The organism is Bacillus sp. sid0103, from assembly GCF_019219025.1.
In genome coordinates this window covers 1-57,671 of the sequence record NZ_JAHUWN010000036.1, presented here as the reverse complement: position 1 = coordinate 57,671, position 57,671 = coordinate 1, and the positions used below count along the sequence as shown (strand labels likewise).

At 38.9% G+C, this 57,671-nt stretch carries 49 protein-coding genes, 2 pseudogenes and 1 riboswitch (1 of these 52 running past the window's edge); of the genes and pseudogenes, 6 read left to right on the top strand and 45 right to left on the bottom strand.

The window, feature by feature from the left end; all coding sequences use genetic code 11:
• Together KW850_RS28185 and KW850_RS28180 are read right to left on the bottom strand one after the other, a co-directional pair.
• Nucleotides 1-773: the 5' portion of an arylsulfatase gene (locus KW850_RS28185; RefSeq protein WP_218351034.1), read on the bottom strand. 1,438 nt of this gene lie to the left of the window's left edge; 773 of the gene's 2,211 nt are visible here — the first part of the coding sequence; its start codon is at nucleotides 771-773; its stop codon lies beyond the left edge, outside the window.
• A gap of 391 nt (nucleotides 774-1,164) precedes the next feature.
• Entirely contained in the window at nucleotides 1,165-2,529 is a 1,365-nt protein-coding gene (locus KW850_RS28180; protein ID WP_218351033.1) for an amino acid permease, read from the bottom strand.
• A gap of 164 nt (nucleotides 2,530-2,693) precedes the next feature.
• Nucleotides 2,694-2,774, bottom strand: a riboswitch (glycine riboswitch).
• Nucleotides 2,775-3,244: 470 nt separating this feature from the next.
• Between KW850_RS28180 and KW850_RS28175 the strand changes: the two genes are divergently transcribed.
• Nucleotides 3,245-3,382: a cation transporter dimerization domain-containing protein gene (locus KW850_RS28175; protein ID WP_218351037.1), complete on the top strand. Its 138-nt coding sequence runs from the start codon at nucleotides 3,245-3,247 to the stop codon at nucleotides 3,380-3,382.
• A gap of 402 nt (nucleotides 3,383-3,784) precedes the next feature.
• Nucleotides 3,785-5,029 (top strand): amidohydrolase family protein, encoded by a 1,245-nt coding sequence (locus tag KW850_RS28170; protein ID WP_256358507.1) that lies wholly within the window; start codon nucleotides 3,785-3,787, stop codon nucleotides 5,027-5,029.
• On the opposite strand, the pseudogene KW850_RS33595 reads toward KW850_RS28170, so the two are convergent.
• The 3 genes and pseudogenes from KW850_RS33595 to KW850_RS28160 form a co-directional block, all read right to left on the bottom strand.
• Nucleotides 5,024-5,368: pseudogene (locus KW850_RS33595) on the bottom strand (sodium:solute symporter family protein); the annotation flags it as partial. The gene KW850_RS28170 and the pseudogene KW850_RS33595 sit on opposite strands and share 6 nt — an antisense overlap.
• A 943-nt stretch (nucleotides 5,369-6,311) precedes the next feature.
• Nucleotides 6,312-7,484, bottom strand: coding sequence for a beta-aspartyl-peptidase (iadA, locus tag KW850_RS28165; RefSeq protein WP_218351032.1), 1,173 nt, complete (start codon nucleotides 7,482-7,484; stop codon nucleotides 6,312-6,314).
• Nucleotides 7,485-7,520: 36 nt separating this feature from the next.
• Nucleotides 7,521-8,933, bottom strand: a complete 1,413-nt coding sequence (locus KW850_RS28160) for a YfcC family protein (protein ID WP_218351031.1) — start codon at nucleotides 8,931-8,933, stop codon at nucleotides 7,521-7,523.
• A gap of 273 nt (nucleotides 8,934-9,206) precedes the next feature.
• Between KW850_RS28160 and KW850_RS28155 the strand changes: the two genes are divergently transcribed.
• On the top strand, nucleotides 9,207-11,252 hold the full coding sequence (locus tag KW850_RS28155; RefSeq protein ID WP_218351030.1) for a sigma-54 interaction domain-containing protein: 2,046 nt from the start codon (nucleotides 9,207-9,209) through the stop codon (nucleotides 11,250-11,252).
• A 607-nt stretch (nucleotides 11,253-11,859) separates the two neighbouring features.
• Here the strand turns inward: KW850_RS28155 and KW850_RS28150 are convergent.
• The 11 genes from KW850_RS28150 to KW850_RS28100 form a co-directional block, all read right to left on the bottom strand.
• The gene (locus KW850_RS28150) at nucleotides 11,860-12,462 is read right to left on the bottom strand and encodes a HutD/Ves family protein (protein WP_218351029.1); all 603 of its coding nucleotides are present in this window, start codon (nucleotides 12,460-12,462) and stop codon (nucleotides 11,860-11,862) included.
• Nucleotides 12,463-12,655: 193 nt separating this feature from the next.
• The gene (gene hutI, locus KW850_RS28145; RefSeq protein WP_218351028.1) at nucleotides 12,656-13,954 is read right to left on the bottom strand and encodes an imidazolonepropionase; all 1,299 of its coding nucleotides are present in this window, start codon (nucleotides 13,952-13,954) and stop codon (nucleotides 12,656-12,658) included.
• A 26-nt stretch (nucleotides 13,955-13,980) separates the two neighbouring features.
• Nucleotides 13,981-15,654 carry a urocanate hydratase gene (hutU, locus tag KW850_RS28140; RefSeq protein WP_218351027.1) on the bottom strand — a complete coding sequence of 558 codons (1,674 nt, stop codon included), beginning with the start codon at nucleotides 15,652-15,654 and terminating at the stop codon, nucleotides 13,981-13,983.
• Nucleotides 15,655-15,876: 222 nt separating this feature from the next.
• A complete protein-coding gene (locus tag KW850_RS28135; RefSeq protein ID WP_218351026.1) occupies nucleotides 15,877-16,017 on the bottom strand; it encodes a hypothetical protein in 141 nt (46 codons plus the stop codon).
• Nucleotides 16,018-16,180: 163 nt separating this feature from the next.
• A complete protein-coding gene (locus KW850_RS28130) occupies nucleotides 16,181-17,479 on the bottom strand; it encodes a Glu/Leu/Phe/Val family dehydrogenase (RefSeq protein ID WP_218351025.1) in 1,299 nt (432 codons plus the stop codon).
• Nucleotides 17,480-17,552: 73 nt separating this feature from the next.
• A complete protein-coding gene (locus KW850_RS28125; RefSeq protein WP_026568610.1) occupies nucleotides 17,553-17,735 on the bottom strand; it encodes a YolD-like family protein in 183 nt (60 codons plus the stop codon).
• Nucleotides 17,736-17,969: 234 nt separating this feature from the next.
• Nucleotides 17,970-19,502, bottom strand: coding sequence for a histidine ammonia-lyase (gene hutH, locus KW850_RS28120; RefSeq protein WP_218351024.1), 1,533 nt, complete (start codon nucleotides 19,500-19,502; stop codon nucleotides 17,970-17,972).
• Nucleotides 19,503-19,615: 113 nt separating this feature from the next.
• On the bottom strand, nucleotides 19,616-20,065 hold the full coding sequence (gene hutP / locus KW850_RS28115; protein ID WP_218351023.1) for a histidine utilization transcription antiterminator HutP: 450 nt from the start codon (nucleotides 20,063-20,065) through the stop codon (nucleotides 19,616-19,618).
• A 435-nt stretch (nucleotides 20,066-20,500) separates the two neighbouring features.
• Entirely contained in the window at nucleotides 20,501-21,982 is a 1,482-nt protein-coding gene (locus tag KW850_RS28110) for an amino acid permease (protein WP_218351022.1), read from the bottom strand.
• A 90-nt stretch (nucleotides 21,983-22,072) separates the two neighbouring features.
• Nucleotides 22,073-23,593 carry a histidine ammonia-lyase gene (hutH, locus tag KW850_RS28105; RefSeq protein ID WP_218351021.1) on the bottom strand — a complete coding sequence of 507 codons (1,521 nt, stop codon included), beginning with the start codon at nucleotides 23,591-23,593 and terminating at the stop codon, nucleotides 22,073-22,075.
• 715 nt (nucleotides 23,594-24,308) lie between these two features.
• Nucleotides 24,309-24,875 carry an MOSC domain-containing protein gene (locus tag KW850_RS28100; RefSeq protein ID WP_218351020.1) on the bottom strand — a complete coding sequence of 189 codons (567 nt, stop codon included), beginning with the start codon at nucleotides 24,873-24,875 and terminating at the stop codon, nucleotides 24,309-24,311.
• Nucleotides 24,876-25,035: 160 nt separating this feature from the next.
• On the opposite strand from KW850_RS28100, the gene KW850_RS28095 reads away from it, so the two are divergent.
• Entirely contained in the window at nucleotides 25,036-25,659 is a 624-nt protein-coding gene (locus tag KW850_RS28095) for a histidine phosphatase family protein (protein ID WP_218351019.1), read from the top strand.
• A 114-nt stretch (nucleotides 25,660-25,773) separates the two neighbouring features.
• Here KW850_RS28095 and KW850_RS28090 read toward each other — a convergent pair whose 3' ends face one another.
• The 22 genes from KW850_RS28090 to KW850_RS27985 form a co-directional block, all read right to left on the bottom strand.
• Nucleotides 25,774-26,325, bottom strand: a complete 552-nt coding sequence (locus tag KW850_RS28090; protein WP_218351018.1) for a DJ-1/PfpI family protein — start codon at nucleotides 26,323-26,325, stop codon at nucleotides 25,774-25,776.
• 312 nt (nucleotides 26,326-26,637) lie between these two features.
• Nucleotides 26,638-27,822 (bottom strand): sulfite reductase subunit alpha, encoded by a 1,185-nt coding sequence (locus tag KW850_RS28085; protein ID WP_218351017.1) that lies wholly within the window; start codon nucleotides 27,820-27,822, stop codon nucleotides 26,638-26,640.
• 213 nt (nucleotides 27,823-28,035) lie between these two features.
• Nucleotides 28,036-28,476 carry a YaiI/YqxD family protein gene (locus KW850_RS28080; RefSeq protein WP_218351016.1) on the bottom strand — a complete coding sequence of 147 codons (441 nt, stop codon included), beginning with the start codon at nucleotides 28,474-28,476 and terminating at the stop codon, nucleotides 28,036-28,038.
• A 180-nt stretch (nucleotides 28,477-28,656) separates the two neighbouring features.
• Nucleotides 28,657-28,788 carry a branched-chain amino acid transport system II carrier protein gene (locus KW850_RS33590; protein WP_308128866.1) on the bottom strand — a complete coding sequence of 44 codons (132 nt, stop codon included), beginning with the start codon at nucleotides 28,786-28,788 and terminating at the stop codon, nucleotides 28,657-28,659.
• A gap of 79 nt (nucleotides 28,789-28,867) precedes the next feature.
• Nucleotides 28,868-29,455: a cysteine dioxygenase family protein gene (locus tag KW850_RS28070; RefSeq protein WP_218351015.1), complete on the bottom strand. Its 588-nt coding sequence runs from the start codon at nucleotides 29,453-29,455 to the stop codon at nucleotides 28,868-28,870.
• 270 nt (nucleotides 29,456-29,725) lie between these two features.
• Nucleotides 29,726-31,024, bottom strand: coding sequence for an aminotransferase class I/II-fold pyridoxal phosphate-dependent enzyme (locus KW850_RS28065; protein ID WP_308128865.1), 1,299 nt, complete (start codon nucleotides 31,022-31,024; stop codon nucleotides 29,726-29,728).
• Nucleotides 31,025-31,064: 40 nt separating this feature from the next.
• Nucleotides 31,065-31,241 carry an aspartyl-phosphate phosphatase Spo0E family protein gene (locus tag KW850_RS28060; RefSeq protein WP_144554485.1) on the bottom strand — a complete coding sequence of 59 codons (177 nt, stop codon included), beginning with the start codon at nucleotides 31,239-31,241 and terminating at the stop codon, nucleotides 31,065-31,067.
• Between the two features lie 320 nt (nucleotides 31,242-31,561).
• Entirely contained in the window at nucleotides 31,562-31,897 is a 336-nt protein-coding gene (locus KW850_RS28055; RefSeq protein ID WP_218351013.1) for a thioredoxin family protein, read from the bottom strand.
• 52 nt (nucleotides 31,898-31,949) lie between these two features.
• On the bottom strand, nucleotides 31,950-32,879 hold the full coding sequence (gene trxB, locus KW850_RS28050) for a thioredoxin-disulfide reductase (RefSeq protein ID WP_218351012.1): 930 nt from the start codon (nucleotides 32,877-32,879) through the stop codon (nucleotides 31,950-31,952).
• Between the two features lie 483 nt (nucleotides 32,880-33,362).
• Complete coding sequence (locus tag KW850_RS28045; RefSeq protein ID WP_218351011.1) at nucleotides 33,363-34,106, bottom strand: amino acid ABC transporter ATP-binding protein; 744 nt, start codon at nucleotides 34,104-34,106, stop codon at nucleotides 33,363-33,365.
• 20 nt (nucleotides 34,107-34,126) lie between these two features.
• Nucleotides 34,127-34,810, bottom strand: coding sequence for an amino acid ABC transporter permease (locus tag KW850_RS28040; protein WP_218351010.1), 684 nt, complete (start codon nucleotides 34,808-34,810; stop codon nucleotides 34,127-34,129).
• An 11-nt stretch (nucleotides 34,811-34,821) separates the two neighbouring features.
• Nucleotides 34,822-35,643 (bottom strand): amino acid ABC transporter substrate-binding protein, encoded by an 822-nt coding sequence (locus tag KW850_RS28035; protein WP_218351009.1) that lies wholly within the window; start codon nucleotides 35,641-35,643, stop codon nucleotides 34,822-34,824.
• Nucleotides 35,644-35,995: 352 nt separating this feature from the next.
• Nucleotides 35,996-37,153, bottom strand: a complete 1,158-nt coding sequence (locus KW850_RS28030; RefSeq protein WP_218351008.1) for a trans-sulfuration enzyme family protein — start codon at nucleotides 37,151-37,153, stop codon at nucleotides 35,996-35,998.
• Nucleotides 37,154-37,456: 303 nt separating this feature from the next.
• On the bottom strand, nucleotides 37,457-38,452 hold the full coding sequence (gene cuyA / locus KW850_RS28025) for a D-cysteate sulfo-lyase (protein WP_218351007.1): 996 nt from the start codon (nucleotides 38,450-38,452) through the stop codon (nucleotides 37,457-37,459).
• A gap of 91 nt (nucleotides 38,453-38,543) precedes the next feature.
• Nucleotides 38,544-38,921: a RidA family protein gene (locus KW850_RS28020; protein ID WP_256358503.1), complete on the bottom strand. Its 378-nt coding sequence runs from the start codon at nucleotides 38,919-38,921 to the stop codon at nucleotides 38,544-38,546.
• A gap of 98 nt (nucleotides 38,922-39,019) precedes the next feature.
• The gene (locus KW850_RS28015; protein ID WP_218351006.1) at nucleotides 39,020-40,498 is read right to left on the bottom strand and encodes an amino acid permease; all 1,479 of its coding nucleotides are present in this window, start codon (nucleotides 40,496-40,498) and stop codon (nucleotides 39,020-39,022) included.
• A gap of 231 nt (nucleotides 40,499-40,729) precedes the next feature.
• The gene (locus KW850_RS28010; protein WP_218351005.1) at nucleotides 40,730-42,169 is read right to left on the bottom strand and encodes a sigma-54 interaction domain-containing protein; all 1,440 of its coding nucleotides are present in this window, start codon (nucleotides 42,167-42,169) and stop codon (nucleotides 40,730-40,732) included.
• Between the two features lie 63 nt (nucleotides 42,170-42,232).
• Nucleotides 42,233-43,417, bottom strand: a complete 1,185-nt coding sequence (locus KW850_RS28005) for a MalY/PatB family protein (protein ID WP_218351004.1) — start codon at nucleotides 43,415-43,417, stop codon at nucleotides 42,233-42,235.
• 231 nt (nucleotides 43,418-43,648) lie between these two features.
• Nucleotides 43,649-45,079 (bottom strand): MBL fold metallo-hydrolase, encoded by a 1,431-nt coding sequence (locus tag KW850_RS28000; RefSeq protein ID WP_218351003.1) that lies wholly within the window; start codon nucleotides 45,077-45,079, stop codon nucleotides 43,649-43,651.
• 57 nt (nucleotides 45,080-45,136) lie between these two features.
• The gene (locus tag KW850_RS27995; protein WP_218351002.1) at nucleotides 45,137-46,345 is read right to left on the bottom strand and encodes an FAD/NAD(P)-binding oxidoreductase; all 1,209 of its coding nucleotides are present in this window, start codon (nucleotides 46,343-46,345) and stop codon (nucleotides 45,137-45,139) included.
• Nucleotides 46,346-46,379: 34 nt separating this feature from the next.
• Nucleotides 46,380-47,165 carry a sulfite exporter TauE/SafE family protein gene (locus tag KW850_RS27990; RefSeq protein WP_218351001.1) on the bottom strand — a complete coding sequence of 262 codons (786 nt, stop codon included), beginning with the start codon at nucleotides 47,163-47,165 and terminating at the stop codon, nucleotides 46,380-46,382.
• A gap of 660 nt (nucleotides 47,166-47,825) precedes the next feature.
• The gene (locus KW850_RS27985) at nucleotides 47,826-48,872 is read right to left on the bottom strand and encodes a YeiH family protein (protein ID WP_218351000.1); all 1,047 of its coding nucleotides are present in this window, start codon (nucleotides 48,870-48,872) and stop codon (nucleotides 47,826-47,828) included.
• Between the two features lie 131 nt (nucleotides 48,873-49,003).
• Here KW850_RS27985 and KW850_RS27980 point away from each other — a divergent pair, with 131 nt between their 5' ends.
• On the top strand, nucleotides 49,004-49,900 hold the full coding sequence (locus tag KW850_RS27980) for a LysR family transcriptional regulator (RefSeq protein ID WP_218350999.1): 897 nt from the start codon (nucleotides 49,004-49,006) through the stop codon (nucleotides 49,898-49,900).
• A gap of 124 nt (nucleotides 49,901-50,024) precedes the next feature.
• Here the strand turns inward: KW850_RS27980 and pdxA are convergent, their stop codons facing one another.
• The 6 genes from pdxA to KW850_RS27950 form a co-directional block, all read right to left on the bottom strand.
• A complete protein-coding gene (pdxA, locus tag KW850_RS27975) occupies nucleotides 50,025-51,032 on the bottom strand; it encodes a 4-hydroxythreonine-4-phosphate dehydrogenase PdxA (RefSeq protein WP_218350998.1) in 1,008 nt (335 codons plus the stop codon).
• A 1-nt stretch (nucleotide 51,033) separates the two neighbouring features.
• Complete coding sequence (locus KW850_RS27970) at nucleotides 51,034-52,329, bottom strand: four-carbon acid sugar kinase family protein (protein WP_218350997.1); 1,296 nt, start codon at nucleotides 52,327-52,329, stop codon at nucleotides 51,034-51,036.
• Between the two features lie 40 nt (nucleotides 52,330-52,369).
• The gene (locus tag KW850_RS27965; protein ID WP_218350996.1) at nucleotides 52,370-53,332 is read right to left on the bottom strand and encodes a 2-keto-3-deoxygluconate permease; all 963 of its coding nucleotides are present in this window, start codon (nucleotides 53,330-53,332) and stop codon (nucleotides 52,370-52,372) included.
• A 157-nt stretch (nucleotides 53,333-53,489) separates the two neighbouring features.
• Nucleotides 53,490-55,172 carry a sigma-54-dependent transcriptional regulator gene (locus KW850_RS27960; RefSeq protein ID WP_218350995.1) on the bottom strand — a complete coding sequence of 561 codons (1,683 nt, stop codon included), beginning with the start codon at nucleotides 55,170-55,172 and terminating at the stop codon, nucleotides 53,490-53,492.
• Nucleotides 55,173-55,254: 82 nt separating this feature from the next.
• Nucleotides 55,255-55,458: a transposase gene (locus KW850_RS27955; protein ID WP_218350994.1), complete on the bottom strand. Its 204-nt coding sequence runs from the start codon at nucleotides 55,456-55,458 to the stop codon at nucleotides 55,255-55,257.
• Between the two features lie 141 nt (nucleotides 55,459-55,599).
• Complete coding sequence (locus KW850_RS27950; protein ID WP_218350993.1) at nucleotides 55,600-55,947, bottom strand: VOC family protein; 348 nt, start codon at nucleotides 55,945-55,947, stop codon at nucleotides 55,600-55,602.
• Between the two features lie 186 nt (nucleotides 55,948-56,133).
• Here KW850_RS27950 and KW850_RS27945 point away from each other — a divergent pair.
• Nucleotides 56,134-56,663, top strand: a pseudogene (locus KW850_RS27945) (IS110 family transposase); the annotation flags it as partial.
• A 219-nt stretch (nucleotides 56,664-56,882) separates the two neighbouring features.
• On the opposite strand, the gene KW850_RS27940 reads toward KW850_RS27945, so the two are convergent.
• Nucleotides 56,883-57,476, bottom strand: coding sequence for a dienelactone hydrolase family protein (locus tag KW850_RS27940; protein WP_218350992.1), 594 nt, complete (start codon nucleotides 57,474-57,476; stop codon nucleotides 56,883-56,885).
• Nucleotides 57,477-57,671 lie beyond the last annotated feature (195 nt).

Genomic DNA, 57,671 nt, shown 5'->3' with positions numbered 1-57,671 from the left:
ACAAGTTCCGTGTCCGGCGGGATAACGCCCATATCCTTTTGACGCCTGAATCTTTCTTCCCTTATTTGATCCCATCCTTTATCGTATACCCCTTGGTATTTTCCAATAATTTCTTTTGGGACTTGATGTGGCTCATGCTGTGCTCCAAAAGCGAGGTAAAGGAAGAATGGGCGGTCCGGTGTAATTGAAATATGATCAGTCAAAAATTCCAGTGTTTTATCAACCAGATCCTCTGATAAATGATAGTTGGATGGATGTGGCCTCTCGACGCGATGATTATCGTATACCAAATCTGGTGCATACTGATCAGTCATCCCTAATAAAAATCCGTAATACCGGTCAAAGCCTTTTGAAAGTGGCCAATTTCGAAATGGCCCGCTTGAGGCTGCTTCATGCCCTGGAACAAGGTGCCACTTTCCAACCATATAGGTAGCCATTCCATTCAGCTTTAAGATCTCCGCCAGGGTGGCGGCTGACTCTGAAATTCTCCCGCGTTTATTAGGATACTCCGGGCCCCAATCTATTTCGGTTATGATTCCAACCCCGACAGAGTGGCAGTTGCGCCCTGTGAGCAGGCAGGCACGGGTTGGAGAACATAATGGAGTGACATTAAAGTTATTGTAACGGAGACCGTTTTCTGCCAAAGAGTCAATATTAGGTGTCTCTATCTCTGAGCCATAACACCCCAAAGCGGAAAAACCAACATCATCCAGGACGATATAGATGACATTAAAATCTGTTTTCTTTTCAAAATTTTTCTGGTTTTCCCTCATCTTCACCACCATCTTTCCCTAATTACTGTTTTAGAGGATTTCTAGATAATAGATTACGTATAGTAAGTAATTTATTAATGGGGGGTTTTTATTATGAAAAATCACTGATAAAAAGTAAAAAAGACTTCCTGCTTATTGCAGGGGAGCCTTGTATAAAACCTTATTTGCAGTATATGGAGAGCGCGATGGGAGGAAAAGGATAGCGCAGGCAAGTATGGCGATCCCAACTGCTCCTCTATCATTTCGCTGACGCCCTATGACATTTTCATGGACAACAGGAATGGGGATCAATTATGGAAGCTCAACAAGCCTCTAAAAAATACTCCACGAGAAAAGGTGCGTCACCTCCGGTAATTACCACAGTGAGGTCACGCACCCTTCATCATTAATCCTATGCTGATAATCTTAGCTTTTTTTCTTTTCTCCTTCTATATGAATACAATGTAAATAATAGAATAAACCATAGTGGCGTCAACAATAAGGCTGTGCGTGTAGCTTGAGCAAACAGCATGATGATGAGAATCATGGCAAACAATGTTAGAACAGCGTAATTCATAAATGGTGTAAACGGTGCTTTAAATGTTGATTTTTTCTGTAAGTCAGGTCGTGTTTTCTTATACTTTACATGACAAATTAGAATGACACCCCAAACCCAAAGAAAACATATCGCACTAATGGTTGTCACGATCCCAAAAGCTTGTTCCGGAATCAGTTTGCTCAAAAGAGCTCCCCCCGTTAGAACAAGCGTGGAAATCAATAACGCGTTACTTGGTACATGATTTTTATTCAACTTTGCAAAGCGAGTTGGCCCCTGATCATTATTGCTTAAACTAAATAAAATCCGGCTTGTGGAAAACATCCCGCTGTTACAAGCAGAAGCGGCTGAAGTTAAGACGACAAAGTTAATAATACCTGCAGCAATCGGAATCCCGACCAAGCTGAATGTTTTGACAAAAGGACTTTCTCCTGCATTTAGTTCCGTCCAGGGATTAATGCATAAAAGGACGATCAATGCGCCAACGTAGAAAAAAAGAATTCTTAAAGGAATTTTATTAATAGCAGATGGTATGTTTTTTTCCGGATTGGATGTTTCCGCTGCCGATACGCCGACTAATTCCACACCGACAAATGCAAATACAACCATTTGGAATGAAAGCAAGAACCCTGAAATCCCGTTAGGAAAAAGACCGCCATGCCCCCAAAGATTTTCAATAGACACCGTTCCTGCATCTGTCTTGTATCCCATCACTAGCAAAATAACTCCAATACCAATTAATGCGACAATGGTTATGACCTTTATTAATGCAAACCAAAACTCCAATTCTCCAAAAAGCTTAACCGTTAATAGATTGAGTCCTAATAGGATAATTAGGCAAACGATCGCAGGTATCCACTGTGGGATATCAAACCAATATCGAACATATACTCCAACTGCAATAACATCGGCCATAGCTGTCATAATCCAACAAAACCAATAGGTCCATCCGGTGACAAACGCTGCCCGCGGTCCAAGATAGTCTTCGGCAATGTCTGTAAAAGATTGATAGCCTGCTTTAGACAGCAGCAGTTCCCCCAGCGCCCTCATTACAAAAAAACAGGCGATTCCTACGATTAAATAAGCCAGTATAATGGATGGTCCGGCTAGCTGTATGGCTTTACCAGACCCCAAGAATAATCCGGTTCCAATGGTGCCGCCAATGGCGATCAGTTGAACGTGCCGATTTTCTAAATTCCTCTTTAATTCTTTTGGTTCCAATTCAAACTCCTCCTCAAATGAATAAAAATTGTTTCATGTGAAACAATGAGCAAATACTTAAACTCCATAAAAAAAGAGATTGGATGTCCTCCAATCTCTTAGGTCATAAGAATAATAAATAATATCTGTTTCGCTAACGATCGTCAGCATAACAAATAAATATTCAGTACTCTTCTGTCCTTTTGCCTGAGATTGTGAACCCTTCGGCGCCGCGGTATTCCCGCAGTCTCTCCAGAAGCTGCTCCTGCTATAGTGTGATCCATAGCAATCATAGCTTGCTAAATTATTAAATTTTTTTAATCGAGTTTAACTATTGTTAAATAATTTCTAATTTTAGTAGTATTCTTGCAATATGTCAACAACGAAAAATAAAAACAATTTAATCTGTTTTTAGCATTTCCAAATACTAGGTCATTTTTTTAGTAAAACTCTTGGAACACTGTTTTGTTTATGTTTCGTATATATTCAAAATAGTTAGTAAGCGATTTTTTCAGTAGCAATGTCTCACCTTGCTTATTGATAGGTTTAATCGCTTCTTCATCTCAGTGCATTTCCTCAAAAATCGATGCCACAAGCTCCGGATCATTTGAAAGGAGAATGCCAAGGTTTTGTATTTATGATTTATGTCTTCGTCGACGTACATTGATTTTACTTGACAGAACTTAACTCCCCATTTAAAAAACATTACCAAATTATTAACTTTTTAGTTTGATAGATTAAGCTGGGAATACGAAATTGTTGTCGCTCTAATCTGGATATTCTCGATGCACATAATATTTCTACTGGTGTCGAAAATATACTTCAGAAGAAACACGGGCTTTATGATGTTCATGTCCATGTTGAACCTAATTGACGAAATTGGCATAAAATCCATTGTATAAAATGCCTATATATAATCACTGAATTTTGGTTTAAGTAACCAATGACTTATAAATACATTCATTTTAAAATGATAATTGTTAAAATTTTCTAAAACATAAAAATTATGAAATTTTTACTTTGTTTTCTCAATCAGTTTATTTTAATTTAATTCAAACATTTCCAAAGGAGGACTTAGTGGATGATACAAGAAAACATAAGCTTGTCACGGCGGAAGTTTTTAGGTAACGCTGGAAAAATCGGAGGGGCTTCTGCCATTCTCGGTGTTACCGGAACGATGGAATTATTGGCACCTGAAATGACAAGCGCGAAAGCTGCACCAAATAAGGATGACCATACACATAAAATAAAAAAACCGAATAAAAATAGCTCTTACATGCTTTTGAATGTTCGATTGGAAAGCGGCTTTAAATATGAAAACGGAGAAGTGGCTGCAACCGAATCTGTATTACGCAACATCCGCGTCGATAAAGGCAGGATTACGAAAATACTAGATGTAAACTCCCCTTTAGAAAAAGATATTGCTTGCTATGATGCAAAAAGTATGCTCTTGCTTCCTTCTTTTAGAGATATGCATATTCATTTGGATAAAACCTATTATGGCGGCCCTTGGAAAGCAGCAGCAACAAGAAAAAATGGTATTTTTGACATGATTGCCTTAGAGCAGAAATTGCTCCCGGAATTACTCCCAACCGTTCAGGAGCGTGCAGAGAAATTAATTGAACTAATTCTCAGCTACGGCTCTACGTATGTTAGAAGCCACTGCAACATTGATCCAGTCGTTGGTCTTAAAAATCTTGAGAAACTAAAGCTAGCCTTAGCAAATTATTCAGATAAAATTTCTCATGAAATCGTTGCTTTCCCGCAACACGGCTTGCTTCGCTCAAATGTAGAGGGACTGTTACGCGATGCCATGAAGCTCGGCGTTACACATGTTGGCGGACTAGATCCAACCTTAGTAGACGGGGATATGGAAAAATCACTACATACCATGGTTCAAATCGCAGTGGACTACAAAGCAGGCATTGATATCCATCTTCATGAAGGCGGTGAAACAGGATTAAAGGCCATTCGAAGATTAGCAGATTTGACAGAAGAAGCTGGTCTGCAGGGAAAAGTGACAATCAGTCATGCTTTCTCTCTTGCATCATTGGCAGCAGGTGCAGACGTTGCAATGGCAGACCGTCTTGCATCGCTAGGTATCTCCATAGCATCTACTGTTCCGATCGGCAAAAGTGTAATGCCAATTCCACTCCTTCAGGAGCGGAAGGTGAATGTCATGCTTGGCAATGATAGTATTACCGATCACTGGGATCCATTCGGGATAGGTGATACGCTGCAGAAAGCACATCTTGCAGCACAACTATATGGATGGAAGAACGAATACAACCTGTCTCGAGCACTTTCCCTTGCTACAGGCGGGATTACCCCTTTAGATGAGTCTGGTAAGCAAGTATGGCCAAGAGTCGGCAACGATGCAACAGGAGTACTCGTTCCTGCAAGCTGCTCTGCTGAAGCTGTTGCCCGACTGCCAAAACGTGCTGCCGTACTGCATAAAGGCACTCTGTCCTCGGGGACGCTGGATAACGTGAAGACTAAAATCCAATACACTTCTAGATAAATCAACCTCATCCCCCTTCAAACCGGGAATTTGAAGCATAGCGGCAAAACCGGCAAAGAACACAAAGAGGAAGATAAGTTGATATAATGGCATAATAATTGTATTCTTGCGGAACGTTTTTTCGTTTTTTCCTGAATAAATGGCGCCGAATGCATGCGGATACATATAAAAACCAAGAGAAGTTAGCAAAACCGTAGAAATAAACCATGATATGCTTAATCCCTGACTAGGCAAAGTTAAAAAACCAGACTTCGCTTGATCGATCGCTTCAAACATGGGCTGATATCCACCATAATAATGAAGCGGTAAATATATACCTAAAAATACAGTAACTCCTAGGAAATGAGCTGCTGAGCAGTCCGTTTTTATTTTGAAAAAATCCTTTTAAACATTGTGTAATGTGACAATAAAGTTATTTAATTTTAAAACTCCAAATACTTATAACCCCGTTCTGAGTTAGGGCGGGGTTATAACAAAGTTGTTTAATTTTTGATGTAAAAAACTTCACTGCACTTAAAAATATAAAAATAAAGTCGTTTAAATCTAAGAGTTATTACATAATCGCGCCCTATTGCTTAATAATGATTTGCATTTTATTTTTTAGCGTGCCAATTTCCTCACTCAACTTAGGAAATTGTTTCTTAAAAGTTTTTACTAACTTTGTGGTTTTACTAAATGCATATTTTTTTACTCGCCATAAAGAATCCATATTTCTTTATTCTGAATCTGTTCATATAGAGACGATATAACTGTATCGCGGTGGTCAGGAGGGAGTTTCCTTGTTTTACGTCTTTCTTTCATCATATCGTGGTAAAGTTTATAAAGTTCCGTCGTGATCCAGTCTTTTTGACTCTCCTTCAATTGTGAAAAACGTTTGTTTGAAGAAGCTTTCCATTTACCTTTAAATGATTTTTCATCAAGAGCCGTCCTTTAAATCTTACTTGACTTATCCTTTAAAATCTTAAACACACTTGCTATTGTTTCACTTTATTTGAAGAAGAAAAAGCGTCTCCACTCATGCAGAAACGCGTACTTTTTTTAAGTAACTTGTATCGTATTATAATATTCAAATATGGACTTCGGGAAATATTCCATTGCTATCATATTTAAATACCATAATACGCATTAATAGGACGCTTTCTCCTAAAAGTCTTTTTTATTGGTATTCATCATGGATAAAACAGGCTCCTTCCTCTTTGAAGATATATGATGAACTTTGAATCCCACTAGAAATTCAAGAGGCTAGTTTTTAGTATCATTATCTTTGCACCGGAACCTTCCTTTATTCAAATGTTCCCTTCATTATTGGAACTTTGTTTTCTACCATAAGCTTACCTTTTGCAATGACACTGTGAATGTCCAACGTTTCTTTTTCCAACAATACTATATCAGCATCCTTCCCGGTTTGGATGCCGCCTTTACTTGAAAGCTTTAGCACATGTGCAGGATTCGTGGTGATGACCTCCAATGCCGTTTCCAGCGGGATGTCTTCCTCTAAAACAGAATCGCGCACTTCGTGATATAGAGATGATACTTTTCCGACTTGAAGGCCTACACACTCCCCATTGCTGTTAAAGCAGGGAAGGCTGGCCTGCCCGTCTGAAGAGAAGGTGATGTGTCCAATTGGAACCCCTTCTTTAAGCATCATACTTAATGCCTTGCTGCACTTCACTTCGCCTTCTTCCAAAAACTGAGGAATGGTACTTGTGGTAAAGTCTACGTATCCTCCTCGTTTCGCATAATCAATACCTGCCCTGAATAATTCTTCATTTCGGTTGATATGTGTAGGATGGAGCTGCCGAATCGGAATGTTGGTTTTTTCTGCAATTTCATGCAGTAATGAAAGCTTTTCATCTCCGTCCCCTACATGAACTTCTAATATGCCAGCTTTTCCTGACAGGATACCGCCATTGCGTGCCGCAGCAGCGACTTTAGCCAGTTCCTCAAATGTGGGTTCTGATGATCTATGGTCGGAGATTGCAATCTCTCCAACACCGATAATTTTGTCGATTAAAATAATATCGTCTTCGATTTTTCCCGTCAGTGTTTTTACTGGCACTTGATAGGAGCCTGTATGAATGAAGCAGGAAACACCCTCTTCTTCAAGCGCCCTCGCCTTGGCAAGCAGACTTTCCATTTTACGAGTTGTCCCGTCCGTACCAAGCAAGCCGACTAGTGTTGTAATACCTGCAGTTGTAATATCAGTGAGCATCAGCTCGGGAGTGCGGGTTTTGAATCCTCCCTCGCCGCCTCCACCAATAATATGGACATGTGAATCTATAAATCCCGGAACAACCAAAAGATTTGCCGCATCAATGATTTGAATAGGAGCAAAGTGGTCAGGAATCGCGATTCTGTCGTCTATGAATGCGATTTTATCGTCTGCAATTAATATGTCTTTCCGTCCTAGGTAATTGGGTGCGTATACTTCGCCATTTTTGATTAAGGTAAGCAATTCGTTTTTCCTCCTGTCAATACTTTTTGTCATCTATTAGAATGGACCATATCCGATGAAGTGAGCTGTGATAACAGCTATTAATCCGATGAGATATTGAATGAGCACCAGCGGCAGAATCCACTTCGCCCACTTTGTCCAAGGAATGCCTGCAATGGCCAAGCTCGCCATTAAGGTGGTAGCGGTCGGGAAAATCATATTTCCGATTCCGTCTGCAAAAGAGAAAGACAACACTGCAGTTTGGCGTGTAATATCTAATAAGTCTGCGAGCGGAACCATAATCGGCATTGTTAGCATTGCATGACCGGTACCGGACGCTAGAACAAAATGGATAAGAGCTTGGAAGTTGTACATGCCGGCAACGCTTAAATAAGCCGGAATATGCTTGATAGATTCAGATACTAGATGCAGGAGAGGGTCAACGATATGTCCCTCATTCAATATAACAAGAATGGCGCGTGATACGCCGATTATCAAAGCTCCGCTAATCAAGGAAGCAGAGCCTTTGGTAAAGGAATTGACAATATGATCTGCTGACAGTTTTCCGATGATTCCAATTACGATTGTTAATATAACGAATAAGGCTGCAATTTCTGTAATGTACCATTGGAACTTGATGACACCAAACGCCAAGACGATGTAGTTAATTAAAAAAGCACCCAGGATAAGCTTATGTCTAGTTGTTAACTTCGCACTTGATTGCAGTAGATGGCTTGCTTCTTCTTTTGTATATTTTCCGTAGATGCCTATAGAAGGATTGTTCTTTACCTTCATTGCGTGACGATAGACAAATAAAACAGAAACAAGATAGACGATAACAAATAAAACAAGGCGGTACCCCATCCCTGAGAACAACGGTAATTCTGCGACCCCTTGGGCGATTCCTACTGTGAAGGGATTCATTATGGCAGTCGTAAACCCTGACAATGCTCCTACTATGACGATGGCAGTTCCTGTAATTGTATCAAATCCCAGTGCCAACGCTAGCGGAATAACAAGAGGAACATAGGCCAGCGTTTCTTCCGCCATCCCCATTAAGGAACCACCTGCGGCGAAAACCAGCATCACGACAGGAATTAAAAGCTTTTCACGCGTCGACAACTTTCGAGCCATTGTGGCGATCAGCCCGTCAACCGTACCGGTTGCTCTTAAAACACCGAAAAATCCTCCAATAATTAATAAGAAAAAGATAATATTGCCGGCATCTACCATTCCTGTATGAACAGCTTTTATCATATCGAACAATCCGACCGGTGCCGATTTTATCCATTTAAAAGAATTGGGGTCTACAGTTGTCCGTCCATCCGCTTCAATTCGTGTATATTCTCCTGCCGGCAAAATATAAGTTAATAGAGTTGATATTGCTAGAATGGCGAATAGCAATACAAAAATATTGATTTTTCTCTCTTTTTTTCCAAGCGAAACAACCTTTTCTTGTAGATGGCTCATGTATGTCTCTCCTTTGTATTTAATATAAATGGATAAAACTAAAACGCTTACAAAATAAATACCTCATATAGACTATCTTCTTTTTTCTCGTATTCTGCTGTTTCCCTCCTTTTCTAATCCTCGAGGCATTCATTGATTTAAAAATGCAAGAACTGTGCCAAAATGGGTTTATTGATGTATAAGTAAATTTTTATGGTTAGATTAGATTTTTGGTTTTTATCGGTCTTTTTTGGTGATATAATAGAACCAATTTAAAGGCGAGTAGGTGTTTTTATGTCAAAATCCTCACTTACACTTATAGCGGGAAGTGCAAAAACAAGGCAAGCCTTGCAGGAACAAATGGAACAATTACTTGGAGACTATATTCATATTAGAAGCCATGCTGTGGATGATGGATTACCGCAGTATCTGGAAGATACAATTATCTTGTATTCATCAGATATTGCTTATAACAGAACAAACAGTATTTCTAAAGTGAATGCCAAGAAAATAATTGTAGGAAAGAGAACAGTTCATCATGACCATATTGACAAACTTTTAAGAATACCAGAAGGTTCAGCAGTTCTGCTGGTGAATGATGATGATGATACAACTACCATGCTTATTGAATCCTTATATCAACTTGGTATCAATCATGTTCAATTTATCCCTTTTCGGAAAGGTAACTTGTTTTATGAGAATGTTGAAATTGCCGTTTCACCAGGAGAAACACATCTTTGTCCCTCTTATATAAAAGAAGTAATTGACATAGGTGTGCGTCTTTTTGATATGACAACAATTCTGGAGGTTGTAGAATGCTGCGGTTTGAACAAGGATATATCCTCGAAGATTTCAGAAAGATATATTAGCAATATTATTGAATTACAACGCAAACTGCTATATGCAGAGCGTGATGCGAGGCAAATGAGCGAACACATCCAAAATGTGGTAGGAACTATCGATGATGGAATATTGGTCGTCAACCAGGAAGGTCGGATTACAGTATTCAATCATCGGCTTGCTGCATTGTTTCATGTTGTAGCGCAAAATACAGTTAATAAGGATATAGAACATGTGATAAATTGCCGGGATATCACCGATTTCATCATGAACGGTAAGGATGAAAGCAAGTTCTTTGACATAGATGGCGTAGGTGTCGTAATTTTTCGAGTGCAAATGACGAAAGAAAATACAATTATCGCAACTTTCAAGAGTGTGCATCAAGCTTTTGAAATTGAAAAGACAGCGCAAAGAGAAATGCGTAATAAAGGATTTCATACAAAATACGGATTTGATGATATTATCGGCGAGCATGATGTAATGAAAGATCGGAAGAGGATCGCCAAGAAACTTGCCTTGTCGGAGCATCCGATTTTAATTCAGGGAAAGACAGGAACAGGTAAAGAACTGTTTGCGCATGCGATTCATGAGCATTCATTGCGGAAAAACGGGCCGTTTCTGGCTGTAAACTGCAGCGCATTAACAGAAAGCCTGCTTGAAAGCGAATTGTTCGGCTACGAAGAAGGGACATTTACAGGAGCACAAAGGGGAGGCAAGAAAGGTTTGTTTGAATTGGCGGACAACGGGACTATCTTTTTAGATGAAATTGGTGACATAAGTCTTACAGTTCAATCACATTTGCTGCGCGTTCTACAGGAGGGGGAAATTCGCAGAATCGGTGGTGGAAGAATTATACCTATTAATGTTCGAGTGATTACCGCAACGAATAAAGATCTTCAAGGAAAGATACGGGACAGTTCATTCAGATCAGACTTATTTTACCGGCTGAATGTACTTAATCTCCGCATTCCACCACTCATTGAGAGAAGAACGGATATTCCACTTTTGATTAAACATTTCATCACAAAGAGCGGGAAGTGGGTAAAGACTGAACAAGACGTTCTGGAGTATTTCATGCAATATGAATGGCCTGGAAATATACGAGAACTAAAAAGCACACTTGATTACATGTTGACGGTTTGTGAAGGAAATGTCGTGACGAAAAGAGATCTTCCATCCTTGTTGGGACAAGCGAAAGACGGCGTAATGTCCGAATATTCTACATGTGAAAGTATGCTGGAAATGAAGGAGCGTGCTTTCATCTTAGAAGTAATCAAGCAATGCAATGAAAAGGGAAAAGTGGCAAGCAGAGAGTTGATTTCAAGCCAAAGCAAAGAAACAGACTTTGTCTTGTCCCCTCAGCAGATTCGCCTCCGCTTGGATATTTTAGAAAGCGAAGGATTTGTCGTCAAAGGCAGAGGACGGGGCGGCACGAAGATAACCGTTGCCGGAATAGAGTATTTATATTTTCTTAAGTCAAAGCATGCAGTGTATTCCTAAAGCAATCATTCCTGCATTTTGCTTTTGAATGAAAATGATATAATTAGCCACTACTAATAGGGGTAGTTCGCACATTTGAACGTTTTTGTACGTTAAAGAAAACTTAAAACTTAATATAGGGTTCCCGCCATCGCGATCAAGCTAAGTTTAATTGAGGATAATTATTTAGCAAAGTTTAGGAGACGAAACGGAAATTATCCAATATTAAAAGCCCAATTTCTCAGTGTTATAAACGAGAAATTGAGCTTTTTTCACTTCACAATCGCTCCCTTTAGTGCATTATTCCTTGTTCAACAATCTGGCCCTTCACATTAAGAAAGACGCTATCCTTATTCTAGATTAGCGCCCTGATTATGTATCCAATTGAGTCAAGAAGTTCAACGTGTGTCCCAAATAGGGACTCAGCAACAACCCTGGAATCCCCAAGTAGTAGGAGTACAGCAACTATTTATACAACCTATATCTTCTTATTCACCAGTGAATTCACAACATTAATAAAGCCAAATAAAAATTAATAAGAATATTCAGATAACAGTACTTATGGTGCTTACATAATAATGACACATTTTACAGAGATGTACCGTCCTAAGAATTAGACTTCCTGGTATTAATTAACAATACTTGTTCTAATAATAGAAACCTCTTTTTTAATTTTATTACAAAACTTAATACTCATTTCTTCAGATAAATTCTCCCTCATAATAATCAATGTATCACCTTTTTCGAAAAATAAAGGCTCTTCTTTATCTATTTCAACTTTTACCATTCCTTCAACACAATAAAAAACCTCGGTTGTTCCTTTCGCATCCACCATTAAATCCTGAATATCCTTATTAAACTGAATGCAGGTAAGCCCTCCATCGCACCCCTCTGATAACATTAAATTAAAATCCTTAACCATCCCTTTGCTTCTTGTTGTCCATCCACCATCAAAGCGATCTTGCTCAAAAGGCTTCAAAACCACCGAATGTTTTCCTTCATGCTTAAGATACATTTCACCATCAATTATCATTATTACTCTTTGGATTCCTGGTAGATGCGTAAATAGGGATTCTTCTACTTCGACATCAGCAGTACTAATGCGCCATTGGAAATTCCGTTTACTATAATCCGCATCTTCAGGATAAATGGCCAGTTGTGTTGTTTTTCCACCGGACCATAAATTCGTAGGTTGTTCATTTTTTTTTGCAAATTTTATTGAATAAGTCATATTTCCACTCCACATATCTACCAATTTAATTAAGTCGAAGGTACCTGGAACCTATCTTCTTTGTTCGCTTAGGATGGAATTGAATCTGCACTTGCCGAGTGTACCAAAGTTTTGTTTTCTGATACAAGAGATACAGCTGCATGATGATAGCCCCTGATTGCAAGCCTTGCTCGGCTTAAAATTGGCGGTAGGATTAATGGTTGGATAAAGAAAGCTCTTCATGTAACTGACTACCCTTGACAACCACAGCACCGTTTTTCACAACAGTATCCACATGATTGACACCATAAGAGTATTGGAGCTTCATATAATTTGGAACATTAAAGATGGTGATATCCCCTTTTTTGCCCACTTCCAAGCTGCCGATTTCTTTGCCGCGATTGATTGCATGCGCCGCATTAATCGTTGTTGCCGTAATAACCTCGGCGGGAGTCATCCCCATTTTCAAACAGCCAAGGCTCATAATAAACGGAAGTGACACTGTCGGCGAGGAACCCGGATTACAATCCGTTGACAAGGCCACAGGCACACCTAAATCAATCATTTTACGGCCATTGGCAGACTCAGCCATTAAAAAGTAAGCTGTTCCTGGAAGTAACACACCTACAACGCCTTTTTCCGCCATAGCTTTCATGCCTTTTTCTGATGCCTTTAATAAGTGATCGGCAGATACTGCTCCTACCTCAGCTGCTAATTCTGCACCTTCATATGGTTCAATTTCATCTGCGTGAATTTTTGCAAGTAAACCATGACGCTTACCTGCTTCAAGAATTCTCCGAGATTGTTCAGGAGTAAATACGCCATACTCACAAAAAACATCATTGAATTCCGCAAGCCCAAGTTCAGCTACCTTTGGAATCATTTCATTAATTAATAAATCAACAAATTCTTCCGGATTTTCCTTATATTCTTTTGGTACCGCATGCGCGCCCATAAATGTTGGAACAAGATCAATTACATGTTTTTCATTCAATTCTTTTGCCACTTCAAGCTGCTTTAATTCTGTTTCCCATTCCATCCCGTATCCGCTTTTTGCTTCTACTGTTGTAACGCCGTGACGCAAGAATTGATTTAAGCGCATATAGCTTTCTGCAAAAAGCTGTTCATGGCTGGCTGCCTGCGTTGCTCTTGTTGTAGCATGAATCCCGCCGCCAGCATTCATGATTTCCATATAAGTAGCACCTTGAAGACGCATATTAAACTCGTTTTCACGGCTTCCGGCAAACACAACATGTGTATGTGGATCAACAAGGCCTGGTGTCACTAGTTTGCCGGTTGCATCTACAACCTCTGCTTCTCCCAAACCCGCTGCATACTTTGCCGCTAATTCTGCATCCGTTCCAACCGCTTGAATCACTCCATCTTCAATCCAAACGCTGCCGTTCTCAATTATATTCAGCTCAGACATCGCACCCTTAACAAGGGGAGCTGTTGAGCTCCCCTGTAAAGTAACGAGCTGAGCAGCATTTCTAATAAAAAGTGCTTTACTCATTCGTTTCAAATCCTTTCAATCTGGTCTTAGTCTTGCTTTAGCATTGGCATTTTGATGCCTTTTTCTTTTGCAGTCTTAATTGCAATGTCATAACCTGCATCAGCATGACGAACTACACCCATACCAGGGTCAGTTGTTAATACGCGCTCTAAACGTGCTTCCGCTTCTTTCGTACCATCGGCAACGATTACCATACCAGAGTGTTGAGAATATCCCATACCTACTCCGCCACCATGGTGTAAGGAAATCCAGCTTGCGCCGCCTACTGCGTTGATCATAGCATTAAGAATTGGCCAGTCAGAAACTGCATCACTGCCGTCTTTCATGCTTTCTGTTTCACGGTTTGGAGAAGCAACAGATCCAGCGTCTAAGTGGTCACGGCCAATAACGATTGGCGCTGAAACTTCACCTGAAGCAACCATGTCATTAATGATTTTACCAAAGCGGGCTCTCTCACCATACCCAAGCCAGCAAATACGTGCAGGAAGACCTTGGAACGCAATTCTTTCTTGTGCCATACGAACCCATTTGCAAAGATGCTCATCATCTTTATAAACACGAAGTAATGCTTCATCAATTTTGCGGATATCTTCTGGATCGCCGGATAATGCTGCCCAGCGGAAAGGTCCTTTACCTTCACAGAATAATGGACGGATATAAGCAGGAACGAATCCAGGGAAATCAAATGCATTTTCAACGCCTTCGTCTTTTGCTACCTGACGGATATTGTTACCGTAGTCAAATGTAACAGCACCTTTTTGCTGCATGGTTAACATTGCTTTTACATGTGTTGCCATGCTTTGTTTAGAAAGCTTCACATATAATGTTGGATCTTCTTCTCTTAATTTCGCAGCTTCCTCTAATGAATAACCAACTGGAACATATCCGTTAAGTGGGTCATGTGCTGAAGTTTGGTCTGTTAACACATCAGGGTTGAAGCCTTTTTCAATCATTAATGGTAAAATTTCTGCCGCATTGCCAAGAAGTCCGATTGAAAGTGCTTTTCCTTCTTTTTTCGCTTCGAACGCTATTTTTAACGCTTCATCAAGATCTTTTGTTTTTACATCAAGGTATCTTGTTTCGATCCGACGGTCAATTCTCCACTCATCTACATCGATGGCAATACATACACCGTCATTCATGGTAACGGCAAGTGGCTGCGCGCCGCCCATTCCGCCAAGACCAGCTGTTAATGTGATGGTGTGTTTTAATGAACCGCCAAACTCTTGACGAGCAAGCTCAGCAAATGTTTCATACGTACCTTGAACAATACCTTGGCTGCCGATGTAGATCCAGCTTCCTGCTGTCATTTGACCGTACATCATCAAGCCTTTTTTATCAAGCTCGTGGAAGTGCTCCCAGTTTGCCCAAGCTGGTACGAGGTTTGAGTTAGCAAGCAATACGCGCGGTGCATCTTTGTGAGATTTCCAAACGACCACTGGCTTGCCTGATTGAACTAAAAGTGTTTCATCATCTTCTAGTTCTAAAAGCGTTTTCACAATTGCATCAAAAGATTCCCAGTTACGAGCTGCTTTTCCAATTCCGCCGTAGACAACAAGATCTTCTGGTCTTTCTGCTACTTCTTGGTCAAGGTTGTTATAAAGCATACGAAGTGCAGCCTCTTGTATCCAGCCTTTTGCATGTAGTTCCGTACCTATATAATTTTTAATGATTCTTTTTTCAGATGTTTTCGTTTCCATAACAGCAACTCCTTTTGTTTAACTATGGCTTAATTATAAAAATAAAATCTTTTGAAAAATACGAACGGAAAATTCGAAAACTTATAAATTATTTAAAAATTGCGGGTGTTTATATAAAAGTTTTTATCTAAAATAGCAATATTTTTAGATTTATTCATTATTTTTATAATCCCATAAATAAAGGTCGATTCATTGTAAAGATCTTAAACAGTGACTAATTCCCTACTTTTGATCAGTAATGTAAACAATCTCAGAAAGAATCCTATAGCCTTCCATGTTTCCGAAAGCAGCTCTTGCATCTTCTTCTGAGTCAAATTCATACATAGTAATATTTGAATTTGAATAGGAAGTGATGACCCACATAAAATCTCCTCCAATTAAGATTCTTATATATTGCTAGATAATTTTTAAATTTTATCAACAGTATGAATGGATTTACGCTTCGAAATATTCTGTACCATCCCCAACAAATCTTGAACTATATAGATTCCATGGGTATTCGGTTATTAAATAATAGATACTAGATTTAAACCCAGCCACGAAAATGGGATGCTTCTGCAATTTTTCTTATTCCAACCATATATGCTGCCAAGCGCATATCTACTTGGTATTGTTGGGCCGTGGAGAAAACCTTTTCAAAGGAATCGACAATTTTATCACGTAACTTTTGGGCTACTTCTTCTTCTGACCAATAAAAACCTTGGTTGTTTTGTACCCATTCAAAATATGAAACAGTTACACCGCCAGAGCTTGCAAGTACGTCCGGTACAAGTAATACGTTACGATTTGTTAATATGTGTGTGGCCTCAAGTGTTGTTGGTCCATTCGCGGCTTCAACAATAATTTTAGCCTTAATCTCATTTGCATTCTCGCGTGTAATTTGATTAGAAATCGCTGCAGGAACAAGAATTTCACATTCTTTTTTAAGTAACTCCTGATTCGTAATAACGTTTGTAAATAAATTTGTTACTGTACCAAAACTATCGCGCCGATCAAGTAAATAATCAATATCAAGCCCTTCCGGATCATAAAGCGCACCATATGCATCCGAAATACCCATCACTTTTGCTCCTGCATCTTTCATAAATTTTGCCAGATAACTTCCTGCATTCCCAAACCCTTGGATAATAACGCGTGCACCCTTTTTTGGAATCCCTCTTCGTTTTGCTGCCTCTTCGATGCAAATCGTCACTCCTGCAGCCGTTGCCGTTTCACGTCCTTGAGAACCTCCAAGCACAATCGGTTTTCCTGTAATAAATCCTGGTGAATCAAATTCTTGAATTCGGCTATACTCATCCATCATCCATGCCATAATTTGCGGATTTGTATAGACATCTGGTGCAGGAATATCTTTCGTTGGCCCGACAATTTGGCTAATAGCACGCACATATCCTCGACTTAAACGTTCTAATTCAAGAAACGACATGCTACGCGGGTCACATATAATTCCGCCTTTCCCACCACCGTATGGAAGATCAACAATACCGCATTTTAAACTCATCCACATGGACAATGCTTTTACTTCCTCTTCACTTACCTCCGGATGAAAACGTATTCCCCCTTTTGTAGGACCAACAGCGTCGTTATGTTGAGAACGGTATCCAATAAAAATTTTAGTGGAACCGTCATCCATTCGGACGGGGATACGTACCGTGAGGATTCTAAGCGGTTCTTTTAATAACTCATACATTTCCTCGCTATACCCTAATTTTCCAACTGCCTTTTTTATAATAGATTGAGTGGAACTTAATAAACCCAATGTATCACTTTGCGAGCCATCTTGTTTTTGAACTCGTTCACTTTTTATATCAACTGCCACTTTCATTCGATACACCTCTTATATAAGTTGTTTGAATTGATTGTACCAATGTATTATTTAATGCAAAAAAAGGTAATATTTAATGAATCTTTCTAATATCGGATAAACGAATGGAGAGATTTTTTTGCTGTCTGTCTTTTAATAAAAGCGCTTGTTTCTGTATATCAATTAGACATACACGGCCATTGCATGTTAGTAATGAACTATTCTCATAGTAAGTAATTGTAATATATTCTTTTTTTGTTAACTCTTTTAAAAACATCTGTTATACCCTCTCACCGAAGCATAAATAAAAATAATTTGTTCCTTAGGTCTTATAAGTTCTGTAATTTCCAGTAAGAAAATAGTCACCGGAGCAAACAATGCTCCGGAATGACATTAAAAATTTGAACAGGAGGAGAGCTTAGTAACCACTATAGCTATTCCCTCCATTTCCGAAATAGGGATGATTTTGAGAGATGTTGGTCTGAAAACAACTCTATCAACTTGTTTACTGTTAAGAAATTTCCTCTTTATCTAACATGTACGTTTTTTCTACAAATGATTTCCAGTCGATTTGATATAACCAGCTTGCTGCCGCCTCAATATCTTTTGAGAACACACGATCTTGCGTAATGCTTGGGATAAGCTTTCTTGCTTTCGAATATAAAGCTTTTGTAAATGAAGCCATCTTATCCGTTCCACGGTATTCAACCGCCTGCATCGCACAAATCATCTCAATGGCCAGAACTCTTCTTGTATTTTGAATAATTTGATGTGCATGCCTTGAAGCGATTGTTCCCATGCTTACATGGTCTTCTTGATTTGCGGATGATGGGATTGAATCAACACTTGCTGGATGTGCCAACGTTTTGTTTTCTGAAACCAGAGAAGCTGCAACATATTGCATGATCATAGCCCCTGATTGCAAGCCTTGCTCAGGGCTTAAGAATGGCGGTAAATCATTTAACTGTGGATTGATTAATCGTTCAATCCGTCTTTCAGATATATTGGCCATTTCTGCAACAGCAATTTTCATAAAATCCATTGCAAAAGCGATTGGCTGACCATGAAAGTTACCACCGGAAATTACTTTTTCTCCATCATCAAAAATTAATGGATTATCCGTTGCTGCATTCATCTCAATCTCTAATTTTTCTTTTACATAATCAAGTGCCTGCCATGATGCCCCATGTACTTGCGGGATACAACGGAGTGAATAAGCATCCTGCACCCTCAATTCACCTTGCATCGTCGTCAATAAACTATCACTTAAGTAACCGCGGATTCGTGCTGCTACATCAATTTGCTGTTGATAACCTCTAGCGATATGAACTTCTTCTGCAAAGGCATCAATAATTCCAGTTAAACCTTCAATGGTCATAGAGGAAATTAACTCACTTTGGAATGCAAGTTGTTCTGCCTCTAGATAGCCTACAACTCCCATTGCTGTCATTGCTTGGGTTCCATTGATAAGGGCAAGGCCTTCTTTTGCTTCAAGTATTACAGGGAAAATCCCTTCTTGTTGAAAGGCTTCAAGTGAATCAATTCGATTTCCTTTATAAAATACTTCCCCTTCCCCGATAAGCACTAATGCTAAGTGGGAAAGCGGTGCCAAATCTCCACTCGCGCCAAGGGAACCTTGCTGCGGGATCACAGGAATAATATCTTTATTTACTAGGTCTAGTAACCTTTCGATAACAAGCGGCCTAATTCCGGAATAGCCTTTTAAAAGTGCGTTAGCGCGAAGAAGAACCATTGCTTTTGAGACAATCTCTGGGAAGGGCTCACCTACTCCGCAAGCATGGGAACGAATTAAATTAAGCTGAAGATCTTGAACATGTTCTTTATTTATAAGGACATCACTAAATTTTCCAAAACCAGTTGTAATCCCATAGACTACTTTTGATTCTGAAACAATTCTTTCAACTGCTTCCCGGCTCTTTCTGGCAGCCTCCAAACTGTTTTCTGAAGCGCTTACCTCCTGATTACCGTATAAAACGTCCTTCATTTGTTTTAATGTTAAACTTTGACCTGTTAATACAATCATTTCTTACACCCCTAATAAATTTTTTTTACAACCAAAAGGGGGCTGTATTGATAGACGTATCCCGTCGTCAATACAGCCCCCTGTTTAACTAATAACTATAGGCTTTTAATTATTTAAATGTGGTTAATACCCAAGCCAATCGCTTCATGTTCAAGCCCACGAACCGGTGCTCCAATTGTTCCATACACAGCAACAGCAATCCATTCGCCTTCTGCCTTGTTTTCAAACGGCTGGCCTCGAAGTATTGCAAACCGAAGCCCTGCTGTTCTCAGCATACCGCCAAGCTCTATTTGACCACGTGTCACTCCCTGAAGCGCTTCAATAATCGCATGATACAGCGCATGAATTTCTCGATAAAGATCAGGGTTGACTATTTCTTGCCTTTTCGCTGATGTCTCAATGGCTGCTACGATTTTTTGCAGCTCCATTGATCCGACCTTTCCTTTTCCATAACGCCAATTCATTAGCGCTAACTTACTTGCTAATGAGGCCTCTTCCTCTTCTTCTGCAAACGCGTACATGATTGCCTGTTGCCCGATTCTTCTGTCGAACTCCTTAGTCATGCCGTTACCTCTTTTTTAATTTTCTAAATCAACTAATAACTTGGTTCTATCTTAAACGTATTCATATAGTTGAGTCAATATAATTTTTCTCATATTTTATTTATATATTCTTCCAAAAAATAAGGTTTTTACGTTTTTTATAGTAATATCAAATACCAGCAAATAAAAAATCCATGAACCATTTATGCTACAGCCAAACCACCCTGTCGCATGCCCCATACATTTTATTTTAATTAACGTCACTTTCTTATGTTACGATTTACCGTAATTAATCCCCTAAAAAAATTGCCCTACCGGTCCAATAGAGCCTGTTACTTACTACTTTAAATTTAATGAAGGAACGAATCTCTATTACATGTAAAACAAAATCGACTTAAAATAGCAATAACACCTTGAAGTATCAAGGCGTTACTGCCAAAGATCAATAATATATACTTAATCTCTGCGGAAATCGGCCTCTTTTAATGGAACCATTTTTGTTTTGTTAACAATTTTATAGCCTAAATAACCCATTAGGAATAGAGGTAGTCCAATATAAGAAACCCAAATCCCATACCAGTCAACCTTAGAGCCGATAAATGCCCCATAATTTGTTCCAAGCATTGCGATTAAACATAATACTGTCGCTAAAATTGGACCTAATGGGAACCACTTTGCTTTATAGGGCAGGTCTTTGAAATCTTTTCCTTGTGCAACATAAGCTTTACGGAATCGATAATGTGTAACCGAAATACTTAACCAAGAGATATAACCAGCTAAACCAGCAGCATTTAATAACCAAGAATAAACAGTTCCATCACCAAAAAGGGAGGTAAGGAAGCACAGCATCCCAACAAGGGTTGACATGTATAATGCGTAAATCGGAACGCCACCTTTATTTACTTTTTTCAAAAATGACGGAGCTTTTCCTTCTTCCGCTAATACCCAAAGGACGCGCGAAGCGGCGTATAAAGTGGAATTTCCTGCTGACAGAACTGAAGTAAGGATTACTGCATTCATGGCAGCAGCCGCAAAGGCAAGACCTGCATTTTCAAATACTAAAGTAAACGGGCTCACTGCAATATTCTCTAAATCTGCGCTTAATAATTTTGGGTCGTTATAGCTAATTATACATCCAATAATAAAAATCGCTAAAACATAAAACAATAAAATTCTCCAGAAGATCTGTTTCACTGCCTTAGGTAAATTTTTCTCAGGATTTTCACTTTCACCGGCTGTAATTCCGACAAGCTCCGTGCCTTGAAAAGCAAATCCTACTACCATAAATACACTAAATATGGATAACAAGCCGCCTTTAAATGGTGCTTCCCCTTTTGTGAAATTTTCAAAACCGCCAGCATGACCTTTCATTATTCCAAAGATCATTAATAATCCAACAACAATAAATATTAAAATGGTTGCAACTTTAATCAATGAAAACCAAAATTCTGATTCACCGTAACCCTTAACGGATAAAACGTTTAGGCCAAAAATAAGTATAAGGAAACTTGCGCTCCAAATAATACCTGGGACATCGGGAAACCAATATTTCATGATCAATGCCGATGCTGATAATTCTAAAGCAAAAATAATCGCATTATTGTACCAATAGTTCCAACCAACAGCAAAACCCAGTGCAGGGTCGACAAACCTTGAGGTATACGTACTAAAAGAACCTGAAATCGGAATAAAAGATGCCATTTCTCCTAAGCTGCCCATGATAAAATATACCATTATTCCTGCAATTATATAGGCAGCTAAAGCTCCACCAGGACCAGCATCATGAATCGTGGTTCCGCTGGCTAAAAATAATCCTGTTCCAATTGTTCCTCCGATAGCAATCATAGAAAGATGCCGTGTTTTAAGCTTTCTTTCTAAATGTTCTCCATACTCGTGTTCGTGTACTGGTTCTTTGGATTTAAGTGCAGCATTTTGCATATAACACCTCTTATTATAGTTTTAAATTACTAGAAGATTAGCAGGAATCTTAAAGATGTCTTAAAATATGAATTTCATTCTCAGTTCTTCTTATTTGTTTACTTTGTCCGCTTGCTGAAGTAATTTTGACAGATTCATTGTTTTCAGACCTTCAGCAGATTTTTCAATATCTTTTGAGAATATACGGTCTTTTTTAATGGAAGGAACAATTTCTCTTCCTTTCTCATAAAGCCGTTTTGTTTGACCTGCCATTTTTTCAACTCCACGGTATTCAACCGCCTGCATCGCACAAATAAGCTCAATTGCAAGGACTCTTCTTGTATTCTGAATAATTTGATGAGCATGCCTTGAAGCAATCGTTCCCATGCTTACATGATCCTCTTGATTCGCCGAAGAAGGAATCGAATCTACACTTGCTGGATGTGCCAACGTTTTGTTTTCTGATACAAGAGATGCGGCAACATATTGCATGATCATAGCACCAGATTGTAGTCCCGGTTCAGGGCTTAAAAATGGCGGTAAATCATTTAACTGTGGATTGATTAACCGTTCAATTCGTCTTTCAGATATATTTGCCATTTCCGCAACAGCAATTTTCATAAAATCCATTGCAAAAGCAATTGGCTGTCCATGGAAGTTACCACCGGAAATGACTTTTTCACCATCATCAAAAATTAATGGATTATCCGTTGCTGCATTCATCTCAATTTCTAATTTTTCTTTTACATAATCGAGTGCTTGCCACGTGGCACCATGAACTTGCGGAATACAGCGGAGGGAATAAGCATCCTGTACTCTCAATTCTCCTTGTGTCGTCGTCAATAAACTATCGCTTAGGTAACCTCGGATTCGTGCTGCAGTATCAATTTGCTGTTGATAACCCCGTGCGATATGAACTTCTTCAGCAAAGGCATCAATAATCCCATTTAATCCTTCAATGGTCATAGAGGAAATTAACTCACTTTGGTATGCAAGTTGTTCTGCTTCTAGATAGCCGACAACTCCCATTGCAGTCATTGCTTGGGTTCCATTGATAAGAGCAAGTCCTTCTTTTGCCTCAAGTGTTACTGGAAAAATTCCTTCTTGCTGTAAGGCTTCAAGTGAATCCATTCGATTTCCTTTATAAAATACTTCTCCTTCCCCGATTAGCACTAACGCCAAGTGTGAAAGCGGTGCCAAATCTCCGCTTGCTCCAAGGGAACCTTGCTGTGGAATCACAGGGATAATATCCTTGTTTACTAAATCTAATAACCTTTCAATTACAAGCGGCCTAATTCCAGAATAGCCCTTTAAAAGTGCGTTAGCGCGAAGAAGGACCATTGCTTTTGCGACAACCTCTGGGAACGGCTCACCTACGCCGCAAGCATGTGAACGAATTAAATTAAGCTGAAGATCTTGAACATGATCTTTATTAATAAGGACGTCACTAAATTTTCCAAACCCTGTTGTAATCCCATAGACTACTTTTGATTCTGAAACTATTCTTTCTACTGCTTCCCGACTCTTTCTAGCAGACTCCATACTCATTTCTGAAGCGCTTACCTTCTGATTTCCGTATAAAATTTCCACCATTTGTTTTAATGTTAAACTTTGACCTGTTAATGTTATCATTAACGTCCCTCCTCTAGCACTTTAGTATAATAAAGAAAGAGGCTGGATTCCGATTCCTATTAGAATTGGAGTCCAGCCTCTTTTATAACCATTTTTGAATATTGAACTATTTTTTTTCGCAGCCTCATGAGTAATCATCCCTTTATTCATATTCTATAATCCTATTGCTATGATAATTATTCTATGTGACGTAACCTTATCTGTCAACTGATTTTTCAGAATTTTAACACAATAATACTTTAGCACAATAGCAAACGAAAGACTGTCACCCTAAATTAAATGTCGACTTCCATTTTCGTGAATCTCTTAATCTAGTAGCGAGTGGTAATCTTCTTTGATAAAAACATTACCCCTCATACAGACATACACATCCCTATTGATTGAGCCGGGTGTGGAAGTAAAGGAGATTCAGTAGCGGTTAATACAACAATGAATATTACACTCATATGACCGCCAATATGGAAGAAAAGGCCTCCATCCAGATGAAAGACCTTTTCTGATAAGATGATTATTGTGAAAAAAGCTAGCATTTAACTTTAATCCACTTAAAAACCTATATATATCAAGACTTTATGATGTATATCACACCATAAATCCCATTCATTTGGTTAAATAATAGGGAAAAATAATCTTAAACAAGTCGCATTTTATCGCAGTTTTTCCAAGGTTACTATAAAATGTTTTCTAATTGAATCCGTGCCTGTCATGCCCCGGATTATTGCATCGGATTTTTAAAATCATTAACCAGTACCTGAACTTCATCATTTTCGTGAATGATTCCTGGCCTTTCTACTGCACATACGATCCCCCGCCGCTTATAACCTGCACGTACAAAACGGAAGGATAACTTCTCATGATCTTCATAATGCTTTTGGATTTCATCACCAGGTAAAGTACAAGGCTGGTTTTCACCCATACATATTAATCCTGCTCCACTTGGAAAAAGGATACGTGAACCCATGGTGAGTTTTGTTATTTCCGGAAATCCCTTTACCAAGACATTAGCCCCTAACCACTCAGGCAGAATAGATTCAACACCTAATTCTTCTGCAATCTTGTCTAATTCTTCCACAGACACAATCGTTATTTGACGGCGGTTAAGAATCTCTGTTCCTCTTGGATACATCGGCTGCCTTGAATCAGCCTTACTGGTTATTCCAAAGTGGCGGTCCCCACGAATCCCCCCAAACTCAAGATTTGCTTCTGATATTCTTCTGGTTACAAATGTCTTTGGATCATCTGCAACTAATACTGCATTTATTTTTACCCATACTTTTTCCAAAAGAAAACTCCCCCTTCATATAGATATTTCCTAAAAATTATACCTCACTACTTTGGTTGGACTGGAAATGCTTGGTGTATTTAATTACAAACTACTCGAAAGGTGTGGTAAAATTCATTTTATCAATCCATTCATTCCAATACAAAGCAGGTGTTTGCGCGTGTCCTTTGAAAAAGAAGTGAAGCTTTATTTTGTTCGGCATGGGGAGACCCATTTTAATGTAGAGAAGCGATTACAGGGATTTTGTGATTCACCACTTACAGATAAAGGAATTGAACAGGCTAAATCTGTAGGAATCGGTTTATCTGATTTAGAATTTAAAGCAGTATACGCAAGTGAAAGCCAGAGAGTAATAGATACGGCTAGGTATGCCGTTGGCCATCGAAACATCCCCATCATTACTGATCCACGTCTAAAGGAAATGAATTTTGGTGTTTTGGAATCCCTATTACAAACGGAAATTCTATCTCAATATGGGAATATCCTAGAAACATTATTTAGTCTTAACGATTTAAATATGTCAGCACCAGAAGGGGAATCCTACTTACAGCTTTTTTCACGAACAAGCTCTGCTATCGATGAAATCATTCACAAGCATAAAAATGAGGGTGGAAATATTCTAGTATTTTCACATGGGGTAACAATAGGCAACTACTTAATGCAATTAGCAAAATTGAGCGGTTATCCACACCATGAAAATTGCAGTGTTTCTGTGGTCAAATATTTGAACGGTGAATTTTATGTAGACAGGATTGCTGATACTTCTTTTAGAGATAAATACTAACTATATGATATAGTTCAGGATAGCCAAGGGCAGCCCAATTCCTCAAGCTGCCCCATGAATCTGTATCCATTATGTCTTATTTCTAGATTATTAAGTGATAATAAAAGAATAGGCTTATTGTTTTAATAGATTAATAAACTCTTTCATGAACCCCGGAAGATCTGGCCATGCATGCCCCGAAACGAGATTACCTTGAACATGGAGATGATTTGTTATATAGGTTGCCCCAGCTGCTTCTACATCCGGCTTACAGGCGATATAGGCGGTCAATTCTCGACCTTCCAAGTATTGACGAACGGTTGTTAACACCTGACCTGCATGGCAAATAGCCCCCACAGGTTTATTTGCTTCAAAAAAATGCGCGACAATTCTTGGAACATGTTCATTTAAGCGAATGTATTCCGGAGCCCTTCCTCCTGGAATAATGAGCCCATCGAATGCGTCCGGATTTACATCTTCAAAAGCTAACTGTGCTTCAATTAAGTATCCTTTGCTTTCCGTATAAGTATCCCATCCAATAAAGTCATGGACTACCGTTTGCAGCTTCTTCTTTGATGGTGCTGCTATTTGTACCACGATGTCTTCTTCAAGGCAACGAAAATACGGATAATAAATTTCCAATGCCTCTACAGCATCTCCAGCTAGGATTAAAACTTTTTTTGACACTTTAAAACTCCCCCTTGTTAAAAAATTAGGCTTTTGCCTTTATTTATATATTCTTAATGCTTCTAATAATTCCCTTATACTCGAAAATAAATAGTACCATTAGCTTCATATCCAGCAAAGATCATCGCAATACCGCCTTTGTAGCTTATCTTTCAGTACAAATCACGTTGATAACGCTTCATCGCAGCCCATTGAACGGGCGATAAATAGCATCAGGTCGTCACATGAAGACGCCATGTGACCAAAAACTCCATTAAAAAACCCTTCGTACCAACCGGAACGAAGGGTTCTTGCAAATAATATAATTATCTTTTAATACACATCACGTTGATAACGCCCTTGCTTCTGCATATCTTTTAGACGGGCTTCTGCTTCATCACGGCTCATAGAACCTTCTTTTTCAATTACGTTAATAAGTGTTTCATGGACGTCTTTCGCCATATATTCCTTATCTCCGCACACGTAGAAATAAGCTCCGTTTTGCAGCCATTCGAACAGTTCTTTACTATGTTCTTGCATTTTATGCTGAACATAGACTTTTTGAGCTCCGTCGCGAGAGAAGGCAGTATCTAATTTGGAAAGTACCCCATCTTGCTGATATTGTTCCAATTCATCTTGATAAAGGAAATCAGAAGCTGCATGCTGGTCACCAAAAAACAGCCATGACCGGCCTGTTCCTTTATTCACTGTACGTTCCTGTATAAAAGAACGGAATGGTGCAATACCTGTCCCAGGTCCAACCATAATAATATCAATATCTTGAGACTCTGGCAGATGGAAATGTTTATTTGCTTGAACAAAGACTGGAAGCGTATCTCCTTCGTTTACACGTTCAGCACATAATACAGAGCAAACCCCTTTACGCTCGCGTCCATGAGCTGTGTAGCGCACAGCACCGATGGTTAAATGAACTTCTTCTGGATTAGCTGCAATACTGCTTGCAATCGAATAGAGGCGCGGCGTCATTTTTCTTAAGATAGAAACGAATTCCTGAGCGGTTGCTTTCCATGGACCGAAATCCAATAACATATCAAGCAAATCTCGTCCATAGCAATATTCTTTCACTTGGGCTGCATTTTCAACCAAGAGAAGTGTTTGCAACTCTTCGTTTTCTGTAAATGCAGCTGCCTGCTGTAAAATCTTTTTTGAAAGTAATGTTATTTCAAAATAATTGGTAAGCGCTTCCTTCAGCGGCAATGACTCACCTTGTTTATTGATCGTTACAAGCGTTTCTTCATCCCAGTGCATTTCCTCAAGTAGGGAATCCACCATCTCTGGATCATTTGAAGGGATAATGCCAAGTGCATCACCTGGCACATAAGAAAGGCCTGATCCTTCTAATGATAGCTCAATATGCCTTGTTTCTTTACTAGAGCCTGCACCATTTATATTAATATTTTTAAGAATTTTTGCTTGAAACGGATTTGTTCGTGAAAATGTTGTTTGAACCAGTTTGTCTTTTTGGTCAGTTTTAGTGTTATCCAAAGTATTTTGCATGGTTCTTAACCTCCAAATGTAATATATACATTTTAACATTGATTCTGGTAATCCGATGTGTATTTTTTCACAATTTTCTTCCCAATTTCGAGTGAATTTACCAATCAAAGTTAAAGTGCCTGCATTATGTATAGAAAAAAGACGTTTCCATCTTTACAGAATCAAATTTTACCAGAACAAAGGCAGGAAGGGTAAATTTTTGACTTGATAGACCTAACTAAGAATAGCTTGTTTAAAAAGCCTCCTAAATTGCTCCCGATCTTCTGCTGTAAAAGGCTTTGGTCCCTTTGTTCGTTTACCGCTTTTTCGAGCCATTGCACTTAAATAGCGTGTTTGTAATAATTGATCAATGTTTTCATTTGTATAGGTAAACCCTTTATGGTGCAGGACTATACATCCTTTTGCTAAACCTAGCGATGCAAGTCCATAATCTTGCGTAACAATAATATCCCCTGCTCCGGCTAACTTCATAATCCGATAATCGGCAGCATCCGCTCCAGAATCAACATAAATGATTTCCACTCCTGAAGGTTGTTCCGCATTAGAATAATGAGAAAAACTCGTAACAAGGATCACAGGAATTTCTGCGTTCCTTCCTTCTGAAATAATAATATCTTTTACCGGACAAGCATCAGCATCAACATAAATTTTCATCTTTATCTCTCCTGTAAAGAAGTTCGAATTAATTGTGATACTATTGGTAAATTACGTTTTTGTCAAACCATGGATGCAGAAGGACGTTGCTATGCAAAGTGCCTGACCCCCGGTATGTTTAGAAATTATGGAAAGGTTCTTCATGCCTAATCAAATAGAAAAATCCTAATTAACATTAATTTAGTTAATAGGATTTATTAATACGTATTTATGCTGCTTTCTTAATAGTTGTAATTGATCTTGTAAAAGACCTAAAATAATCAATTTAATTGCCATTGGATACACTAATCCTAGCACTGGGACAGATAAAATATAAATGGATTATAGAAGAACAATAGAGCTGTTATTTAAGAAAACAAATTATTATATTATCAAATACTTTATTATAAACTTAGATTGGCCCGGGGGTATACCCTACAAAGGAATCTTGGGCTGAAAAAATACCTTCTTGTTGTAAAGGTTGAAATACCCGAAACTTACGGAGTTGTTTTCCATAAACATGGATGGTTATCGCCGTTTGATCGCCCTCCGTTTCAAGGATGTGACAATCTGCTGGGGGAAGGAGTTTGCCAGTCATTTGCTGATTTACAATCAATGTATCAGTTTGCCTGAGTTTTACTAAACTTTCTGAAATCTCATCCACTCGAAGATAGTTCGTCACCTTGATCTGTCCAGCCACAACCCCTTCGGCTCCCCAAGTACCATCGTGATCATGGAGTGAAGTTTTCTGCCCCGGCTTCCAGACAAGTGCAATTATCTCAAAACGACCCTGCGGATCGCAGTATAGGGAATGGCGGGCATAACCTTCCGAGCTGGGCTTGCGCTTTTCGGGAGAGAGCCAGGATGTGGTACGAAGCAACTCACCGAGTAAACGCTCTGCCTCTGCCACTCGAACGGCATCACTCTCATTTCTCTCTATTACCCATGTCATATCTCGAATAAAGTCGATCAGTGTATATTCCGTCGTTTGATTTGTCATGATACATTGTCCTCCTATGAAGGATAATTTCTTTAATGTTTTGCTTTCATATAACTATTTGGCAAAAACATGCCACCGATAAAAAAACACAGGAATGCTTACTATATTCCGTTCTTCGACCTGATATTATTGAAAATTTTGGGATAAACCTTTTCCATAACCACTGTTGATACCTTTGTTAATTCTTTAATATGAGAAATCCTTATCTCAGGTTTGAAAAACAATTCCGATAATACCAAGGAAGAAAAAGGACCTATGTAAGTGTCTCTATTACACTATGGATTCTAATTCTTTACATGACCGATAGATAAGTTCAAAAAGCAGGTCCAGATCAGTTAATTCAACACAGGAAAATGCGATTCGAAGATCCGTCTTGGCTAGGGAGATCGTCCCCACTCCGTACTGCTTGAGCAAGTGGATCCGCAGCGTTTCTGCATCGGAATGCTTGATTCGAAGACACACGAAATACCCTGAGTTGAATGGATAGGGTTCGAATGCATCCGCATATTTCCCGTCTGCTAAGATCTCTTTGACTCGCTTCGCCCTGGCTTCCATTACCTTATTTCTCTCCCTGCGCTGCACTTCAAATTCGGGATTTAACAAGGCATCCAAAATGATTGTTTGGGAAAGGTGGGGACTGCATGAGATGGTACTTCGAATGGAACCCATCGTTTTTTTCTCCAGCGCTTCCAAAACCGAAGCATCTTGGATTCCAAATGTGAGAAACCCAACACGAAAACCCCAAGCATATTCTTCTTTGGTTGCCCCATCAATTTTAATGGGGAGGACACGCGGGTGTAACCCTACTAAACGAGCAAATATAGATTCTTTGATTGAATCTTCATAATATAATCCAAAATAAGCATCATCAATAACAGCAACAATGTTAATCCCAAGATCCGCTGCCTGCTTGATGGCATGAAGGATTTCCTCCACTTCTTTTTCCAAAGGAGTATAGCCTGTTGGATTATGCGGGAAATTAAGCACAAGGATAACTTTTCCATTCTTACAGGATAAAAGGGCCTCCAGCATACCTTTTCCATTAAATAGGTTTTCTTTGGTGAATAATGGATAGGTCACTGTTTGGCTGCCGCGGCGGACGTTGAATGTTATATGATAATTATCCCAATACTTATCTGGTAGTAAAATGGGATCACCTTTTTCCACAAACAGGTCGGATACGATACTCAAGCCATGGGTCAGCGCGTTCGTCACGATCGGAGTGCCAAATTCCTTTCCTTCAAGGGAAGGATTATCTTTAAGAAGCTTCTTTCTCCAAACCTCACGCAACTCTGGTTTTCCTGCCGTTGGTGCATATGGATACAGGTCTTTCGGATCGTATGAGGAGAGGTTCTTGTGGATGACATCTAAATACATTGGTTGTCCATCCTCTGAGGCCATCCCGATTGTTGCATTGAATCGGTCTGCTTTTCCCTTTGCCTCTCCTGCCTGGCTGACAATCCCTTTTGGAAAATACAATGATTTTCCCAACGATGACAACATCTCATATACTGGTTTATTGCGTTCTTCAATGACATGATTTAATTCTAAAGCCAATGGGTCTAGCACTTTATTCACCTTCCTTTTATACATCAATTGTTTGGTTAATTTAATTTGTTCTTCTCTTTAATCCTGGATATCTAATTTTCATTAATTTGTTAAGTAATAAATCTAAATCTTGACTATATTTAATGGTTCTTGTATCACACAGACCATACATGAATCCTGATTTCTCCATATTGACTTTTAGATAATTGTATTCCTTCACATATTTCATAAGTTCCATTTTTTATTCCTCCTTAATGTACATAATATAGCGGTGATTCTAGTCCTAAAGGCTGAATAGTGCCTATACAAAAAACAAGTCGATAAAATCGATAGTTTCGAATATATTGCCAATAAATATTGAGTGACTACTCAATATTTATTGGCTTCAGATTAATGAGGGTGATACAGATTGTTATAACCCTGATTATCATTAAATATAAATGTCAAAGTAGAGCGGCTCTAATTGAGTTTCAGTATTGTATTTGTTAGAAAGCAGTGCCGATATCTTTATGGATAGGCGCTACACCCATTTAAATACTAGTAAATGATTATCTATTCTCATTTTCTACTTTCTTCAAAGATTTGATTGAGAAACTGTTCAACCTCTTCCTGGCTTTTTCCGAGTTTACTAACAAAGCGATTAAGTTCCTTCCCTTCTTGAAAAGCAATAAAGCTTGGGATTCCGTACACATCTAGCTTTTCTAATAGTTCCGAAAAATGTTCTCGATTTACTGCGATCATATCAACTTTTTCTTTATATGCTTCTTCCAAAATCGGGATGAATAAATCGGTATGCTGACAGTCTGGGCAATATTCAGCATAAAATTTGGCCATAACTGGTTTTGTTGATAAAATCGCCTCATTAAACTCTTGTTCTGTTTTGATCTCTTTCATAATTAAAATCCTCCCTATATTTTGTTCTCAAATGTTATACTGATTGTTTCCACTACTTAAACGCAATTGCATCAAAGTATCTTTCGCAATCCAGAGCAGCCATACAACCACTTCCTGCAGCAGTAATTGCTTGGCGGTATTTATGATCTTGAACATCCCCGCAGGCAAATACACCAGGAATATTTGTTTCTGTTGTACCAGGATTCACAATGATATATCCCATATCGTCCGTTTTGATTTGATTGTCTAAAAAAGATGTGTTCGGTTTATGCCCGATTGCAATGAAAACACCATCAGATTCCAGAATTTCGTTTTTTCCAGTTACACTGTTTTTTACTTTCAAGCCAGTAACGTGTCGTTCTCCTGCAATCACTTCTTCAGGAATGTAATTTAAACTCCAAGTAATTTTTGGATTATTTTTGGCACGGTCTTGCATAATTTGGGAAGCGCGAAGCTCCTTTCTACGGTGCACAACACGAACCTCCGAAGCAAACTTCGTTAAAAAATTTGCTTCTTCCAAAGCTGAATCTCCGCCACCGACAACGATAATTTTCTTTCCTCTAAAGAAAAATCCATCACACGTTGCACAGGTACTTACCCCACGGCCAATATTTTCCCTTTCCCCTGGAATATCCAAAAGTTTCGCAGAAGCCCCCGTTGAAATGATTAATGATTGCGTTTTGAGCTCCCCTATTCCTTCCACCGTTAAGGTAAAAGGGTTATTTGAAAAGTCGACTTTTTTAACCCACCCCCTTTTAAAATTTGCTCCAAAATACTCAGCTTGCCTTCGCATGTTCTGCATCAACTCTCGTCCCATAATCCCTTCAGGAAAACCAGGGAAATTCTCAACATCTGTTGTCAATGTCAATTGCCCCCCTGGTTCAGGCCCTTCGATGACTAAAGGACTTAGGTTAGCACGTGCTAGATAGATTGCTGCGGTCAGCCCAGCAGGGCCAGTTCCTAAAATAACGGTTTTATACATCACTTACCTCCTCGTTGTGCTAATCTCTTAGTCATGAATATTTATTTGCAATTTTCATGCCAATTTTTAATTTTCTGGAATATCGCTATTTTTACAACCGTTCTATAGGTTAATCAGTCCTTTTTCCTTCACGATTGAGAAAAATATTTTCAAGATTAAGAAAAACATCTTAAGACAATTTTCTCGAAATTTGAATTTAATGCCTCAAGAACTGAGTTAAAAAAAAGCAAACAGAGCTACTTCTGTTTGCTTTTTTTCATTATTTAAATAGATGAAAGTAAATCAAAGATTTCTGTCCCTACTAATCAATATACTTTTAGAGCCTTGTTGTTAAAATAAGGGGAAAGTTAATGGGATTAACCATCCTCTAAATATAGTTAAATAATACGTAATAATACTGTACTATGTTTAATAAGCCGTATGTCTAAGTTTGGGAGATTACTTGCATTGCTGCTTTGCCAGATTATGCATAGTTAAATCGTTTTACGAACAAAGTTTATTTAAAAATTGTAATGTACGTTCATGCTCTGTATTTTCAAAAATTTGTTGTGGTGTTCCTTCTTCGACAATCACACCCTTATCAATGAATACTACCTTATCCGCTGCCTCACGAGCAAAGTTCATTTCATGAGTTACAACAACCATAGTCATTCCTTCTTTAGCCAGTTCTTTCATAACTTTCAGAACTTCTCCTACTAACTCTGGATCTAACGCGGAAGTAGGTTCGTCAAAAAGTAGGACTTCAGGTTCCATTGCCATCGCTCGGGCGATTCCTACGCGTTGTTGTTGTCCCCCGGATAGCTGAGATGGGTAGTGGTTTGCACGTTCCTTTAATCCTACCTTTTCTAGCAAGTGAAGAGCTTTAGTACGTGAAAGTTCCTTGTCTTGCTTACGAACGATGAACAGACCTTCCATAACATTTTCAAGTGCAGTCATATGAGGGAACAAATTATAACTCTGGAAAACCATACCTGTTTGTTGACGGAACTTAATAACCCTATCTTTTGGAACTTGCTTTTTATCCCGAAAATCCAAAGAAAATTTTCCAAGCGTGATAGATCCTTTTGTAGGTATTTCCAGTAAATTCAAACAACGTAACAAAGTTGTTTTACCTGATCCCGAAGGCCCAATAATACAAACCGTATTGCCTTCCTCTATTTTCAAATCGATTCCCTTTAAAACTTCTGTTTGCCCAAACTGCTTATGCAGGTTCTTTATCTCAATCACTTGAATATCCTCCTATCAAATCAGCTCGCCACATATCGATCAAGTCGTTTTTCCATACGTCCTTGAGCGTTAGAAAGAACTGTACTGAAAATCAAATAAATAAATCCTGCTAGACAATATAGTACCAATGGTTCATAGGTTGTTGCTGTAATTTGCTGAGCGATTCTAAACATTTCGGTCACGGTTATTGTAGCAGCCAATGATGTATCCTTTACCAAGCTAATAAAACTGTTTGACATGGGTGGGACAGACACCCTTGTTGCTTGTGGAAGAATAATCCTTTTTAATGCTTGACGATAACTCATCCCGATTGAATAAGCGGCCTCCCATTGACCCTTGGGAATTGAAAGTATAGCTGCGCGAATAATCTCTGAGTTATAGGCGCCAACACTAATAGTAAAACCGATAATAGCCGATGGCAGCGGACCAATTGTAATCCCAACACTTGGAAGACCATAGAAAATAATAAACAACTGAACAAGCAGCGGTGTTCCCCTAATTACCCATACATAAAATCTTGCAACAGCGTCGAGAGGTTTAATTCCCGAGATTCGAGCCAGTGCTGTAAGCAAAGCAAGAATGAGTCCCAGAAAAAAAGATATAAGTGTCAACGGTACGGTAAAAGCGATCCCTGCTTTTAACATCGGTAAAAATGAGTTTACAATGATGTCAATAATTCGATGCATTCTTTCATCAGCAAACATTGGAACACTCCTTATTTTGAAACATCGGTTTCAAAGTATTTTTGTGAGATGCTTAAATACGTACCATCTTTCTTCATGTCGGAGAGTGCTTTATTTACGGCCTCTACCAATTCTTTATTCCCTTTCCTAAACATAATTCCCATTTGTGCCGGTTCATCAAGCTCTGCTACAGCTTTAATAGGTGCATCAGGCTTTTGCTTTTTGAAATCGAGATAGGACAATCCATCATTTACAGTCGCATCTGCGCGTTTTGAAAGTATTAAATCAACGGATTGATTAAACCCTTCGACTCCCACGATCTCAGCACCATTGGATATTGCTATATCCTTAAAATTACTAGTTAGTGTCTGAGCTGCTTTTTTTCCTTTCAAATCTGCAAATGATTTAATAGTGTCATTGTCATTGTGAACAATCAAGAAAGGTTTTGACACAATATACGACTCAGAAAAATCGTATTTTTCCTGACGGTCCGGACGTATTCCTACTTGATTAACAATGATATCGAATCGCTTCGAATCAAGTCCTGCAAATATACCGTCCCATGGGGTTTCAATAAATTCTGGTTTCACACCAAGTCTGTTCGCTACTTCCTCAGCGATTTCGATATCAAAACCAGTTAATTTTCCTGAAGCATCATGGTAGCTAAACGGTGCATAGGTTCCTTCTGTTCCAATTTTAATTTTTCTATCTGCTTTAATTTGCTCTAGCAGATTCTTACTCCCAGATGCCTGATTATCCGATTGAGTGGTTGCTTGATTTTGCGTTTTTCCACATGCAGTTAACATAAGTGAAACGAGTAACGAAAAAGCGACTATTTTTAAACTCTTTTTCATAAAAATATCCCCCTTTGTGCGTATATTCAAATTTTCCAATATTCCCTTCACGTCTTGATCCTGTGAAATCACCTCCCTCATAACCAGGTAATCTAGCAATAACAGCTTATTTTCTAGACAACCGATGGAAATTATACTATTAAAATTTTTCTAATTATTTATATTTTTATATTATTCTGATAATTTTCTTTATTTATACTCTACAAAAAATTTATGAGTGGGTTGTTTACAACTTCTCGCCCTAGTGCCTTGGTGTGTAAATGAATGGATAAACTAGGATAATGCCGGGAGGATACCCGGAGTTTAGAGCTTCCTCCGAATAGAGGTGGACAAAAGTTCCTGATACCATCCGTTATTCTAATGCCATTTCGAGATCCTTCCATATATCTTCCACATCTTCAATTCCAACCGAAAAACGAACGAGTCCATCATTGAGACCTGCTTTTTCTCTTTCTTCTTTAGGGATAATCGCATGTGTCATCGAAGCTGGATGTTGAATTAGTGTACCTATGTCCCCTAGGGAAACTGCTAAAGTACACAATTTTACTGAATTCATAAGTTTAACACCTGTTTCGTATCCCCCCTTCAAGACAAAAGAAATCATTGCTCCAGGACCTTTCATTTGTTTCTCCATGATATTTTTATCTTCGAAACTTGCTAGTCCTGGAAAATAAACCTTCTCTATAGCCTTATGTTTTTCCAAGCGGTCAGCCAAAATTTGTGCATTTTCTTGTGAGCGATCCATGCGAATGTGTAATGTACGTATCCCTTGACAGAGAAGCCAGGCATCCATAGGGGACAAATTTGCTCCCATAGTCTTCTGCACTTCTTTTCTCATCGGATCAATAATTTCCTTGCTGGAAATCACTAGTCCACCAATAAGATATCCATGACCGGACAAATATTTTGTTGCACTGTGGACGACAATATCAATTCCGCATAGAATAGGATTTTGCAAATATGGGGACAAAAACGTATTATCAACTACGGTCAAGATACCCTTTTGCTTGGCGATCGCTGCTACACTTTTCATATCCACTAAGGAAAGCGTAGGATTGGAAGGTGTTTCAAAGTAGACCACTTTCGTTTTATCAGTAATGTGTTGTTCAAGCTCTTCCCCATTTTTAAATGGTACAAATGTTACATCAATTCCAAACTTCTTTACTGTTTTGGTTAGAAATGCGTGCGTCGCCCCATACAACGCTGTGTGTGCAACAACGTGATCTCCTGCCTGCAAAATACCCAAGAGGCAACCAGTTATAGCAGCCATCCCAGATGAGAACGCCAAACAACCTTCACCAAATTCCAATTCCGCTACCTTCTCTTCTAGCTCTCGTACATTTGGATTTCCCAGGCGTGAATACATAAATCCTGGATCTTCTCCCGCGAAGCGTTTTGCTCCAATTTCTGCATTATCAAAAACAAACGTTGAAGTCATATAAACAGGGGAGATGTGTGAGCCATGCCCTGGATCTTTATTTACTTTTACTAGTTTTGATGAATAGTTCATTATTATAACGCCTCCTAATTTTAGTATTCTGTTTACACTCTCTCTTTCATTGTCATTTGGCACAATAACCTTTATTTCATTGGACTCTAAGCATGATTTGTCATTTTTCAAGATATTTTTGTATGCGATTACATTTTTTCGTAAACTAAATTCACTCATACAACTCTTTTTTTAAATCTGATGGACACATCTGAAGATATGTCCATCAACAGACACTTTTTAAATCGATCGATATAACATATTAATTTTCTCATCCCTCCAAAAATACCACCCGTATGAATAGGAGCAATTCCCTCTTAAACTTCAATAAAAGAGCGAAGTATTGGCGTATAACGCTGAGGCTCCGCCTGAATGAACAAATAGGATGTTATCGTCCGGCTTAAAGGTGCCTTTTTGTATTAAATCAATGAGTCCCGCTGCTGCTTTACCTGTATATACCGGATCCAGCAAAATCCCTTCTGTTCTTGCCATGAGCTTGACAGCTTCCACCATTTCAGGCGTAGGTAAAGCATAGCTTGGTCCGACATATTCATCAAAACACGTAATAGCCTCACCAGGGATTGAATTTGGAATGCCAATATGTGCTGAAGTTTCTTTAACAAGCTGAAAAACTTTCTCTTCTTGTTCCACTTTTCCTCTGCTTACGTTTATTCCGATTACCGGTATTTTACTTTGATTTCCATAAAAGCCAGTCACCAAACCTGCATGCATTCCCCCGCTACCGCTTACACAAACAACAGCATTCATATTGACTCCTTGATCAAAGGACTGTGCCAAAATCTCCTGAGCGCAAGCAACATATCCCGTTGCACCAATGCCATTCGATCCCCCAACAGGAATGATATAAGGTTTATATCCCTCATTCGTTACCTCTTTAGCTACTTTCATCATTTCTTTCATCAAGTCTGTCCCATTAGGTACAACCTTGACTTTTTCAGCGCCCAGTAAATGATACAGAAAATAGTTACCATTAAAATCTGGCTCAGAATTTGTTAAAAGCCCCTCTTCCAATACAAGAATGCACTTCATTTTCTCTTTAACGGCAGCGGCCAACGTTAAACGGCAATGATTTGATTGAATGCCTCCACATGTAATTAACGTATCCGCGCCTTTTTCCAATGCATCGGCAACAAGGAACTCTAGTTTTCTTGTTTTATTTCCACCGGCCGTCAGCCCAAGTAAATCATCTCGTTTAATATAAATCGAAGGGCCACCAAGAACTTCAGAAAAATGATGTAATTTCTCAATGGGTGTATATGTTGGTGTATATCGTTGTCTAGGAAACTGTGCTAAATTCATATGTTATCTCCTCCTGTATCCTCTGTTTAAAGCCATATGTAAATTAAGAAAAGAGAATATTAATCTGACGTTCTCTTTTCAATGATTATGATTAAACCATAGCAACCGCTTCGATTTCAATCAAAGCATCTTTTGGTAAACGAGCAACTTCAATCGCGCTTCTAGCCGGATAATTCACGGAAAAAAATTCTCCATATACTTGATTCATCGCGGCAAAATGATTCATATCTCTTAAAAAAACCGTTGTTTTTATTACCTGCTGTAAGCTTGCTCCTGCCGCTTCTATAACCTGCTTGAGATTCTCCAGAGACATCCTTGTTTGCTCCTCAATATTATCAGGCATTTCTCCGGTTTCAGGATGAATCGGGAGCTGCCCTGAAGTATACACTACATTTCCTGCTTTAATACCTTGTGAATAAGGACCGATAGCCTTGGGAGCTTCTTTGGTTATGATTGTTTCTTTTATCATAAAAACCACCTCTTTTTTTAATGTAAACCTATTTAAACGGAATTGTGTTTAATGTTCCTCTGAAAATAAGCGCCGTACATTACACACAGCTTTCCCTACTATTCTTTGCGTTCAAAATCACACTCCATAAGAGGAACAACCTTTGTTTTCTTAATGAATTTATAACCAAGCCAGAGAAGCAAGAAAATAGGAAGACCAATATATGTCGCGAGTATTTCTGCCCAGCTAACTTGATGTCCGGAAAAAAGATTCTGTCCAAGAATGAAAACTACAAAAAATAACAGCGTGATAACCGGACCCAGCGGGTACCATTTGGCTTTAAACGGCAATTCATTTAAATCTCTTCCTTGTGCCACATATGCCTTACGAAAACGATAATGACTGACGGCAATACCTAACCACTTGATAAATCCGGTAAGAGCTGAAGCATTTACCAGCCAAATAAAAACCGAACCATTTCCAAAAAGGGAAGCCAAAAAGGAGACAAGTCCTAAAATCGCCGTCGTACACAGAGCCAACATGGGAATTCCCTTCCGGTTAAGCCGTCCAAAGATGCGTGGTGCCTTTCCTTCTTTCGCCAATGCCCATAGCATACGTGAAGACGCATACATTGCTGAATTAGCTGCCGATAAAACAGACGTAAGGAGCACGGCATTCATAACTGAAGCCGCAAATGCCAAACCGGCTCTTTGAAGAACGAGCGTGAAGGGACTGATAGAAACATTTTTAACGCCGGATTTAAGTAGGTTCGGATCTGTATAAGGAATAATCAAGCCGATAACAAAAATCGTTAATACGTAGAAGATGAGGATTCGCCAAAAGATTGAACGAATCGCTTTTGGTACGTTCTTCGAAGGATTATCGGTTTCACCTGCAGCCGTCGCAATAACTTCAGTTCCCTGAAATGCAAAACCAGCGACGAGCATTACACTAAAGATAGATATAAGTCCTCCATGAAATGGTGCATCTCCTTGGGTAAAGTTACTGAACCCGACCGCATGTCCTCCCATAATTCCAAAAATCATGGCAACGCCAATAACGAGAAACACGATGATCGAGATGACCTTAATACCGGCAAACCAGTATTCAGTTTCTCCAAATGCCTTGACTGATAAAATATTTAAGAGTAGCAGCAACCCCAGAAATAGTGCGCTCCACCAGAGAGAAGGTACGTTTGGGAACCAATACTTCATTATAAGGGTAGAGGCCACCAAATCAGCAGGAACCGTAATCGCGGTTGTATACCAATAGTTCCAACCTAAGGCAAAGCCAAACGCAGGATCAACATACTTTGAGGCATAAATGTCAAAGGCCCCTGGAACCGGTAAAAAGGCCGATAGCTCTCCCAAACTATTCATGACAAAATAGACCATAATGCCGACCAGAATGTATGCAGCAAGCGCTCCTCCCGGCCCTGCAGTGCTAATCGTTGATCCGCTGGATACAAATAATCCCGTTCCAATAGCGCCCCCAATAGCCATCATCGTTAAATGTCTAGATTTCAGCTTCCGTTGTAATGATCCTTTTGAATTTCGCCCTTCTAACACGTTACTTAACTCTGCTTCTAATCTCCCCATAGCATGTCCCCCTATTTACTCATAGTTCAAATGCAATTTGTATTGTCTCTTCTGACTGTTAATCTCTCTTGTGTCTTTTTAGAAATTTCAGTTATTTTAAAACGTAGCACTACCTGCTTCTTTTGTCCTCACCCCTCCCTAAAAATCCAGGCGAGAAAATGATAGAAGCACTCTCCCGCTTTCATTTCAATTAACTTCCAATCAAGAAAAATAGTTATCTTTTTAATAAAGTTAACATAATTTATATTTTTCTAACTTACGATAAAGAGTAGACAGGCTAATCTGTAGTTCCCGGGCGATTTGTTCTTTATCATATTTTTCAGCTAAGAAGTAGCTCTGGATTACATCTCTTTCATAATCTGAAATCATTTGTTCTAAACTCATTCCTCTACTCTCGACTGAGAGACGATCCTGTTGAAGTAAATAATCAGGTACATCATGGAAGCAGATAATATCTAATTCAGCCATATTGACCATATATTCTACGGCGTTTTCCAACTGCCGTATATTCCCCGGCCAATCATAACGTATAAGCCATCGCTCTAGCATAGGGTCAAGTCTCAGTGGAGACCTTTGCATGATCCTGCAATGTTTATGAATGAAATGATCGAGATACAAGACGATATCATCACGCCGCTCTTGCAAGGATTTAGTATGGAGGGGGATGACATTGAGACGATAGTACAAATCCTCGCGAAAAGTGCCCTTCTGCACCATTTCTTCCAGGTTTCGGTGAGTGGCCGCAATCACACGTACATTAATCCCGATTGCTTTTTTTCCACCGATTCTTTCAATCTCTCTTTCTTGTAAAACCCGTAATAATTTGGGTTGCAAGAATAGAGGCATATCCCCAATTTCATCAAGAAAAATGGTTCCATTATCCGCTAATTCGAATTTTCCTATTTTCCCATTCCGGTTTGAACCGGTAAATGATCCCCCCTCATAACCAAACAACTCACTTTCCAACAAGCTTTCAGGTATGGCGGCGCAATTGACTGCTACAAATGGATACGTTCGGCGCTTGCTTTCAAAATGAATCGCTTTGGCTAATAATTCCTTCCCCGTACCGCTATCTCCCCTTATCAGGACAGTGGATGGGCTGTTCATAATCCTTCTTGCTTTTTTAATCACATCTTGAAGCCCAGAATCTTTACCAAGAATGTTTTCAAAAGAAATGGTATTTGGGGGGACCGGGATATCCTCTTGAATTTTACAACCCTTTTCTTTACCAAGGTCTAGCATCGCTAATTTATTGCCTAACAATGTACTACCATTGCTTAAAAAACGTATCAGCTTCTCTGATTCTATAATCATTTTTTCCTTTTGTTTATGAGAAAAACCAATCATACCAATGACGCCAACTAGTTTATCTTGCTTTACAATAGGAAACCCAATGGTGGCGAGTTCTTTGCATTGATTAACGAATTGACACTTCATACATTGCGACTCATCTTTTTTTACATCGTAGATTACTCCAGGCTCTCCAGTTTCCAATATCATTTTGAAAAAGGAGCCTTCCGGAGCCGCTTTGCCAATGAGCTCTTTATAATAGCCGGTCCCGCTAATGCGAACGCCCTTTTCATCAAGTACAGTTATATCCAAACCAAGTATTTCTGCCGTGTTCTCCGTGTAGTCTTGAATAAACTGCTGTATGCCAATAAAGCCTGCCATATGATCCTCCTCTACTATATCGTTCGTTATATGGAATAATAAAAAAAATTATCACAAAATAACTTAATGAACTTTACATAGAGAAGCGACAGCGTTTTCTATTCCACCCAGCGCATTTTTTAACATTGAACGCGGGCAAGCAATATTTAGCCTCATAAATCCTTCACCTTCCCTACCGAAAATGTGTCCTTCATTCATTGCAACTCTTGCTCTCTGTAACATAAATTCATCCAGTTCCTTAACTGAAAAACACAATTCCCGGCAATCCAGCCATACAAGGTATGTGCCTTCTGGCCTGATGACGTTGATTTGCGGAATGTTGTTGCGGAAGTAACTCAGAGTGTACTCCAAATTCCCCTGCAAATATTCAAGGAGCTGATCCAGCCATTCTTCTCCATAGCGGTAAGCAGCCTCTAATGCAACAGCGCCAAATATGTTTGGCGAGCCAATGGATAATGTATGAAGTTCCTGATTATACCTATCGCGCAGCTGCTGATTTGGAATAATAATACTCGACGTCTGCACACCCATCAGGTTAAAAGTTTTGCTTGGCGCAATGCAGGAAAGGGAGTGATTCGCAAACTCTTCTGAAATAGAAGCAAAAGGAATGTGAGTATGTGTCTTATAAACAAAATCAAAATGAATTTCATCCGCTACAATGAGAATGTTGTGCTTTATACAAAGCTGTCCCAACCTCGTCAATTCTTCTTTGCTCCATACCCTTCCGATCGGGTTATGAGGACTACACAGAATTAACATTTTTACCTTTGCATCTAACTTTGCCTCCAAGTCTTCGAAATCCATGGAATAGCGCCCATTTTCAAGCATAAGCGGATTGCTTACAATTTCACGGCCGGCCGCTTGGATCACACGGGCAAAATGATGGTATACAGGCGGTTGGATAATAATTTTATCTCCTGGCTTCGTAAAGGACTGAATCGAAAGCGATAAGGCCGGAATTACGCCTGGGCTGTGGGTAATCCATTCTTTCTTAACGGACCATCGATGTCTTCTTTTTATCCAGTCAACAATGGATTCCATATACGAGTCTGATCTAAGCCCGTAGCCATAAACACCGTGCTCCGCCCGCTGTTTTAACGCTTCGATGACAGGTTGCGGAGACTGGAAATCCATATCGGCCACCCACATCGGAATAACATCCTTTACGCCAAATTGATTTTTAAGATTATCCCATTTTTCACAGTCAGTGCCTAGGCGACAGATCTCTTGGTCAAAATTATATTTCATGAAGTATCTCTCCTTTTCATGTTTGCATATGCATAAACCTCTTTACGTAATTTATATAAGCAATTTTCATGCCAACTTATTTCCCTTATAAAATCGCCTTGTTTTTATAGAATTCTTGATTGAATTCCGAATACCGCGAATGTCCATTTTATAAACGCTTTCATTATAAGCATTGGCAAGTTTGCAAACATGGTAAATATTCGCATAGATGATAAAATTCAAAGATTTCATTTAAAAATCTCTAGTGGTTCGCAACTTTTCCTGTTTTCTCCATTCCTCATAACCGCCCACAAGACTTTGTACGTCTTTAAAACCATGAACTTGCAGAAGGCTTGCAGCGATAGCAGATCTTCCGCCAGTTTTGCAATAAACTAAAATAGGTTTATCATGCGGAATGGTGTGTGCCTGTTCCTGCAGATGACCGAGCATCACGTGCTTCGCCTGCGGAATATGGCCTTCTTCCCACTCGCCCTTACTTCGGACATCAAGTACATATATGCCTTCTGTTTGAATTGCGCCCTCTACCTGATCCAATGTCACTTCTTCATATTTCATTCCACGCGAATCAGATTCACCTAGCAGCTCCATCACACATGGATCCATTGTGGCAACGATGCGATCCAATCCAATGGACTGGAGATCCTTCACGATATCTGCCACATCCGTATTGGTTGCTAGAAGATAGATTGGCTGGTCATAATTCAACAGCCATCCCGCCCAAGTTACAAATGATTTATTATAAGGGATATTCATCACGCCTCGTATATGCTTTGCGGCAAAATCACTAGCTGGACGCGTATCAATGACCATTTCCTGTTTCACCCATTCCTGCACAATGCCGATTGAAACATCCATACGAAGCGGTACTGCCATCCTTTGGATTTGCTGTGCCCCCTCTTTATTCAACCGCTTCATCTTTGAAAAATAAGGGGGTGCCTCCGGCTGTCCAGCCAACAGCGCTTCTATAAAACGATCCTCGTTATCATATTGCAATGCCCAATTTGTCCGTTTTTCATAGCCGATGGTTGAAGAAGGTACTGCTCCTAACGCTTTACCACAGGCACTGCCCGCTCCATGTCCTGGCCATACTTGCAGATAGTCAGGAAGCTTTTTAAACTGCTTTAATGACCGATACATCATGCGTGCCATTTTTTCTGAGGAACCTCGTACCCCCACGGCTTTTTCTAATAAATCGGGACGCCCCACGTCACCGACAAACACAAAATCTCCGGTAAATATGCCGATCGGGCCCTTGATAGATGCACCGCCATCTATTACAAGCAGCGATATATGTTCAGGTGTGTGTCCTGGTGTATGCATCACCTCAAATTGGATATTTCCAATGGCAAAAACATCTCCATTTCTAAGATAAAAGTGTTCATACCCAGTTGCGTACTCATATTTCCAGTCCGGTCCTCCTTCATCAGAAAAATACAATGTGGCTCCCAGCCTGGAAGCTAGCTCCTGCGAACCAGACAAAAAGTCTGCGTGGATGTGTGTTTCCGTTGCACCCACAATCCGAACACCATGTGCTCTTGCTGTTTCTATGTAAGGTTCTATATTGCGTGACGGATCAACAATGATTGCTTCGCCCATATCCTGACATCCCACAAGGTATGAAGCTTGAGCCAGTTTCTCATCATAAAAGTATTTGAGTAACATCAGTCATCCTCCTTTTAAGCGCTTGCTTTTGTTTTGTTATGACCATCTGAAACATGATTACATCCTACCTTTGAGCATTCCCTTCCAATACATAACGGGAAGGAAGTTTTTCTTCAATACATACATGCTGTACCTCTCGCGTGCCTGATTGATTGGGAAGGTTTCCTGCGGCTGTAAATCATAATTGAATTCGGCCAGTATAAGCCGTCCATATCCGGTAACAAGCGGGCATGATGTATAACCGTCATATTGATGAACCAATGGTTTGGCTCGCATCCGATGAAGTAAATTTTTTACAAGTACGGGTGCTTGTTTACGAATCGCAGCCCCCGTTTTCGATGTAGGCAGGTTGGTGCAGTCCCCAATGCCAAAAACATTGTCAAAGCATGGATGCTGCAGCGTATATTTGTCTACATTCAGCCAACCATTACTTGCCGCAAGCGGGCTATTCTTAATAAAGTCAGGGGCGCTCATTGGTGGTACCACATGAATCATGTCATATTGGATTTTTACACGCTCTTGTGTGTTCAGATTTTCGAATGTCGCTTGCTTTTTTTCACCATCGATTTCAATGAGATGGTGCATAAACCATGTCTCGATTTCTTTTCGTTCTATTATTTTGTTAAGTGCCTGTTCATATTTTTTCACATTGAATATGCTTGGGCTGCCTGAAGCAAAAATAACTGAAGAGTGTGGGCGCACTCCTGATTTTCTGAAATAATCATCCGCCAAATACATGATTTTTTGAGGGGCTCCACCACACTTCACCGGAGTATTCGGATTCGTAAAGATGGAAGTACCTCCCTTGAAGTTGCGAATCGTTTCCCATGTGCTATCAACATAGTCATAAGAGTAATTACTACATACCCCATTCTTTCCAATACTTTCTTTTAACCCTTTGATTTTATGCCAATCAATTTGAATCCCTGCAGCAATTACTAGATACTCATAGTGCAGTTTCTTTCCAGATGCTGTTATAACCGCATTTTCATCTGGTTGAAATGCGGTAACCGCATCCTGCACCCACACGGCTCCACTCGGAATAACGAATGATTCTTCCCTTTGTGTCACCGTTTTATCCGCTTCGCCAGCTCCGACAAGCGTCCATAATGGCTGATAATAATGTTTTGTTGCGGGTTCAACGATGGCAATATTTCCGCTTAGGCTGTGTGATTCACGCAGGAGACGGGCTGCAACCGTAATTCCAGCACTCCCACCGCCTATAATCAAAATTTTGTAATGTGTCTCATTCTTCACCTTTGGCATTCTTATCTCCTCATCTCCATTTTAGTAAAGCAGCTCACAAATCTAAGGCTTCAGCATTAATAATCAGCATGTAAATGGCGACGAACATAACGACACCGGAAAATATATAATGGAGTGTGCGCCGCCGCTTACTTAAGCGTGCCGCAAGCCTTGCTCCCACCATTCCACCGCCAACTCCTCCTCCAACAAACGCCAACATAACCCACCAGTTTATGAGGCCGGATAAACTGTAACTTACTGCGGTTGTAAGTCCAAATGTACCGACTGATACCAAAGAAGATCCAATTGCCGTAATCATTGGCATTCTTGCCGCAAAAATCAAGCCAGGAACAATCAAAAATCCGCCGCCAATCCCGAAAAATCCGGATAACAATCCCACCAGGATCGCCATGATGATCAACTGTGGCATTTTGATTTGATTTTTAAGATTGTCTGCTTGACTACTCTCCTCTTTTTTTGGCGTAACCATTTTTACAGCCATAACAATCATCAGAATGGCAAAAAGAAATAACAACTGTTTTCCAGGTACCAACTTTCCAATCATTGATCCTGTATAAGCACTCAGGGCACCAGGGATGGCGAAAACAATTGCTGCCTTCCACTGCACATTACCGGCACGCGAGTGTGGAATAAGGTTTACGTAGGCATTTATAGCTACGGCTGACGCTGTCGTGCCAATGACCACATGAGGATCTTTCATACCGACAACGTAAAGCAAAAGAGGAACCGCAAGAATAGATCCACCTCCACCGAGCAAACCAAGTACGAATCCAACAATCGTTCCAGAAAAAATGGAAAGGAATACTTGAATTGTTGTCATCCTTTTCTGAGACTCTCACAGAGTAGTTGTGGATTCATCTCCTCCCTCCTTTCTCTATTTACTTATCATTTATATTGCAAGAACCATGCCAACTGATTTCTTCTGTAAAACTGCTTGATTTGCGCACCCCACTCTTTGGAATTTCTCAATTTTGCTATCATTCATAGTAAAAAATCCTTTATCATCAAGCTTAGACTCTTCCTAAGACTAGGAACTAGTTTTGCATCTGTGATAAACTCTTCAAGGTATTTCTATAAAGTGATTCAACTAACCTATCAGTTAACAAAATTTTTTTAGATTTCGTATAACTGAAATAGCGTACAAGAACATGTTAATGTGTTAACTCTGATAGGGATAGCATTTACCCATCAAGCTAATATTTTGAAGTACCTTCAAAACAAAGATTTTATCTCTCTACAGTCATTTATAGGGGTCCATTTTTTTGTTTGCGAATCAATCAATTTAACTTGATGGCGATGTAGAAGTACTCCCGGATGATTTAGATACAGTATCCCGTTAAAACCGAAAAAGAAATAACAAGCTAAATTAAAATAAAAAACTCCATTCCATACTAATTCGAAATAAAAAAAGCTTGAGGAAATTTTTTTGTCCTCATGCTTTTTTAATTAACTTTCAGTTTAATATAATAAACTATCATTTTTATACAATAAAGTAAGCTAAAATTGAAAGACAGATAGATGTAATCCCCATCGCGATTAACGGTTTTAATGCCTTCGTACGGAGATCCCGAAGACATACATTTAATCCGAGTCCGACCATTGCTGCTGTTAAATACCATGTAGTAAGCTTGGAAATACCATTCATAAATTCACTTGATACTGGAATAGTTGTACCAATGACATAACTTCCAATAATGCTCATGATAATGAACCCTATTAAAAACCATGGAAATTCAACCTTCGTTTCAGAACATTCGTCCCTAGATCTTTTCCTTTTCATGATGTACATCAAAAGGAAGCACAATGGAACAAGTAAAAACACTCGACCTAATTTTGCAAGTAAACCAAAAGCTAGTGCATCTTGTCCCCCTGGTGCTGCAGCTAAGGCTACGTGAGCAATTTCATGTAAGCTAATTCCTGACCAAATGCCATAATCTATGTCTGATAACGCTAAGAAGGGCCGTAATATCGTATAAGAAATCGCAAAAATCGTTCCAACAAAAGCAATAATACCAACACCAATGGCGGTATCTTCATCTTTTGATTTAATAATTGGTGCTATCGCAGCTATGGCTGCCGCACCACACACCCCTGTACCTACTCCAAGAAGAAGTGATATATTTTTATCTGCTTTCAACATTCTAGCTAGCCATACTGTTACCAAGATAGCAAAGATAATAACCCCAGTATCTCGAACAAGTAATCCTAAACCATCCTGTAAAACCGTACCTATATTGAGCTTAAGTCCATACAAAATAATCGCAAACCGTAATAATCTTTTCGAAGAAAATCCTATACCTGAACGGAGGAGTTCAGGGTAACCAAAAAATTGCCGATACATGACTGCGATCACAATGGCGGACGCTAATTGACCAACATGATCAAATCCAGGCGTTTTTGCCAATAAGTAGCCCAGTAAGGCAATCATAAAGGTAAAGCCAATTCCACCGATCCATCGGCCAAAAGATGAGGTTTTTTTTAGGGGTTGGATAGGTTCTTTATTTACTCTAGTGTATGGCACTTCCATCTCATCACCACCTTTATTTATTAACAATCTCAGACTAAACCTTTTCTATCCATAAGAAAAATAATTATTTATGATACTTATCATAAGTAAAACTATATAATAAAAAATAAACTGTAAAAGGGTTGATAAAAATGGATCAACAGTTACAAGTCTTTGTAACGGTAGCAGAGATGGAAAACTTTTCACGTGCAGCAGAAGAATTACATATGACTCAACCTGCAGTAAGCCAATATATTCAATCTTTTGAGCGTACCATGGGGACAAAATTGTTGGAGCGCAGTAATAAATTTGTACGCTTAAATAAAGCTGGGGAAATTGTCTATCATCACGCAAAAGAGATATTAGGTCTCTATACAAAAATGCATTACTTGATAGATGATCTAACCAACAAGACGAGTGGACCTCTTTCAATTGGTGCCAGTTATACATATGGGGAATACGTTTTACCGCATGTTATTGCAAAAATGTATATGAAATATCCATTAATCACTCCAACCATTACGATCGGGAACACAAAAGAGGTAGCAAAATTAGTTTTGGGGCACCAATTAGATGTGGGAATTGTGGAAGGGGAATTCAAAGATAAAAATTTAGTAATCGAACCTTTTGCAGAAGATTCCATGTATCTGGTAGCATCACCAAAACATAGCTTGGCACAAAAAAATGGTGAAATTAACATATCAGAATTAGAGGAAGAAACGTGGATTGTCAGGGAAAATGGTTCTGGAACTAGAGAAATAACTGAGAAAATGTTCAGATTATGTGAAATCATTCCGAAAAAAACATTGGAGTTTGGAAGTACACAACTAATTAAGGAATCTGTAGAAGCAGGTCTTGGAGTTAGTCTACTTTCTTACTGGGCGATTCGTAAGGAATGTTCAATGGGCTCTTTAAATGTCATAAACGTAAAACAACTTCCAATTATACGGAAATTTTCAGTTGTCTTACGATCCCCATTCCAGACTAAAGCGTTAAGCGTATTTTTAGAACTATTAAGAGAAAGTAATAAGGCCATACCTGATTTATGAAGTGGTTGCAGTTTTGTTGCATTATACAATAGGGCGCCATTCTTTAACAAGATTGGCCAGATAAAAAAAGGATGCTGATTCAATAAGCAACCACGCTTATTAAATCAGCATCCCTTCAAGTATTTTATTTTCTTTTTGGAGCAAGTTCGACACCTTGACGGATTGCTTCCATTAAGCTTTTTTCTTCAACAATACCCTTACCTGCAATGTCAAATGCAGTTCCGTGGTCTACACTTGTTCGAATAATTGGTAAGCCAACGGTAATGTTTACGCCAGCATCTAGGCCTAATACTTTGACTGGACCGTGTCCTTGGTCATGGTACATAGCTACAACGATGTCAAAATCACCGCGAACGGTGCGGAAAAATAATGTATCCGCTGGTAATGGACCAACAACGTTGATTCCCTCTTCCTTCGCCTTATTCACGCCAGGAATGACCTTCTCTTCTTCCTCACCGTAACCAAATAAGCCATTTTCACCTGCATGCGGGTTGATTCCACAAACAGCGATTCTTGGGTTTTCAGTTCCGGACTTCGTTAGTGTTTCATGAGCTAACTTGATTACACGGTAGACGCGTTCTGGATTAATCATTTTCACTGCATCAATAATACCAACATGTGTTGTCACATGAATAACCTTTAAGTTTGGTGCAGAAAGCATCATCGAGAATTCACTTGTATTCGTTAAATCAGCTAATATTTCTGTGTGCCCAGGATATCGATGTCCCCCTTTGTGTAAAGCTTCTTTGTTTAAAGGAGCTGTACAAATGGCATCAATCTTCTGTTTGTTAGCTAAATCGATTGCTTTTGATAAGTATTCAAATGCGGCATGGCCTGCCTCTGCAGACACTTGACCGACAGGCAGGTCTTCGTTAAGTAAATTAAGGTCCAAACAATAGACGATTCCACGTTCAAACGTAAGATTATCAAGTTGATCTTCTGTAATCGTTTCAACTGTTAAATCACTATTAACAAATCCTTTGGCGCGATTCAGGATTTTGGTATCACCAATGACAATGGGATTACATATATCATAGATTCCCTGATTTTTAAGGCTTTTTAAAATGATTTCCGGGCCTACACCTGCTCCATCTCCCATTGTAATTCCGATAATTGGTTTGGTTTCAACCATGTCAAACATCCTCTCTTATCATATATTTCAAAGTATTTTGTAATGAATGTTTATTTCCAAAACCGCCGGCCTTTGTAACAGTCCAATACCTTCGAGCGTTTATTGCGTTACCCAATTTCCCTAAAGGTAATCCAACTTCTATTTCTGTATGCAATTGCATTTGATTCATATTTAGTTGATTACAGACAGCTTTTGCCGTGTCCCCTCCAGTTAGAATTAATCCATTAATATCATGAATTGCTTCTACAATTGCTTTAGCAATCACGCCAAGCTCCATGGAAATAGCTTCACTAATTTGTTTATTATCTAGAGAAAGCTCAGTTTCAAGATGTTTGGTAGCTTCTCTATTTTTAATCGTTGAATCCACAAATAATACATAATGCTTCTTGCTAGATTGGCCCGTAAACTGATCGACAATGTCCTGTACACGATAGGTTTTTTTAATTAAATCCACTGGATCCATTTCGACAAAGTAAGTATCCGATAAAGCCTTAACCATCTCCAGTTGAGTTTTTGTAACCATAGAAAGGCTTGCTGATACCGTTAAGGTCCTTGTGATGGCTAGTTCCTCTTGCTGATTTTTTTCCGCCTTTTTTAGTTGTAAGGCATTCGGCAAATATTCAATCAAGCCAGCTGATCCAGCCCAAACTGTTCTTTTATTAACCTTTGCAAATGTATCTGCAATCATCTTCAAGTCATCATCCGATGATGCGTCACAAATAAACCAAGTAGTGCCCTGCCCTGTATTCTCTTCAATTTTTTTAATTACATCCTCATTTGAAGAGTTTAATAAAGCTTGGTCGATTAGACAAATTCGATCGTCAACATATTTATTAAATAAATTCGGAATAAAGCTATCTTTTACCGGTGTTTTCGGATCCCGGCCAAATTCTGTTTCCGATACACGTTCACCGTTCACATATTGATACCCATTAATCGTTTGGCGATTCATTTTTGGAAAAGCAGGAGCAACAACAATAATTTCAGGTTGATAAACAGAAACAAGAGCCGCCAATTCAGCGGCTACATTTCCTCTTAATGTTGAATCCATTTTTTTATATACTTGTTCATATCCTTGTTTTCGAAAAATAGAACTCGCTTTATAAATCGTTTCATAAGCAGCTTTTTCACTTATCGCACGACTATCGGTATCAATAATGGCAACATCCTCTGTTGATTGTAAAGTTGTGTCTTTATAATCTAGGAACACAGTAGAGGATATCCCAATTTTTGATAACTGCACACCTGCATCATTTGCTCCTGTTAGATCATCTGCAATAATGTAAAAACGTTGCATAAATTACGACTCCTTTACTACTACATTTCTTATGCACAAGTTATACTGTTGCATTTCGTTGCTCTACCCGTTTCGCATACCAAGTTGTAAGGAGTGGTGTGAAAATGGCAGTAACAATAACAGCTGCTGTAACTTGAAGTGTTGCTGTAGCTGCAATCTCACTATATCCAGTATAAACAGCCGCAACAGCCATTGGTACAGCTGCAGCATTTCCAGCAGTTGATGAAGCGGCAATACCTGCTACACCGTTTCCTCCTGTAATACGATCAATGATAAATAAGACTAATCCGGTTACTACGACTACTGCTACACCTAAGATGACACCAGAAAAACCAGCTTTCACGACATTGGTTAAGTTAATTCCAGCTCCGATGGCTAAAGAAAACAATGGAATAATCACATCTTGTCCCTTACTTAAAAATTCCCGCATTTTCTCATCAAGGTTTCCGAGGATCATTCCAAGTAATAATGGAAGGATAGCAAACACAAATGCTAACAGTGGGAAACTTGCTAATCCAGCAACACCAAGAATTAACATCGTAAAGAATGGTCCAGATTCAAGAGACATAATGGAATAGGCAGCAACATCCTCTGCTTTCTTTCCTAACTGACCCATAAGTGCCATATAAAGTCCACCGTTTGTATCAGAAAATGCCGCAATAATTGCTAAAGCAGATAAACCTAAAAATAAGTGGTTCTGATCTGGAAAAATGGCTTTAATCAGTAATGCAATCAGAAATGTTGTTCCAATTTTACCAGCCCATAAGCTTACCCCTTTTTTCAAGATGTAACCGGTTGCTTGGAATCGAATAGTTGAACCTAAACAAATATAAAATGCTGCCAGTAACGCTGAAGTTCCTGTTAATAATCCCCCTGTAAAAGAGCTTTTAAATTCAGGTAATTCAAAAATCCCCGGTAAAAATGTACGAATTAATGCTCCAATAAGTAAAGGTATTAACATCATACCGCCTGGAACTTTATCAATTGCTGCTTTAATTCTCATATCAATTTCATCCCCTATTGTTGTATTTTTAAACAGTTAAAACACTTGAAATCGATTACATTTTTGATTTTAACTCCATTCAACAAAAAATGCAACGATTTTATCGAAATAAAAATTCAATAAATTAAAATCGTTGCATTTTTAAACAATTATTAAGTTAACCTTTTAATTTACGCCAAAGTGTTGAGCGATTAATATTTAAACGTTTGGCAGCTTTCGTTTGATTATATTCCTCATCTTCAAGCACTTTTTCAATGATTTTCTTCTCAATCTCTTCTAATGTCCCACTCAAAAAATCAGAAGAAATATTTACATCTTGGATTCCTTTCTGATTTAACAGACTTTCAACCAATTCTTTTTCAATGATATACCCCTTTTCTATGAGGACGGCATCTTTTAATAACGCTTTTAATTCCTCCACATCACCCGGCCATTCATACTTTGCCAGTACAGTTAAACCATCTTCTTTCATTTTAATCGCAGATGTCCCAATAGTTTGGTTAAAATGAAGAATAAACGACGTGACAAGTTCCCTTAAATCTTCTTTCCGTTCAGACAATGAAGGGATATAAATTCGAAGGATATCATCTCCGTATAATCCCCATGATTGCTGCTGTTCGATCATAGCCATAATAATAGTTACACCCTTACTTTTTAGGGAAACTATTTTTCTCCACAACTCTTCTCTTAATCCATTATCTAACTGATCAACGGAATGAATATAGATGGTTTTAATATCCTTATCTACATTTTCCGGGCTTATATCTAGTAATTCCAATGCTTTAATCTCAGCGTATAAGCCGTTTCCATGTGTTTTATGGTAATGTATATACTGAGCAATCAATTCCTTTTCGGTACCCCTTTTACCATTTAAGATAAAATGAGAATGATTAAGACATCGATGGATCATGTTAAGACATGAATTCATAGCTTCACTTTGATGAATGATTAGAGGGGGAGATAACACATTGACCTTCAAATTTCCCTCTGATGCAGGAGTTATTTTCAAGCGAGAAAATTGACAAAAAAGATAGGTGGATTCAGTTATAGTCATTTTCGTTTTGATTAATTTTAATGCTTCACCATTATTAGCCTTTATATAGGCGGTTTCCTTCCCGTTAGTATGATCCAATATGATTGGAATTTCATTTAAAGGTCTTGAATCGAAAGTAGTCCATTGTTCATAGATAATCTCACCATTATGCGAGAGGAGCATAAAGTCTTTAGCTGTAACATGTAATAAAGCCTTTAATCGTTCGATTTCTAGCTTATTATTCATCATCCATCTGGCTACCATTTTCGCTTCCTTAAAAGAATCAAATATGGCTTCCCTTCCAGATTGAAGCAATATGCCTAGAAGACCTAATCTTGAAGCTGTCTCGTACGTTACGACATCCCCGATTATGAGCTGATACCCTTCTTGTTTTAATCTTAAGAGTAAAGGCTCTGTTTCACTTTCATCATCAATCGTGAAAATATCTATGGGAATATCCAACAGATCTATGATTGCTTTGGCTCCGAGGGTAATGTTAGGGAATCCAACGATCGCCTTTTTCCTCGGAAGATCATTTGCGATCGTGAAGACACGAAGCATATCATAACCGGAAACATGGACATCGATAACCGGAATGCCTACAGCTTCTCCGATTAGCTTCGCGGTTCCACCACGACTAATGATTACGTCAAATCCTTGTGCTTCCGCCCTTTTTGCCGAAACCACACCTTCCTGAAGATTTCCAATCTTAATGTGTAGATCTAACTCGGTTTCTTCCAACCGACACTCTTCTATTAAATTCTCCATTGCGGCATATGGGGCCACAAACAACGCTTTAATTTTCATTAATACCACACCTATATCGTTTAAATTCTAGTCTAGTCATAGCATAAGTCGAAAGGGAATGCAATTGACTAAGGCTAAATACCTACAACAAAAAAAAGAAAGTTGTTTCATTCAATACCTTTTTACCGTTTTTACAAGTTATAAAATCAATATTGACCTTTAAATCAGTCCTTCGAAGGCTCCTTTTATGAACTCCGATCTCTTTTGCAATAGTTGGACAACCCACAATTCCTTCTAAATATCGTTTCACGGCTTCAATTTTTTCTTCATTCATAAATTTAGCCAAAAGAAAAGCACCTCCAAATTTAGATGTGTCTAAAATTTGGGGTGCAGTTCACTAAAATGGCGAGTTTTCTTTATTAGTTGTACCGAAATCTTATTTACCTAAAGCTACCCGTTATCTCAATAGCAAATGAATTACAACCCGCTATTTCTCCCAAAGCTCGACCAGTCGACCTTCAGGATCTTTAATCCAAATAAACTTTCCATATTCACTAATCTCTTTTTTCTTTACAAGAGCTACACCAATATGTTCAAGATGCTTAATAGTCTCGTTTAGATTATGTACCTGGAAATTTAACATCACTTGTTGTTCTGTTGGAAAATAACTGTCATTCTCGGTAAAGAAAGAAAAGATAGTCTCATTTCCTAATTGGGGTTTAATCACAGTCCCATTCCAATTTTCTATATCAATCTTCAACACTTCACTGTACCATTTTTTTACAACTTCAAGATTCTTAGTTCTCCAAAATATTCCTCCGAAACCTTTTATCATCTTATCTAACTCCTGTCTGTCATCAATTTTTAGCTATCTCCTTTTTCAACAATGCTGCCCCGATGGTTTAAGTTATCATGAACGAAACTAGCTCCTTACTCGTAACACCGTAGATTAATTTGGTTACACTGTTTACTGGAAAAAGCAAACCAAATCAGAGCTACATTACGAAAGGAGCTAGCTATTATGAAGGATACCATAAAATATGTAGGTTTAGACGTTTCAAAGAAAAAATTGCCGTTGCCATTGCAGACGAAGGTCGGGACGAGCCAAGGTATTTAGGCATGATTCCTAACACAGTGGAATCTATTCGAAAGTTAGTAAAGAAGCTAGGTGAGAAGGAAAATCTTCGAGTGTGTTATGAAGCCGGACCAACTGGCTATGGTTTATATCGGCTTTTTCTTAGTCTTGGAATTGAGTGTGAAGTGATCGCACCCTCTTTAATCCCAAAGAAACCAGGTGAACGCATTAAAACTGACCGTAGGGATTCGATTAAACTAGCAAAGTTATTTCGTGCCGGCGAATTAACTTCTGTTTATGTTCCAACAGAAGATGACGAAGCCCTTCGGGATCTCGTTCGGGCTCGTGAAGATGCCAAAGAAGATGAATTAAGGGCAAAACATCGATTATTGAAATTCCTTTTAAGAAATGATATACACCCTCCTTTCAAAGGAAAAAAGTGGACTCGTAGATATCGTGAATGGTTAAACACCCTAAAGAAGGCTGCCCTTTTATCGCAGCCAGCTCTGAAAAGGACATCCCCTTTGAATATCTGCTTTATTTTTATACGAATTTTCCCAGAAAAAGGTTTCATTATTATCTGTTCATTCTTCAACTATCCAGCCCCGTTTGTTCAATAACAAAAAGGAGATCGCCACAGCAATCCCCTTTTCAACTCTTGCCCCCGTTACTAAATAACTACCTAATTGTTTTAATTAATGTTTTATAATAAAATCTACCATTTCACTAAATGCTTTTTGGGCTGATATTCCATTATATTTTAGAGAGTAAGGGTCACTGAATCCATGTGTTCCATTAAATTTATGTACTTCGATATTCTTGTTATATAATGTTGAAATTAACTCGTCCACATTAAATGATGGTTCTTCTTGCGGAAAGAATAGCGTTGTAGGACATTTTGGTGTTAATTCCACATAATCCCTAATACGTGACCCATAGTATCCAACTATTCCATCGACACCTTCTTCCTCACTACACAACCAAGCAACAGTTGCACCCACACTAAATCCGATGATAAATATTTTTTGATACTCATCTTTAACATCTGATACTATATCTTTTATTTTGTGTAAAGCGTCAGCGAATCCTACGTTTACCATAAAATTACGATAAGCAACTTCCTCTTCAGAATAATCAAAAGGTGTCACTCGTTCTAATAAATTTGGACAAATTACATCAAAACTCTGTTTTGATAATAATTCACAAAAACTCTGCATATGCTGGTTAATCCCATAAATTTCGTGTATTACAATGATTACAGTATCAGATTTTTGGTGTAATTGAATCATTTTGTCCCCCCTTACCTAGATACTCCCATTATACAAATTAATACCATACAATATCATTTTTTCTTCAGCTAGTTGAGTAGAAGAGAACCTCTCTACCTCGCGGTAGATTGTGTTTCTCCCCCCTCGCAGAACCGTGCTTGCGCTATTCACGCACACGGCTCCTCCTAGTTATCATTCACAAGATGTAGCTAATCT

Excerpts from the sequence above, each read along its gene's own strand:
- KW850_RS27990 (WP_218351001.1), bottom strand. The coding sequence starts at position 47,165 with ATGACAACAATTCAAGTATTCCTTTCCATTTTTTCTGGAACGATTGTT.
- KW850_RS28000 (WP_218351003.1), bottom strand. The coding sequence starts at position 45,079 with ATGTTACTCAAATACTTTTATGATGAGAAACTGGCTCAAGCTTCATAC.
- KW850_RS27950 (WP_218350993.1), bottom strand. The coding sequence starts at position 55,947 with ATGATAAAAGGTTTCGGAGGAATATTTTGGAGAACTAAGAATCTTGAA.
- trxB (WP_218351012.1), bottom strand. The coding sequence starts at position 32,879 with ATGTATAAAACCGTTATTTTAGGAACTGGCCCTGCTGGGCTGACCGCA.
- hutH (WP_218351021.1), bottom strand. The coding sequence starts at position 23,593 with ATGATAACATTAACAGGTCAAAGTTTAACATTAAAACAAATGGTGGAA.
- KW850_RS27985 (WP_218351000.1), bottom strand. The coding sequence starts at position 48,872 with ATGGAAGTGCCATACACTAGAGTAAATAAAGAACCTATCCAACCCCTA.
- cuyA (WP_218351007.1), bottom strand. The coding sequence starts at position 38,452 with ATGAATTTAGCACAGTTTCCTAGACAACGATATACACCAACATATACA.
- KW850_RS28110 (WP_218351022.1), bottom strand. The coding sequence starts at position 21,982 with ATGCAAAATGCTGCACTTAAATCCAAAGAACCAGTACACGAACACGAG.
- KW850_RS28160 (WP_218351031.1), bottom strand. The coding sequence starts at position 8,933 with ATGAGCCATCTACAAGAAAAGGTTGTTTCGCTTGGAAAAAAAGAGAGA.
- KW850_RS28055 (WP_218351013.1), bottom strand. The coding sequence starts at position 31,897 with ATGAAAGAGATCAAAACAGAACAAGAGTTTAATGAGGCGATTTTATCA.
- KW850_RS28020 (WP_256358503.1), bottom strand. The coding sequence starts at position 38,921 with ATGATAAAAGAAACAATCATAACCAAAGAAGCTCCCAAGGCTATCGGT.
- KW850_RS27940 (WP_218350992.1), bottom strand. The coding sequence starts at position 57,476 with ATGATTCAATTACACCAAAAATCTGATACTGTAATCATTGTAATACAC.
- KW850_RS28155 (WP_218351030.1), top strand. The coding sequence starts at position 9,207 with ATGTCAAAATCCTCACTTACACTTATAGCGGGAAGTGCAAAAACAAGG.
- KW850_RS27980 (WP_218350999.1), top strand. The coding sequence starts at position 49,004 with ATGGATCAACAGTTACAAGTCTTTGTAACGGTAGCAGAGATGGAAAAC.
- hutH (WP_218351024.1), bottom strand. The coding sequence starts at position 19,502 with ATGATTGTATTAACAGGTCAAAGTTTAACATTAAAACAAATGAAGGAC.
- KW850_RS28035 (WP_218351009.1), bottom strand. The coding sequence starts at position 35,643 with ATGAAAAAGAGTTTAAAAATAGTCGCTTTTTCGTTACTCGTTTCACTT.
- hutP (WP_218351023.1), bottom strand. The coding sequence starts at position 20,065 with ATGACTAAGGAGTTCGACAGAAGAATCGGGCAACAGGCAATCATGTAC.
- KW850_RS27960 (WP_218350995.1), bottom strand. The coding sequence starts at position 55,172 with ATGAAAATTAAAGCGTTGTTTGTGGCCCCATATGCCGCAATGGAGAAT.
- hutI (WP_218351028.1), bottom strand. The coding sequence starts at position 13,954 with ATGAGTAAAGCACTTTTTATTAGAAATGCTGCTCAGCTCGTTACTTTA.
- KW850_RS28085 (WP_218351017.1), bottom strand. The coding sequence starts at position 27,822 with ATGCAAAATACTTTGGATAACACTAAAACTGACCAAAAAGACAAACTG.
- KW850_RS28040 (WP_218351010.1), bottom strand. The coding sequence starts at position 34,810 with ATGTTTGCTGATGAAAGAATGCATCGAATTATTGACATCATTGTAAAC.
- pdxA (WP_218350998.1), bottom strand. The coding sequence starts at position 51,032 with ATGGTTGAAACCAAACCAATTATCGGAATTACAATGGGAGATGGAGCA.
- KW850_RS28150 (WP_218351029.1), bottom strand. The coding sequence starts at position 12,462 with ATGACTTATTCAATAAAATTTGCAAAAAAAAATGAACAACCTACGAAT.
- KW850_RS28005 (WP_218351004.1), bottom strand. The coding sequence starts at position 43,417 with ATGAAATATAATTTTGACCAAGAGATCTGTCGCCTAGGCACTGACTGT.
- KW850_RS28060 (WP_144554485.1), bottom strand. The coding sequence starts at position 31,241 with ATGGAACTTATGAAATATGTGAAGGAATACAATTATCTAAAAGTCAAT.
- KW850_RS27965 (WP_218350996.1), bottom strand. The coding sequence starts at position 53,332 with ATGAGAATTAAAGCAGCAATTGATAAAGTTCCAGGCGGTATGATGTTA.
- KW850_RS28130 (WP_218351025.1), bottom strand. The coding sequence starts at position 17,479 with ATGAAAGTGGCAGTTGATATAAAAAGTGAACGAGTTCAAAAACAAGAT.
- KW850_RS27995 (WP_218351002.1), bottom strand. The coding sequence starts at position 46,345 with ATGCCAAAGGTGAAGAATGAGACACATTACAAAATTTTGATTATAGGC.
- KW850_RS28015 (WP_218351006.1), bottom strand. The coding sequence starts at position 40,498 with ATGGGGAGATTAGAAGCAGAGTTAAGTAACGTGTTAGAAGGGCGAAAT.
- KW850_RS28070 (WP_218351015.1), bottom strand. The coding sequence starts at position 29,455 with ATGACAAATCAAACGACGGAATATACACTGATCGACTTTATTCGAGAT.
- KW850_RS28030 (WP_218351008.1), bottom strand. The coding sequence starts at position 37,153 with ATGAACTATTCATCAAAACTAGTAAAAGTAAATAAAGATCCAGGGCAT.
- hutU (WP_218351027.1), bottom strand. The coding sequence starts at position 15,654 with ATGGAAACGAAAACATCTGAAAAAAGAATCATTAAAAATTATATAGGT.
- KW850_RS27970 (WP_218350997.1), bottom strand. The coding sequence starts at position 52,329 with ATGCAACGTTTTTACATTATTGCAGATGATCTAACAGGAGCAAATGAT.
- KW850_RS28080 (WP_218351016.1), bottom strand. The coding sequence starts at position 28,476 with ATGAAAATTTATGTTGATGCTGATGCTTGTCCGGTAAAAGATATTATT.
- KW850_RS28135 (WP_218351026.1), bottom strand. The coding sequence starts at position 16,017 with ATGTGGGTCATCACTTCCTATTCAAATTCAAATATTACTATGTATGAA.
- KW850_RS28010 (WP_218351005.1), bottom strand. The coding sequence starts at position 42,169 with ATGGCAGGCTTTATTGGCATACAGCAGTTTATTCAAGACTACACGGAG.
- KW850_RS28125 (WP_026568610.1), bottom strand. The coding sequence starts at position 17,735 with ATGTTTTTAAAAGAGTTAACAAAAAAAGAATATATTACAATTACTTAC.
- KW850_RS28170 (WP_256358507.1), top strand. The coding sequence starts at position 3,785 with ATGCTTTTGAATGTTCGATTGGAAAGCGGCTTTAAATATGAAAACGGA.